Source organism: Bradyrhizobium sp. KZN70725 (genome assembly GCF_055264925.1).
The window spans coordinates 1-55,673 of sequence record NZ_JBUYWT010000016.1 but is presented as its reverse complement, the minus strand read 5'-3'; the positions used below and the strand labels follow the sequence as shown (position 1 = coordinate 55,673).

The following is a 55,673-nucleotide window of genomic DNA, read 5'->3' as shown; positions in this document are numbered from 1 at the left end:
CGCCGAGCAGCGTGGTCAGCGAACCCTCGTTGAGCGAAAAGGAGAGGCCGTGCAGGGCCTGGACCTGGCCGTAATAGGCGCGCAGGTCCTTGACGTTGAGCATCGTGGTCATTGGTCCTTGCTCCCCAGATAGGCCTTGATGACATCAGGGTCGGCCTGGACCTGGGCCGGCGTGCCTTCGGCAAGCTTGCGGCCGAAATTGAGCGCGACGACGTGGTCGGCGATCGACATCACGAGACCCATGTGATGCTCGACCAGCAGCACGGTGATCTTGCGGTCGTCGCGGATTTTGCGGATCAGGTCGCCGAGCACATAGACTTCTTCGTGATTGAGGCCGCCGGCCGGCTCGTCGAGCAGCAGGATCTTCGGATCCGCGGCCAGGGCGCGCGCCAGTTCGACGCGCTTCTGGGTGCCGAACGGAAGTCCCGAGACCACGGTGTGGGCGACGTCCTCGAGATCGAGATAGCCGAGGATGTCGTGCACCTTCTTGTTCATGTCGGTCTCGCCGCGGCGGACCCAGGCGAGGCGCAGCGAGTCGCTGACGATGTCGCTCGAGGTGCGCGCATGCGCGCCGACGCGCACATTGTCGATCACGGACAGGTTGGGGAACAGCGCGACGTTCTGGAAGGTGCGGCCGATGCCGATCTCGGCGATCCGGTGCGGCGGGCGCGACAGGATGCTCTTGCCTTCCATCAGGATGTCGCCCGACGACGGCTGATAGAGCCGCGACAGGCAATTGAACAGCGTCGTCTTGCCGGCGCCGTTCGGCCCGATCAGCCCGAGGATCTGTCCATGGCGCATGTCGAACGACACGCCGTTCAGTGCGATGATGCCGCCGAACACGACGCTGACGTCGCGAACCGCGAGCAGGGGATCATTCCCCTGCGCGAGCTGTGCCTGCGTCATCTCGTCTCGCCCGCCGTCTTCGAGCGGTGCGAGCGGCCCTGCGATGCGTTTCGCTGGACGTGATGGAGGCTATCTGATCCCCTCGGCCAAACGTGCAACTTTCCCTCCTACTCTGGTCTTTTTGCGTTCTTCTTTTTTGGATTGCGGCGCCATTCCACCGAGCGCCTGCTCGATGTTCCTTACCATCGCGACAAGACGAGGTCCAATGTCGTTGAGCAATCTGTCTTCCGTGAAGCGGAATGCCGGCGCGCCGCAATTGAAGGCGTAAGGACCGGTTCCGTCGTTCAATCTCAATGCAACGCCGACTGCGGCGACGTCGTTCTGCCAGTCGCCTGCGGACATCGTGAAGCCGTGCTTCGCGACCGTCTCGCCGGAGCGCTCGATGCCGTCGCGCATCTTGGCCCAGCGGCTGCCGTAGTGATCCCGCAGCTCACGCAGTAAAGCCGCGCGCTCGTCGGGCGGCAATGCCCAAATATAAGCACGCCCCATCGCGGTGGTTGCGATCGGCACCCGCGAGCCGACGTCGAGTTGTACGCCGAGCGCCAGGCCGTTCCGGCTCTGGCCGAAATAAATCATGCTGTGGCGGTCGCGGCCGCCGACGGCGACCGCTCCGCCGGTCGCGCGCATCACTTCTTCTCGATAGGGCTCGGACAAATGCCGAACGCCGAGATTGGCGAGCGCGGCGTAGCCGAGTGCCATCGCCGACGGCGCGAGTTGGTACTTCTCGAACTTCGGTACAGGTGTAAGGTATCCCAGCTTGGTCAGCGTGTAGGTCAGCCGGGAAATGGTTGGCTTCGGTAACTTGGTGCGGGCCGCAATCTCCTGATTGCCGAGCAGCCCGTCATTGGGTTGGAATGCGCGCAGGACGTCCAGTCCGCGGGAAAGGGCGACGACGAAATTGCGATCGGTCGCGGCTTTCTTGCTAGCGCGCTTCATCCCTATCCTTGCCCTGCCCTTGTCATGCTCGTTGACAAGGCACGTGCTTCAAAATAACCCTCCATGTCAAGATGTGGAATTAAATTTCGCAGTGCGAAATTGGTCTAATCGTAGCGGCTCAACGCAAGTCGTGCAGCTACTCAACACAAGTCCAAGAACAAGCATCCAGGGAGAGTCCCGGTGAGTGAAGTCGTCAAGCTCGAACGTCATGACAATATTGCCGTCGTCACGGTTAACAGTCCGCCTGTGAATGCGCTGAGCGCCGCGGTGCGCGGCGGCATCTTCGAGTGCATCAAGAGCGCGATCGATGATGCGCAGGTCCAGGGCATCGTGCTGACCTGCGCCGGCCGTACCTTCATCGCCGGCGCCGACATCACCGAATTCGGCAAGCCGCCGAAGCCGCCCGGGCTCGCCGAAGTGCTGAGCCTGATGGAGAGCTCGCCGAAGCCGATCGTTGCCGCGATCCACGGCACCGCGCTCGGCGGCGGCCTCGAGGTCGCGCTGGCCTGCCACTACCGTGTCGCCACCAAGGACGCCAAGCTCGGTCTGCCCGAGGTGAAGCTCGGCCTGCTGCCCGGCGCCGGCGGCACCCAGCGCCTGCCGCGCGCGGTCGGTCCCGAGCTCGCGGTCAAGATGATCGTCGGCGGCGATCCGATCGGCGCGGACGCGGCGCTGAAGGCCGGCCTGATCGAGGAGATCGTCGAGGGACCGGCTTCGGGCGGTGAGGCATTCGCGCGCAAGGTGGTCGCCGAGAAGCGTCCGCTGCGCAAGCTGCGCGACGACGACAGCAAGCTCGCCGCGGCCAAGGCCGATCGTTCGATCTTCACCAATGCGGTCGCTGCGCTGACCAAGAAGTCGCGCGGCCTCGAGGCGCCGTTCGCCGCTGCCGACGCCGTCGGCGCCGCGATCGACCTGCCGTTCGACGAGGGCCTGAAGAAGGAGCGCGAGGGCTTCCTCAAGCTGATGAACGGCGACCAGTCCAAGGCACAGCGCTACGCCTTCTTCGCCGAGCGCGAAGCCGCCAAGATCTCCGGTGTCCCCGACGGCACCAAGGGCCGCAACGTGGCGCGCGTCGCCATCCTCGGCGCCGGCACCATGGGCGGCGGCATCGCGATGTCGTTCGCCAATGCCGGCATCCCGGTCACCCTGATCGAGACCGGCGAGGAGCAGCTCAAGCGCGGCATGGGCATCATGCAGAAGAACTACGAGGCGACCGCCGCGCGCGGCGGCATCCCGGCGGACGCGCCCGCCAAGCGGATGGCGCTGATCAACGGTGTCGTCGGCATCGAGAACGTCGGCGACGCCGATCTCGTGATCGAGGCGGTGTTCGAGACCATGGCGGTCAAGAAGGAAGTGTTCGGCAAGCTCGACCAGTATGCCAAGCCGGGCGCGGTGCTGGCCTCCAACACCTCCTATCTCAACATCGACGAGATCGCGAAGTCGACCAAGCGTCCGCAGGACGTGCTCGGCATGCACTTCTTCTCGCCGGCCAACGTCATGAAGCTGTGCGAGATCGTGCGCGCCGACAAGACCGCGCCCGACGCGCTGGTCACGGCCGTCTCGATCGCCCGCAAGATCGCCAAGGTGCCGGCAGTGGTCGGCGTCTGCGACGGCTTCGTCGGCAACCGCATGCTGGCGCAGCGCGGCAAGCAGTCCGAGAAGCTGCTGTTCGAAGGCGCCCTGCCGCAACAGGTCGACGCCGTGGTGACCAAGTTCGGCATGCCGATGGGCCCGTTCGCGATGGGCGATCTCGCCGGTCTCGACATCGGCTGGCGCTCGCGCAAGGACCGCGGCATCAAGTCGGAGATCGCCGACGCGCTGTGCGAAGCCGGCCGCTTCGGCCAGAAGACAGGCAAGGGCTACTACAAGTACGAGCCGGGCTCGCGCGCGGCGCTGCCCGATCCGGAGGTCGAGAAGCTGATCGACGAGACGCTGGCGCGCCTCGGCCGCAAGAAGCGCGTCGTCAGTGACGACGAGATCCTCGAGCGCATGATGTACCCGATGATCAACGAAGGCGCGAAGATCCTCGCCGAGGGCATCGCGGCGCGTCCGTCGGATATCGACGTGGTCTGGCTCTATGGCTATGGCTGGCCGATCTATCGCGGCGGTCCGATGTTCTGGGCCGACACCGTCGGCCTCAAGCACATCGCCGATCGCCTGGCCTTCTACGCCAAGGAGACCAACGATCCCTCGCTCGAGCCGGCGCCGCTGCTCAAGAAGCTCGCCGACGAGGGCAAGACCTTCGCCTCGCTCGCCGCGCCGTCGAAGGCGGCGTGATTGGCCGACTGTAACCACGTGTCATTCCGGGATGCGCCGTAAGGCGCAGACCCGGAATCTCGAGATTCCCCGATGCGCAAATTGCGCATCTTAGGTTCACGCTGCGCGTGCCACGGAATGACAGTTTCCAGAGTCTGGTTTTCATGACCTATCCCGGCGAACAATATTATCCCAAGGGCGTGCAGTGGAGCGACGAGATCACGCGCGGCACGCTGCCGGACCTGCTGTCGAGCGCCGCCGCCGAGTTCGGCGCGCGCCCGGTGCTCGAATTCCGCGACCGGCCGATCAGCTACGCCGAGCTGGAGGCCCTGGTCGAGACCGCCGCCGCTTCCTTCATGCGGGCCGGCTACGGCAAGGGAACGTCGGTCGCGCTGTTCCTCGGCAATTCGCCTGACCATCCGATCAATTTCTTCGGTGCGCTGAAGGCCGGCGCCCGCGTCGTGCATCTGTCGCCGCTCGACGGCGAGATCGCGCTGTCGCACAAGCTGTCCGATTCAGGCGCGCGGGTGCTGGTCACCAGCAATTTGTCGGCGCTGTTGCCGACCGCGCTGAAATTCCTCGCCAAGGGTCTGCTCGATCGTCTGATCGTCTGCGAGGACGACAATTGGGGCAAGGTCGGCACGCCGCAAACGGCGCTGCCCGACAATCCCGCGATCATCACCCACCGCCAGTTCATCGACGGCGCGACCAGGCCGTCGCAATGGCCGGCGGTCGACGTCGAGGACGTCGCGCTGCTGCAATACACCGGCGGCACCACGGGCCTGCCCAAGGGCGCAATGCTCAGCCACGGCAATCTCACCGCGGCGGTGTCGATCTACGACGTCTGGGGCAAGCCCGGGCGGCTCGAGCGCAATGCGATCGAGCGCGTGATCTGCGTGCTGCCGCTGTTTCACATCTACGCACTGACCGTCGTGCTGCTGTCGGCGATCCGGCGCGGCCATCTGATCTCGCTGCACCAGCGCTTCGATGTCGAGGCGGTGATGCGCGACATCGAGGTCAAGCGCGCAACGGTATTTCCCGGCGTGCCGACGATGTGGATCGCGATCGCCTCGCTGCCCGATCTCGACAAGCGCGATCTCTCTTCGCTGGTGGTCGCCGGCTCCGGCGGCGCGCCGCTGCCGGTGGAGGTCGCGAAGATCTTCGAGCGCCGCGTCGGCATGAAGCTGAAGAGCGGCTGGGGCATGACCGAGACCTGCTCGCCCGGCACCGGCCATCCCAAGGAGGGACCGGAGAAACCAGGCTCGATCGGGCTGATGCTGCCCGGCATCGAGATGGACGTCGTGTCGCTGGAGGATTCCACCAGGGTGATGCCGGTCGGCGAGGTCGGCGAGATCCGCATCCGCGGCCCGAACGTCACCAAGGGCTACTGGAACAGGCCGGCGGAGACCGCGGAGGCTTTCGTCGGCGACCGCTTCCTCACCGGCGACATCGGCTACATGGACGCCGACGGCTATTTCTATCTGGTCGACCGCAAGAAGGACATGATCATCTCCGGCGGCTTCAACGTCTATCCGCAGATGATCGAGCAGGCGATCTACACCCATCCTGCCGTGCAGGAGGTGATCGTGATCGGCATTCCCGACGATTACCGCGGTGAGGCGGCAAAGGCCTTCATCAAGCTGCGCGACGGCGAGAAGACCTTCTCGATCGACGAGCTGCGTGCATTCCTCACCGGCAAGGTCGGTAAGCACGAACTGCCGGCGGCCGTCGAGTTCGTCGACGAATTGCCGCGCACCCCGGTCGGCAAGCTGTCGCGTCACGAATTGCGCCAGCAGCAGCCCAAGACTGCTCAAACCGAGACATCTCAATCCACGCAACAACAGACTGCATCAGGATCTCGCTCATGACCGACGCCGTTATCGTCTCCACCGCCCGCACGCCGATCGGCAAGGCCTATCGCGGCGCGCTCAACGTCACCGAGGGCGCGACCTTGCTCGGGCACGCGATCGGCGAAGCGGTGGCGCGCGCCAAGGTCGATCCGAAGGAGATCGAGGACGTGGTGATGGGCGCGGCGATGCAGCAGGGCGCGACCGGCGGCAACATCGCGCGCAAGGCGCTGCTCCGCGCCGGCTTGCCGGTGACGGTTGCCGGCACCACGATCGACCGCCAGTGCGCCTCCGGCCTGCAGGCGATTGCGCTTGCCGCGCGCTCGGTGATCTTCGACGGCGTCGAGATCGCGGTCGGCGGCGGCGGTGAATCGATCTCGCTGGTGCAGAACGACAAGATGAACTCGTTCCACGCCCAGGATCCGGCGCTGCTCAAGATCAAGGGCGAGGTCTACATGCCCATGATCGACACTGCCGAGATCGTCGCCAAGCGCTACAACATCTCGCGCGAGAGGCAGGACGAGTATGGGCTGGAAAGCCAGCGCCGCACCGCGGCCGCGCAGCAGGGCGGCAAGTTCAAGGAAGAGCTCGCGCCGATCACCACCATGATGGCGGTCACCGACGAGGCGACCGGTGCCGTCACGATGAAAGAGGTGACGCTGTCGCAGGACGAAGGTCCGCGGCCGGAGACCACGGCCGAAGGGCTTGCCAGCCTCAAGCCGGTGCGCGGCGACGGTTTCACCATCACCGCCGGCAATGCCAGCCAGCTCTCGGACGGCGCCAGCGCCTCCGTGATCATGAGCGACAAGGAAGCCGCCAAGCGCGGGCTGAAGCCGCTCGGCATCTTCCGCGGCTTCGTCTCCGCCGGCTGCGAGCCGGACGAGATGGGCATCGGTCCGGTGTTCGCGGTGCCGCGGCTGCTGAAGCGCCATGGCCTCAAGGTCGACGACATCGATCTCTGGGAGCTCAACGAGGCCTTCGCGGTGCAGGTGCTCTATTGCCGCGACAAGCTCGGCATCGATCCGGAGAAGATCAACGTCAATGGCGGCGCGATTTCGGTCGGCCACCCCTACGGCATGTCGGGTGCGCGGCTCACCGGCCACGCGCTGATCGAGGGCCGCCGCCGCAAGGCCAAATACGCAGTCGTCACCATGTGCGTCGGTGGCGGCATGGGCGCGGCCGGCCTGTTCGAGGTGTTGCAGTAGGATTGTCGTCCCGGCGAAGGCCGGGACCCATACGCCGCGGCTTCTCTTTGGGCACATGCGGCAGCCGGCGTTGTCAAACACGAAAGCCGGTGGTTATGGGTCCCGGCCTTCGCCGGGACGACCAGGAAAGAAGCAGTTGAATTTCAAAAGGAGGATCCGATGGATCTCGCTTTCACCAAGGAAGAGATAGCGTTTCGCGAGGAGGTGCGGGAGTTCTTCAAGAACAACGTGCCGCCGGAGACCCGGCGCAAGCTGCAGGAAGGCCGCCATCTGTCGAAGGACGAGATGGTCACCTGGTGGCGCATCCTCAACAAGAAGGGCTGGGGCGTCACCCACTGGCCGAAGGAATATGGCGGCACCGGCTGGAGCACCGTGCAGCACTACATCTTCAACGAGGAGCTGCAGTCCTATCCGGCGCCGCAGCCGCTCGCCTTCGGCGTCAGCATGGTCGGCCCGGTGATCTACACCTTCGGCAACGAGAAGCAGAAGAAGGAATATCTGCCGCGCATCGCCAATGTCGACGACTGGTGGTGCCAGGGCTTCTCGGAGCCGGGCTCGGGTTCGGACCTCGCGTCGCTGAAGACCAAGGCCGAGCGCCGTGGCGACAAGTGGATCATCAACGGCCAGAAGACCTGGACCACGCTCGCCCAGCACGCCGACATGATCTTCTGCCTCTGCCGCACCGATCCGGCCGCGAAGAAGCAGATGGGCATCTCCTTCATCGTGTTCTCGATGAAGTCGAAGGGCGTCACCGTGCGCCCGATCCAGACCATCGACGGCGGCCACGAGGTCAACGAGGTGTTCTTCGACGACGTCGAGGTGCCCTACGAGAACCTGATCGGCGAGGAAAACAAGGGCTGGGATTACGCCAAATTCCTGCTCGGCAATGAGCGCACCGGCATCGCCCGGGTCGGCGTGTCGAAGGAGCGGCTGCGCCGCATCCGCGCGCTGGCCTCCAAGGTCGAGGCCGGCGGCCGTCCGGTGATCGAGGATCCGGCGTTCCGCGAGAAGCTCACTGCCTGCGAGATCGAGCTGAAGGCGCTCGAGCTCACCCAGCTCCGCGTCGTCGCCGACGAGGGCAAGCACGGCAAGGGCAAGCCCAATCCGGCGTCCTCGGTGCTCAAGATCAAGGGCTCGGAGATCCAGCAGACCACGACCGAGCTGTTGATGGAGATCATCGGTCCGTTCGCCGCACCCTATGACGAGCACGGCGATGCCGGTTCCAACGAGAGCATGGATTGGACCGCGCAGATCGCGCCGAGCTACTTCAACAACCGCAAGGTTTCGATCTACGGCGGCTCCAACGAGATCCAGCGCAACATCATCAGCAAGGCGGTGCTGGGGCTTTGATCCTCTCCCTCTCCCCGCTCTTCGCGGGGAGAGGGTTGGGGTGAGGGGCATCTCTCCGAGCAACGACTGCCGAGAGACCTGTACCCCCTCACCCGGATCGCTTCGCGATCCGACCTCTCCCCGCAAGCGGGGCGAGGTGAAGAGGCCCCGGCTTGAACAACGATCAGTTAGTTAAGGGAACGAACATGGATTTTGATCTGTCCGAGGAGCAGCGGCTTCTCAAGGAAAGCGTCGACGGGTTGCTGGCGGATGCCTACGACTTCGATGCGCGCAAGAAATACATGAAGGAGAAGGGCGGCTGGAGCAAAGCGCTCTGGGGCAAGCTCGCCGAGCAGGGCCTGCTTGGTCTTCCCTTCGCGGAGACCGACGGCGGCTTTGGCGCCGGCGCGGTCGAGACCATGATCGTGATGGAAGCGCTCGGCAAGGCGCTGGTGGTCGAGCCTTATCTGGCCACCGTTGTGGTCGCCGGCGGTTTCCTGCGCCATGGTGGCTCGGCCGAGCAGAAGGCCAAGTACATTCCCGGCATCATCGACGGCAGCAGGACCTTTGGCTTCGCCCAGCTCGAGAAGAACTCGCGCTACGATCTGTTCGACGTCGTGACCACGGCCAAGAAGAAGGGCGCTGCTTACGTGATCGACGGCGAGAAGTTCGTGGTGCTCAACGGCGAGAACGCCGACACGCTGATCGTGACCGCGCGCACCAAGGGCGGCCAGCGCGACAAGACCGGCATCGGCGTGTTCCTGGTCCCAGCGGATGCCAAGGGCGTCACCAGGAAGGGCTATCCGACCCAGGACGGCCTGCACGCGGCCGACATCACCTTCACCAATGTCGAGGTCGGCGCTGACGCCGCGATCGGCGATCCCGAGAACGGCCTGCCGCTGATCGAGCGCGTCGCCGACGAAGCCCGCATTGCGCTGTGCGCGGAAGCCGTCGGCGCGATGGACGAGTCGCTGAAGGAGACGGTCGAGTACATCAAGACCCGCAAGCAGTTCGGCGTTGCGATCGGCTCGTTCCAGAGCCTGCAGCACCGTGCCGCCGACATGTTCGTGGCGCTGGAGCAGGCCCGCAGCATGTCGATGTTCGCCACCATGGCGTCGGACTTCGACGATGCCAAGGAGCGTGCGTCGGCGGTCGCCGCCGCCAAGGTGCAGGTCGGCAAGTCCCTGAAGTTCGTCGGCCAGCAGTCGATCCAGCTTCATGGCGGCATCGGCATGACCATGGAAGCCAAGATCGGTCACTATTTCAAGCGGCTGACCATGATCGAGAACACGCTCGGCGACACCGACTATCACCTCCGTCGCGTCAGCGAGGGCGGCGGGTTGTTGGCCTGAGCCATCTCCGTCATTCCGGGGCTCGCGAAGCGAGAACCCGGAATCTGGCGCCGTAACCTCTGGATTCCGGGTTCGCGACTGCGTCGCGCCCCGGAATGACGTGCAAATAACAGGGAAACAACAATGAAAAACACCCCGTTCGATCTCACCGGCCAGGTCGCGGTCATCACCGGCTCGAGCCGCGGCATCGGCCGCTCCTCGGCGGAGCTTCTGGCAAGACTCGGCGCCAAGGTCGTGATCTCCTCGCGCAAGGCGGATGCTTGCCAGGAAGTCGCCGACGGCATCAAGAAGGCGGGCGGCGATGCGCTCGTCATCCCCTGCAACATCGCGCGCCGCAACGAGGTCGAGGCGCTGGTCTCGGGGACGATCAAGCATTACGGCAAGATCGACATCCTGGTCTGCAACGCCGCGGTCAATCCCTATTACGGCCCGCTGCTCGACATCACCGACGAGGCCTTCGACAAGATCATGGGCTCCAACGTCAAGAGCAACATCTGGCTGTCCGCACTGGCGATCCCGCAGATGGCCGAGCGCGGCAAGGGCTCGGTCGTGATCATCTCCTCGATCGGCGGACTTCGGGGTTCTACGGTGATCGGCGCCTACGGCATCTCCAAGGCGGCCGACTTCGCACTGTGCCGCAGCCTCGCCGGCGAGTGGGGCCCGAAGGGCGTGCGCGTCAATTGCGTGGCGCCGGGCCTGGTGAAGACCGATTTCGCCCGCGCGCTGTGGGAGGACCCGGACAATCTGAAGCGCCGCACCGCATCGACGCCGCTCCGCCGCATCGGCGAGCCCGACGAGATCGCAGGCGCTGTGGCCTATCTCGCTTCCGACGCGTCGACCTTCATGACCGGCCAGACCATCGTGGTCGACGGCGGCGTCACGACGGCTGCGACTTAATCTTCAAGAGAAGCCGTCGTGGCCGGGCAAGCCCGGCCACGACGCGTTGCTTCAGACCCGCTCCAGCGCCCGCTCGAAATCCTCGATCAGGTCGTCGGGATGCTCGAGCCCGGCCGAGAAGCGAATGAAACCTTCGCTGATGCCGAGCTCGGCGCGGGCCTCGGGTGCCAGGCGCTGATGCGTCGTGGTCGCGGGATGCGTGACTAGGCTCTTGGCATCGCCGAGATTGTTGGAGATGCGCGAGATCTTCAGCGCGTTGAGGCAGCGGAAGGCGCCGGCCTTGCCGTCCTTCACCTCGAAGCCGACCAGCGTCGAGCCGGCGCCCATCTGCTTCTTCACCGTCTCGGCCTGCGGATGATCGGGGCGGCCCGGATAAACCAGCCGCGTGATCTTCGGATGCTTGGCCAGCGCCTCGGCGATCTTCGCCGCGTTCTCGGTCTGGGCGCGGACGCGGACGCCGAGCGTCTCCAGCCCCTTCAGCAGCACCCAGGCGTTGAACGGCGACAGCGACGGCCCGGTCTGGCGCATGAAATTGTGGATGTGCTCGGCGATGAAGGCCTCCGACGACAGGATGACGCCGCCGAGGCAGCGGCCCTGGCCGTCGATATGCTTGGTCGCGGAATAGACCACGACGTCGGCGCCGAGCGACAGCGGGCTCTGCCAGATCGGCGTCGCGAACACGTTGTCGACGATCAGCCGGGCGCCGCCGCTATGCGCGATCTCTGCGATCGCGCCGATGTCGAGCACGTCGAGCGTCGGATTGGTCGGGCTCTCCAGGAAGAAGGTCTTGGTGTTCGGCCGCAATGCGCGCTGCCACTGGTCGAGATCGAGGCCGTCGACCAGCGTCGTCTCGATGCCGTAGCGCGGCAACAGGTCCTGCACCACGTAGAGGCAGGAGCCGAACAGGGCCTTCGAGGCCACCACATGATCGCCGGCCTTCAGCGGGGCGAGGATCGCGGTGGTCACCGCGGCCATGCCGGTCGCGGTCGAGCGCGCGGCTTCCGCGCCCTCGAGCTCGATCATGCGGCGCTCGAACATCGCAATGGTCGGGTTGGAATAGCGCGAATAGATGAAGCCGGGGTCCTGGCCCTTGAAGCGCGCCTCGCATTGCTCGGCGGTGTCGTAGACGTAGCCCTGGGTGAGAAACAGCCCTTCCGACGTCTCCCCGAATTGCGAGCGCAGCGTACCGCCATGGACGAGACGGGTTTCGGGACGAAAGCGGGCCGTGGTTTCAGATTCAGACATGTGACCTCCGAGGTGGCCATTTCCCCTGGAAACTGGCCACAAAAAAACCGGCCTGGAGCAACCTCCACAAGCCGGGATCACACTGTCCCCGGCCTGTTTAGCGACTTATTTAACGTGGCTGCAAGCCGGCCGGCTCAAATCACCACGGGATAAGTGCAGCTGATATTCCCTCGCGCCCTTTCCGTCAAGACGGTCATCGGATAACCCGTAAAAGCCCATATTTTGGGGCTTGATGGCCGCCTGGAGTATGATTTTTGAGTCATCTCAAGGGATCGCCGAGGGACCGCATCGTGTCGTTCACGCTGGAAGATGAATCCAACGGAATCCTGCCCGACCGCATGATCGCGGAGATGGCGGAGGCCGGCCTCATTCTGCCCGCCTATGACTTCGTCGAGAGCCAGATCCAGCCGGCCAGCCTCGATCTCCGCCTCGGCGACATTGCCTACCGCGTCCGCGCCAGCTTCCTGCCGGGGCCCGACGCCACCGTCGCCGAGCGGATCGACGAGCTGAAGTTGCACGAGATCGATCTGTCCGACGGCGCGGTGCTGGAGACCAACTGCGTCTACATCGTGCCGCTGCTGGAGAGCCTGGCGCTGCCGCCGGAGATCGTGGCCGCGGCCAACCCGAAGAGCTCGACCGGACGGCTCGACGTCTTCACCCGCGTGATCGCCGACGGCACCCGCCGCTTCGACATGATCGGCGCCGGCTATCATGGCCCGCTCTACGCCGAGATCAGCCCGAAGACGTTTCCCGTGCTGCTGCGCGAGGGTTCGCGGCTCAGCCAGGTCCGCTTCCGGATCGGCGAGGCGACGCTGACCGCCGACGAGCTCGATGCGCTGCATGCCGCCGAGCGGCTGGTCGACGCCGCCAATGCCGATCTCACCCATGGCGTCGCGCTCTCGGTCGATCTCTCCGGCGAGAGCTCGGGCGGCTTCGTCGGCTATCGCGCCAAGCGCCATACCGGCGTGGTCGATGTCGATCGCCGCGGCGGCTATGCCGTCGACGACTTCTGGGAGCCGATCAAGGCCCGGCCCGACGGCAGTCTCATCCTCGATCCCGGCGAGTTCTACATCCTGGCGTCGAAAGAGGCGGTGCAGGTGCCGCCGGACTACGCCGCGGAGATGGTGCCGTTCGATCCGCTGGTCGGCGAATTCCGCGTCCATTATGCCGGCTTCTTCGATCCCGGCTTCGGCTATGCCGGCGCCGGCGGAAAGGGGGCGCGCGCCGTGCTGGAGGTGCGCTCGCGCGAGGTGCCGTTCATCCTCGAGCATGGCCAGATCGTCGGCCGCCTCGTCTATGAGCGGATGCTCGAGCGCCCCGACGCGCTGTACGGCCAGCGCATCGGCTCGAACTATCAGGCGCAGGGCCTGAAGCTCTCCAAGCATTTTCGCGTGTAATTCCGTTTCGCGCGCGTGTAATTCCGTAGCCCGGATGAAGCGCTAGCGAAATCCGGGGCGCTGCATACGCGCATTGAGCCGCCCCGGATTGCGCTTCGCTGCATCCGGGCTACGATTGCGCGCGCGAGGCTTTATCTCGCCAACAAGAACAGCGGGAGCAGACATGACCGGAGAGCAGGACGCGCGCGAAACGCAATGGCGGAAGTGGCGCAGCGTCGCCGATCTCTATCACGCCTTCTTCACCGGGCTGATCCTCACCGTCGTCACGCGGCGCGGCACGGCTGATGCCGCCGAGTTCGTCTTCCGCGTGTTTCGTCGCCAGCAGCAGGAGCGCTTCCTGCCCGGCTTGAAGAAGCTCGGCCTCGACAGCCTGCCGCCGGCGGTCGCGGCCGCGCAGTATCATTATCTTTCCAACTGGATCGGCGGCGTGCATGTCGAATACATGTACGAGACCGACCGCAAGGCCTGGATCCGCTATCCGCCGCCGCGCTGGATCTGGAAGGGCACAGCGATCTGCGGCGTGCCCGGTGAGGTCTCGCGCGCGATGCTGCGCGGCTGGCACGCCAACAACGGTGTCGCGCTCGGGGACTTGCGGCTCGGCTTCGTCTGCACCAAGCAGAGTGTCGACGGCCAGGACGGCCTCGAAGGCTATTACTGCGAGTACGATCATCCGCTCGAGCTCGACCAGCGCCTGGTGTTCGCGCGCCATCTCGAGGCGCCGCCATTCGATCCGAACACCGCGCCGGCGCTGCCGGTCGACAGCTGGCCGAAGCCGCGGCTGGAAAAGGCCTATCGCAACTACGCGATGGAATATGTGAAGACGGCCGCGCCGGTCATCGTGCAGGTGTTCGGCCCGGAGGATGCGAGCTATCTGCTGCATCTCACCGGCAGACTGATCGGCATGCAGTATTACGACGAGGTCGCGCAGGCGCTCGGCGGCCGCCGTGGCCGTGCCACGGAATTTGCCGCATTCCTGCGCACTCTCTTCGAGTCGCAGGACGATATTGCTGACATCACCGAATCCGAGGGCCAGTTCGAAATCCGCCAGCAGGGCTGGAAGCTGATGGCCGACGTGGCCGACTATCATCCGGCCTGCGCCAGCGTATTGACCGGCCTGTTCGAAGGGCTGGCCGCCGGCTGCGGGCGGCATATTCCGGTGCATCTGAAGCCGAACAGCGCCGCCGGCGCGCCGTTCGTCTGGTCGATCGGCTAGCCCCAAGGTTCATCCGGGTTCACCTGCAATCGCGCAGGCCCCCCTTGCGCCCCGCGCACGTGGATTCCGCCGCCGCCATGGTAGGGAAACACCATGGCGCGGCTCCCCAGATCGCGCGTGGGAGTAGAAATGTCCGATCTCGGCCTCGCCGAAATTCCTGTCGACGAACAAGAGCGGCCGCTGCCGCCGCCGGTGACCAAGCCGGCGCGCAATGCGCTGCTCGACGGGCCGATCCTGCGCACGCTGCTATGGCTGGCGTGGCCGAACGTGATCGCGCTCTCCGCCGGCACCTGCGTCGTCATCGCGGAGACTTCGTATATCGGCCGGCTCGGCGTCGAGTCGCTCGCGGCGATGGCGCTGGTGTTTCCCTGCGTGATCCTGACCATGACGATGTCCGGCGGCGCGATGGGCGGCGGCGTCGCATCCGCGATCGCGCGTGCGCTCGGTGCCGGCGAGATCGAGCGCGCCTCGACGCTGGCGATGCATGCGCTGCTGATCGGCCTGACCTTTGGTTTGACGTTCATGCTGGGCATGCTGATCTTCGGCCCGCGCCTGCTCGAATTGCTCGGCGGCCGCGGCAATGTGCTGGCGCAGGCGATTGCCTATTCGCAGGTGTTCTTCGGCGGCGCGATCCTGCCCTGGCTGATGAACACCATGGCCGGCATCCTGCGCGGCACCGGCAACATGAAGCTGCCGTCGACCATGATCCTGTCCTCGGCGGTGTGGCAGATCATTCTCGGCGGCACCCTCGGGCTCGGTCTCGGTCCGGTGCCGCAATTCGGCATGCGTGGCGTCGCGGCGGGTTCGCTGATCGCCTATTCGATCAGCATCAGCGTGATGGGCTGGTATCTGTTCTCGGGCCGCGCCCGCGTGAAGCCGAAACTCAAGGGGCTGCGCGTGCAATGGGCGATGTTCATCGACATCCTCAAGGTCGGCGCGGTGTCCTGCTTCTCGCCGCTGCAATCGGTTCTGACGATCTCGATTTTCACCCACATGCTGGCGCAGTTCGGAACCGCGGTGCTCGCCGGCTACGGCATCGGCGCGCGGCTCGAATTCATGCTGACCTCGGTCGCCTTCGCGGTCGGCATCGCCTCGGTGCCGATGATCGGCATGGCGGTCGGCGCCGAGCGCGTCGCGCGGGCCCGGCGCATCGCCTGGACCGCGGGCACGGTGTCGTTCCTTGCGGTCGGCGTGGTCGGCAGCTTCATCGCCGTCTTCCCCGACCTCTGGGTCAATCTGTTCACCAACGATCCACATGTGCGGGCGACCAGCCATCAATATCTCTCGACCGCCGCGCCGATGTACGCCTTCATCGGCCTTGCGATGTCGATGTATTTCTCCTCGCAGGGTGCCGCGAAAGTGCTGGGTCCGGTGCTGGCGCAGACCGCGCGGCTGATCTTCATCGGCGCCGGCGGCTGGTGGCTGTCGACGCATGAGGCGAGCGCGCAGAACTTCTTCGCACTCGCCGCCGCCTCGATGGGCGTGCTCGGCGTGCTGTCCTGCCTCAGCGTGATCCTGACGCGCTGGGGCAAGTCGGCACCGGTCGCAGAAGTGCAGCCGGCGCTGTCGTAGATACTAAACCCGTCATCCTGAGGAGCCGCGAAGCGGCGTCTCGAAGGATTGACGGCCCCGGTGCTTCGGCATTCGCTCCTGGAAACAGCAGGGCTGTCGCCCTTCGAGACGGCCGCTTCGCGGCCTCCTCAGGGTGACGGTCGTGGTTCGAAATGCGCGGCCAGTCGCATGACCTAGCGGATCACGCCGCGCTCTTCTCCCTCGCCGACTTGGCCATCGCCGCCTGCATCGCCGCCGCGCCGAGATCCATCTGCGCGTCCATGTATGGCGCGACCTCGTGCGGCAGCACGTCGGCGATCCACACCACGCGGCAGCGCGCGTCGCCCTCGGCGAACACCTGCAGCGAGGCGGAATGCTGCTTCAACCGCTCGCTGCTGATCGCATAGACCAGCCGCTTTCGCTGGTCGTCGCAATCGACCAGCGTCTCGCGCGCCACGGTGCCGTTGGCGAAGCTGACGGTGCGAACGTCGCCATCAAGCTTGGTGTCGGTCACGAAGCCCGGCACCAGCCGGGTATGCAGTGCGCCGAAATCGCGCAACGCGTCCCAGACATGATCTGCCGGCGCGTCGATCGGGATGTCCTTGTGAATGGAAGCCATCGTTCAATCCTCGTTGGTTTCAGATGTGTCGTCATTGCGAGGAGCGAAGCGACGAAGCAATCCACACCGCAGCAGGCGGAAAGATGGATTGCTTCGCTCCGCTCGCAATGACGGCGGAGCTGTGGTGTGCTAGGTCGACACCGCCTCGACATTGTTGCCGTCGGGGTCGAGCAGGAACGCCGCGTAATAGGTCGGGCTGTAATCCTTGCGATGGCCCGCCGCGCCGTTGTCCCTGCCGCCGGCTTTCAGGCCTTCGGTATGGAATGTCTTGATCGCGTCGTGGTTCGGGGCACGGAACGCAACGTGCGCGCCGCCTTGGGCCTTGCCCTTGTGCAGATGCAGCCAGAGCGCGGGCTCGCCCTTCGGGCCGAAGCCGGCGCCGCTGTCGTCGCGCGAGCAGAGCACGAAGCCGAGTGGCGCCAGCACCGCGGTGTAGAAGCGCACGCTGGCGTCGAGGTCGGCAACGCGCAATCCGATATGGTCGTACATGAGGAAATCTCCAGTCGCTAAGCGCATCGAAAGACGCGCGGACTGGAGTAGCCTAGCTATTGCAGCGCGAGACGTTCTTGGAAAATCTTGCGGTCGCCGCGCGAGGCCCGGCGGAACTTCAGCGGCGAGGCACCCGCAGCGCGGTGGAAGCTGCGCACGAAATTGGAGAGGTCGCCGAAGCCGACGTCATAGGCAATGTCGGTGACCGGGCTGTCGTCATCCGCGAGCCGCCGCGCCGCATGGCGCAGCCGCGAGCGCACGAGATATTGATGCGGGGTCACGCCGAGCACGGCGGAAAACAGCCGCAGGAAATGGAAGGTGCTCAAGCCGACCTGCTCCGCGGTATCGTCGAGGTCGATCTGATGGTGTGAATTGGCGTCGATCCACAGCGCGGCCTCGACGGCGCGGCGGCGATCGCGCAAGCCTGCGGTGAGAGGCTTTGCCTTGCGGTCGGACACCAGCTCGACAAGGCGGCTGGTGAGGAGGTGGCCGATCTCGTCGAGACCGACGTCGCTGTTGCCAGCTGCCGCCGTTTGCGCGAGCTCGCCGATCACCATCAGTTCCGGCAGCGGCGGCACCGACCCGACCTGCCAGACCGCCGCGCGGTCGCCGATGGTCTCGACCAGCACCGGGTCGAGGAAGAACGACAGGCATTCGTCGCCGACCACGTGGTCGTGCGTGCAGGTGTATTCGTCGCCGGGATGGCCGACCAGGATCGAGCCTGCCACCAGCTCATGGAAGCGGCCGCGGCAATGGCAGCCGAAGCTGCCGCTGCGCACATAGGACACCGAGTGGGAGGCGAACTGCTCGGCGAACGGCTTGTCGCCGGGTTCCGCCGTGCAGCGGAACTCGTTCACCGTGATGCGATCGCGCTGCAGCAGCGTGGTTCGGACCATACCCCGGATTTAAGCTTGCGGCCGGAGTCGTGCAACGGGCAGCAGCACATCAAAAAGGGTCTTGCTGGTGGTCGGCTGGGCGCCCTCGATCGAGAGCAGCCGCCGTTTCGAGATGCTGCCGCCGTTCGGCGAGATCCGGTCGGCATAATTGCCCGCCTCGAGCACGCGGTGGCAGGGCACCATGACCATGAAGGGATTGCGGCCGAGCGCCTGTGCCACCGAATAGACCGCGCCGGACGCGCGCAAGGCGCTCGCCACCTCGTCATAGGTCCGGGTTTCGCCGCGGGGAATGGTGCGGACAAACTGGTAGACGCGCGCGTTGAAGGCCGGGATGCCGCTCATGTCGAGCGCAACGCCGGCAAGGTCCCCAATGCCGCCGCGCAAGGTCGCGGCGATGCCCTCGATCGCGACAGCGACCTCCTCGGGAGGCCGCATCTCGCGCGCGTCAGGATAAAGCTTGAATAGCCGCTTGCGGGTCTCGATCTCGCGCAGCTCGGGAAGCTGCACGCCAGCCACGCCGAGCTCGCCCCACGCGATGCCGCATCGGCCGATCGCCGTGTCGAAAATGGTATACCCACGCCCCGTCATGACGCCACCAGCCCCCATGCGCGCGATCCTAACATTGTCGCCGGCGCGCGCATCCGGAATCTTGACGTTTAGCTAACCATGTCGCGGCCCGTTCTGTGTGACCCCGCCAATTACCAGTCACGCATCTTAAAGGCTTTGCCCGCTATCTGGTCGTCAGCATGCTGCTCCACGGTACGATCGGCGGAACGATGACCAGCACCGGCGCGGATATCGCGCGCGGCGGCAAAGCTGTGGCCGGGACATCGGCCGGGCATCTTCATCCGCTGTTCGCATTGTTGTTGCTGGCATTGGTCCTGCGCCTTGCGGCCGCGCTCTGGCCCAACGTGATGTATCCGGACGAGATCTTTCAGTATCTCGAGCCGGCGTGGCGGATGCTCGGCCATGACGGCATTTTGACGTGGGAGTGGCGCGAAGGCATTCGCGGCTGGTTCCTGCCGACATTGCTGGCCGGGCCGGTCGCGGTGGGCGGCTTGATTGCGCCGGGCGGCGAGGGCGCTTTCCTGGTGCCGCGCCTGGTCGCCGCATCTGCGTCACTGTCGATCGTGGTCAGCGCCTGGTTCTTTGGTGCACGGATTTCGCGAACCCATGCCATCGTCGCGGCGTTCGCTGCGGCAGTCTGGTTCGAGTTGATCCTGCTCTCGCCGCACACATTGGGCGAGCCGTTGGCGACGGCGCTGGTCGTGCCGGCGGCGCTGCTGGTGACCGGCCGTCCGTCGCAGCGGCATCTGGCGATCGGCGGCGCGTTGCTCGCTTTTGCCTTTATCTGCCGCTTTCAGTACGCGCCGGCCATCGCCGTGCTTGCGCTCGGCGCCTGCTGGATGCGTTGGCGAAACCTGATTCCCCTGATCGCGGGCGGTCTCGCCGCGCTGGTGCTCTCCGCCGCGATCGACCTTGCGCATGGCGCCGTGCCGTTCGCCTGGCTGATCGGCAACATCAATGAAAACCTGCTGCACGATCGCGCGACCGAGTTCGGCGTGACGCCCCCTTCGGCCTATCTGGTCAACTTCCTGATCGTGTGGTCGGCGGCGATCGTGTTGCCGCTCGCCGCGATCTGGCGCGGCGCGCGGCATGCGCCGCTGTTGCTGGCCGTGGCGCTGGTCAACCTCGTCTTCCACAGCCTGATCGCGCACAAGGAATACCGCTTCGTCTTCCTGTCGGTGGCGCTGTTCATCATCGTCGCGGCGCTGGGATCGGCCGATTGGGTGCAATGGCTGCGCGCAAAACCCGGGTGGCGCCGCTGGGCATTGCCGATCGTCACCGGCGGCTGGGCCTTGCTCTCGGTGACGCTCGCCGGCGCCAGCGAAGGGATGCGCGACTACTGGACGCGCGGTGTCGGCGCGGCGCGGCTCGCCGCCGAACTGCGCAGCGATCCGCAGCTGTGCGGCCTCGCACTTTACAATGTCCGTTTCCAGCTGTTGCCAGGGCGGGAACGATTGGTCGGCCCAGTACCGCTTTATGCGCTGGAGCCCGCCGATCCGCTCGCCGAGCTGATCCTGCCGCCGCTGTTGCAGGCGACCAGGCCGGCCTTCAATCGCATCCTCGCGCGGCCCGCGGCCGCCGGTGATCTGCCGGCGAATTATTCAAGGCAAAGCTGTGCCCGCGTCGGCATCGCCGATGCCTGCATCTATGCACGAAGCGGCACCTGCGACGCATCCGCCGCCGCGGCTTTTGTCATCAATGACGTGCTCGTGAGGATGGGCCATTAGCGGGGGCGGTGCGGCGATCGGCTCCAATGCGCGCTTGATCCGCTGCCTCCGCCCGGGCTATGGTCCGGCCGGGTCGCACCCGTGAGGTGCGACCTCAAGCATTGAGATCGCGGGCGTAGTTCAATGGTAGAACGGCAGCTTCCCAAGCTGCATACGAGGGTTCGATTCCCTTCGCCCGCTCCAGCCTTCAGGCAAATGTCGCGGGACAGTTTGTCGGCACGGCAATGTATTTGGCGACAGCAGGAGACGTGACGTGAGGTTGCTTGGAGCGCTGCTGCTTGCGCTGGGCGCGCTTTGGATGACGAGGCCGGCATCCGCGCAAATGTATGATCCGCGCTATCCCGTCTGCATGCATGTTTACGGCGAGTTGGTCGGCGAGCGCATGGACTGCATCTTCACGTCGATAGATCAGTGCCAGGCCAGCGCTGTGGGCATGCCGGCGACCTGTCTGGTGAACCCTTATTATGCGCCAAGGTCGGCGCGTCCTCATCGGCCTGAACGATGACTTTTCCGGCGGTATCGCGAGCGTTCATTTGAGATCAGTGCATGGCATGGTGGTACTACGCGTTCTTCGCGATCGTTCTGCTCGGATGTTGTGCATTGGTGGTTCGCGCCCGTCGCGGCAGCAATACGCGAGAAGACGAGGAGCTGAACCGGCGGATCGACGAGCGCGTCGATCGGCTCGATCTCACCCGGCGCAATCGCGACAGGGATTCCTGACCCAAGGAATCCGCAGACGGCCTTCGCTATTATCCCGGGATATTACGGCGATCTGTTCACGCAACGTGCGCGCCTAACGCACCGTACTCGACCTGTTCTTCTCACAACGCGCAGTTATGTTTCCGTAGTTCTCCGCGTTTGAGAACGAAGTTCCGCCGGAACGATGTCGCGGGTTCCGGCATTGGTCGAATAGAGCCGACCGACCTCCGGCGAGAACGGTCGGTTCAAGCCCGCGCCTGGCCGTTCCCTCTCAACAGCCCCCTAGAAGACGGCCGGCGCGGGTCCTTATCCCGGTCCTGCTCGATGTGACGAGGCTGCGCGCCGGGCGAGTATCGCTGACGTTGTGCGATAGATTCAGCGCCAGCCCAAAGCGGGCGCGATCTGGGTCAAGATCGTCTCGATCACATGCGCGTTGTAATCGACGCCGAGCTGATTGGGGACGGTCAGAAGCAAGGTATCGGCCTCTGCGATCGCCTCATCCGTCTTGAGCTGCTCGATCAGCCTGTCCGGCTCGGCGGCGTAGCCGCGGCCGAAGATTGCGCGCGTCCTCTCGTCGATGAAGCCGATCTGGTCTTCCTCCTGGCCGTTGCCGAAATAGGCGCGGTCGCGATCGTCGACCAGCGCGAAGATGCTGCGGCTCACCGAGACCCGCGGCTCGCGCGTGTGCCCGGCTTCCTTCCAGGCGGCACGATAGGCCCGGATCTGGGCGGCCTGCTGGACGTGGAAAGCCTCTCCGGTCTCGTCGTTCTTCAGCGTCGAGCTTTGCAGGTTCATCCCGAGCTTCGCCGCCCACACCGCGGTGGCGTTCGAGCCGGCGCCCCACCAGATGCGCTCGCGCAGGCCTTCCGAGAGTGGTTCGAGCCGCAGCAGGCCAGGAGGATTGGGAAACATCGGCCGTGGATTGGGCTGCGCAAATCCCTGGCCGCGCAGCATGTCGAGGAAGATCTCGGCATGACGCCGGCCCATGTCGGCATCGGTTTCGCCCTCGCCCGGCTGATAGCCGAAATAGCGCCAGCCATCGATCACCTGCTCGGGTGAGCCGCGGCTGATGCCGAGTTGCAGGCGTCCCCTCGCGATCAGGTCGGCCGCGCCGGCGTCCTCGATCATGTAGAGCGGATTTTCGTAGCGCATGTCGATCACGGCGGTGCCGATTTCGATCCGGCTGGTCCTGGCGCCAACGGCCGCCAGCAGCGGGAACGGCGAGGCCAGTTGGCGCGCGAAGTGATGGACGCGAAAATACGCGCCGTCCGCGCCGAGCTCTTCGGCCGCGACCGCAAGGTCGATGGATTGCAGCAGCACATCCGCGGCCGAGCGGGCCTGCGACTGCGGCGAGGGCGTCCAGTGCCCGAACGAAAGGAATCCGATTTTCTTCATGCCGACAATGTAGGGATGTCCGCGACGAATTGCGATCCGTGACGTGACCCGGGGATGACCGAAAGTGTCTACCAGCCGGGAAATTTTCTGCGGCAGATGTTGCCGGTTTTGCAGATCGCGCCGCTCCGCAAGTGCTGCATGCGTGCAGGTCTTGCCGCCTGCGCCGCGGCATGACTTGCGATCCCGGGGCGCGCCGCCTAGCTTTCCGCCACGATTTCTCCCGCCAACACCGTCCCGCAGGTCCCGATGTCGCAGCCGCTTCTGTTTCAGCCGATCACGCTTCGCGGCGTGACCTCCCGAAACCGCATCCTGATCTCGCCGATGTGCCAGTATTCGGCAACCGACGGCTTGGCCAATGACTGGCACCTTGTCCATCTTGGTAAATTTGCCCAGGGCGGCGCCGGGCTCGTGATGGTCGAGGCTGCGGCGGTGACCGCGGAGGGCCGCATCACCCATGGCGACGTCGGCATCTGGAACGACGAGCAGATCGCGCCGCTCGAACGGATCGCCGCCTTCCTCAAGGACAATGGCGCAGTGCCCTCGATCCAGCTCGCGCATGCCGGCCGCAAGGCCAGCATGCAGCGTCCCTGGTACGGCAATGCCGCCCTCGATGAGGCCGACCGCGGCCGCGGCGATCTGCCGTGGCGGACGGTGGCGCCGAGCGCGATCCCGATGGAAGACGGCTGGCTGATGCCGCACGCGCTCGACGCGGCCGAACTCGCCGCGCTGCGTGAGCAATGGCGGCGCGCCACCTTGCGCGCGGTGGAGGCCGGCTTCGAATTCGTCGAGGTGCATTGCGCGCATGGCTATCTGCTGCATGAATTCCTCTCGCCATTGTCGAACCGCCGCACCGATGCCTATGGCGGCGATCGCCGGGCGGATGCGCTATCCGCTCGAGATCATCGAGACCGTGCGCGCGGCCTGGCCGGCGGAGCGGCCGCTGTCGGTGCGGATTTCCTCGGTCGACGGTATCGACGGCGGCCTGACGCTCGAGGACCAGGTCGCGTTCGCCCGCGAAGCCAGGGCGCGCGGTGTCGATTTGATCGATTGCTCGTCGGGCGGCCTGCTCGGCTCGGCGACCGCGGCGCGGATTCCGCGCGGCTACGGCTTTCAGGTGCCCTATGCCGATGAGATCCGCCGCGCCGCCGACATTGCGACCATCGCGGTCGGCCTCATCCTGCATCCGCAGCAGGCAGAAGATGTCCTGGCCAACGGCCAGGCCGACCTGGTCGCGATCGGCCGCGAGGCGCTGTTCGATCCGAACTGGCCGCTGCACGCCGAGCTCGCGCTCGGCGGTGCAGGCGGCGAGGTGTTCGCGTCCTGGCCGAAGCAGTATGGTTGGTGGCTTGAGCGCCGCGAGCCGGGCCTGCGCCGGCTCGATGGCCCGCCGCTGCCGTTCCGCCAGAGCTGACAAGAAAATCCGACAACAACCTGGGAGGTCGTTATCATGACATCAGTCGCAAAGCGCCCCTATCGCGGCGTCTTCCCCGTGGCGCCGACCATCTTCGACGCCAACGGCAATCTCGACCTCGATGGCCAGCGGCGCTGCGTCGACTTCATGATCGACGCCGGCTCCCACGGCATCTGCATCCTCGCCAATTTCTCCGAGCAGTTCGTGCTGACCGACGCCGAGCGCGAGACCGTGATGCATACGGTGCTCGAGCATGTCGCCGGCCGCATTCCCGTCATCGTCACCACCACGCATTTCTCCTCGGCGGTCTGCGCCGCGCGCAGCTGCGAGGCGGAAGCCGCCGGGGCTGCGATGGTGATGATCATGCCGCCCTATCACGGCGCGACCTTCCGCGTCGGCGAGCCAGCCATCTATGAGTTTTATCGGATCGTGTCGGATGCCATCAACATCCCGATCATGATCCAGGACGCGCCGGTCGCGGGCACGCCGCTCTCGGTCGATTTCCTGGCGCGGATGGCGAAGGAGCTCGCCAATATCAGGTACTTCAAGATCGAGGTGCCGATGGCGGCGAACAAGCTGCGCGGCCTGATCGAGAAGGGCGGCGCCGAGATCGAGGGGCCGTGGGACGGCGAGGAGGCGATCACGCTGATGGCCGATCTCGATGCCGGCGCCACCGGCGCGATGACCGGCGGCGGCTATCCCGACGGCATCCGCCAGATCATGGATCCGTTCTTCGCCGGCCGGCGCGACGAGGCGGTCGGGGCCTATGCGCGCTGGCTGCCGCTGATCAATTACGAGAACCGGCAATGCGGGCTGCAGGCCTGCAAGGTGCTGATGCGCGAGGGCGGCGTCATCAAGTCCGATGCAGTGCGCCACCCGCTGCAACCGCTGCATCCGGCGACGCGCGCGGGGCTGATCGAGATCGCGCGGACACTCGATCCGGTCGTGCTGCGCTGGGGACGGTAACGGGGGCTATGCGTCCCACGTCACCGGCAAATCCAGCAGGCCGCGGAACGCCCAGCCGCCGATCCGCGCCGGCTGGTGCTCGATCAGGCACAGATTCTTCAGCCGCTTGAAGATCGCGGGCAGCGCGACGTCGGCGACCATGGCGCGCGAGGCCCAGGCGCCGGCGCAGAAATGTGGACCGGCACCGAACGCGATGCTCTTGCTGGCGTCGCGGCGCACATCGAACGCGTCGGGCTTGTCGAAGTGCTTCTCGTCGCGGTTCGCCGAGCCGAACATCAGGAACACGCGCTCATTGGTCTCGAATGCGACGTCCCTGATCGTCCAGGGCTTTGCGATCCGCCGCGGCGACATCCCGATCGGCGAGATCCAGCGCGCATATTCCTCGAACACCTGCAGCCACGGGATCGTGCCGCTCGTCGCCAGCGCAAGCTGGTCGGGATGAGTCAGCAGCGCCCATACCGTGCCGGCGATCGCATCGCGCGGCTCGTTCTGGCCGCCCGAGATCGCAAGCTTGATATTGGCGCGCACGCTCTCCATCGGCATGTCGGTCTGCAGCATCACGCCGAGCAGGCTGAGGTCGGGCGTCTTGCGCAGCCTGGGGGCCATGTCGTCGATCGCGGCATCGATCCCGGAGGTCGCCGCATGGCACCGCGCCTCGATCGCGGGATCGCCGACATAATTGGCGATGCCGTCGATCATACCCTGCGACCACGCGTTCATGTCCTGGAAGCGCATGTTGGTGAGGCCGGTGATCGACTTCAGGCATTCGGCCGAGAACGGCAGCGCGAACGCCTGCACGAAATCGACCAAGCCGTCCGGCTTCAGTTCGTCGAGGATGCGCGTCGCGTGGGCTTCGAACTGCGCCGTCCAGTGCGATCTGACGGTTTTGGGCGAGATCGCCGGAAAGATCGCCTTGCGCTCGTTCATGTGCGCATCGCCGTCCTTGCGCATCATGTTGTGGCCCATCAGCTTGTTCATCAGCCCCTCGGGCTGGTGCGACGAGAACACGTCGATCTGCTTCTCGGAGATGAAGATGTCGTCGCGGCTGCACAGCAGCGTGCTGCCGAGTTGCGGCACGAAGGCGATCGGCGCCTCCTTGCGCATACGCGCCAGCGCCGGGTAGGGATCCTGCCAGAAGGCGGGGACGTCGATATTGAAATGGGGCGCGGTGCTCACGACGTGATCTCGGTTTGGCCTCGGGTTTTCGGACCGAGCATAGGCCGGGCGGCGCGGCCCGTCTGTCCCCACCGCTGGGGACAGCGGGAGACCATCGCCTGGAGCGCGCTCAGTTCAACTGACGCGCCGACGCCATCAGGCGCAGCGCGATCGCGAACAGCTCGTTCTGCGAGGAGATGCCGAGCTTGTCATAAGCGCGCTTGCGATAGGTGAGGGCGGAGTGCAGCCCGATGCCGAGCTCGGCGGCGATCGCTTCCGAGCTGAGGCCGGAGAGGATGCGCAGGCAGACCTCCTGCTCACGCCCGGTCAGCCTTGCCAGCGGCTCGGCGGTCGCAAACAGGATCTTCAACCGCTCGATCGGATCAACATCCGGTGCCGGGTCGCGCTGGAAATGCCGCGCCACGGCCGCCGTCAACGCCGGAGCGACCGCGGCCAGGCGCGCGATCTGCTCGCGGCTGAAGCGGCCTTGCGCGGTGATCTGGTAGAAGTTGACATAGAAGCAGGTGTCGCCGGTCCAGATCGCGGACGCGAACTTGTCGACGATGTCGGAGTCGTCGAAGAAGATCTTGCGGTAGCCGTCGCTGTACATGCGGCGGGCGAAGGTCGGCAGCACGATCGGTGCGGGCTGCGCCCGTCCCTCGAACACCGCATCGCGATTCGGGTCGGCCTGATGGAAATGTTCGGAATAGGCGATCCCGAGGTCGCGCCCGGTCGGGATGTTGCCGACATCGAGCAGGCACGCGGCGGTCCGCGGGCCGGTGAACGAGAATACCATGCAATGACCGACACCGGCGACGCGGCGCAGCGCGCCGATCAGGGCTTGCGGAAAGCTGTCGCGGCCGATCGCCAGCAGCGCCGGCGTGATGTCGCTGACGACAGAAGTCTCGAAGGCGTAATCTGCCTTCATGGCGTCCTCCCTGTGTTTCGGGAAGACTAGAGCCTTTTCCGTTCCGAAGGAATCGGAACGGGGCTCTGGATTCTTTGTTTTGACGCGTTTTCCTGGCGCGAACCGGGATCCACTTCGCTCGAAAACGCTCTGGCAGCGACATCGCCGGCGTGGAAGCGGCGCCTCAGGCGCCCGGCACCTGGTCGAGGAAGCCGGTGATGCTCCTGATCCGGCCGTCCTTCAGCATGGCGAAGTCGGTGCCCTTGATCGGGCTGTCGACGCCGTCAGGGCCAAGGCCCCAGGAGAACCGGACATGGTCGCCGAAGCCGTTCGGCTCCCCGATCAGCTTGAAGCGGAAGTCCGGAAACTTCTGCTGCACGCCCGCGATCAGTGCGTCGACGCCCTCATGGCCGTCGCCGCTCATCAGCGGATCGATATAGCGCGCATCGGCGGTCCAGTTCTCGCTCAGCATCTCGCGGCGCCGGCTCGGCGTCCGCTCGTTCCAGAGATCGATATAGCGGCGGGCGATGGTGGCATGGTCGGTCATGGTGCTCTCCTTCGATAGTGCCGGACTGTACGGCGGTCCGGACTATCGAAGGTTCGCGTGCGCCGATCGATTACCTCTGAGGTCATCGCGCGGGCTATGGTGCGATCGTCAGCACCGCCTTCATGTTGGGATGGTAGCGGCAGTAATAGTCGACCGTGCCGGCCTTGGTCAGGACCGACTTGACCGTCTTCTTGGGCGCGATCGTCACGTCGAAGTCGCCGTTCTTCGCGGTGGCGGTGTGCGCCAGCACGTCCTTGTTGACCCATTCGATGGTGTCGCCGACCTTGGCCGACACCTCGGCCGGGGAGATCACCAGATTCTCCATCACGATCTGGATGGTCGCCGCATGCGCCGGGACAGCCATCGCGCCGAGCGCGAGCAAAGCCAGCGTTGCGAGACAGCGTCCTGGCAACATCGCGCGCCTCCTTACTTCAGGCCGGCCGCAACATGTTCGGCATGCTGCTGGTGGCCCTGGAAGATCTTCAGGCCGGTTTGCAGCAGGCCCTTCAGCTCGGGATTGCTGGCCGAGGGGATCAGCTGCGTCTCCAGCGCGGTGTTGACGGCCTTGTGGTAGGCGACCTCGTTGTCGATATAGGCCTTGTCATAGGCGGCGCCCTTCAGCTTGCCGAGTTCGGCGAGCTTGTCGGCCGCCTGTTTCGACAGCGCCTTGCTGGTGTCGTTGTCCTCCGGCGTCACCTTCAATTTCTTGACGAGGTCGAGCGCCTGCTTGTTCACCGCCTCGTGGTCGCGCGCCATGTCCTTGGCGAACGCCTTGACCTCCTTGTTGGAGGCCTTCTCTTCCGCCTGCTTGGCGGCATTGATGTCGATCACACAGGCCGTATAGGCGATGTGCGCGATCTGCGGATCGGTCGGCTTTGCGCCCTGCGCCAGCGCAGCGCAGTTGAGGAGGCTGAGCGCGGCGACCGCGATACCCAATCGAACGAACATGGTTTGAAACTCCTGTTGAGCCGGGCGTAGCGCGCGGCGCGTCGTTGCTTGCACAGGAGTTGGATGGTGCGGGCGAGCAGAGGTTCCCGAAAAATTCAGGCCGTGGCGCGCAGCCGTTTCAGAACCGCCTCGGTCAATCGCTCGCAGCGCTTGCCCGCGAAGGGAAAGGCCTCCATGACGACGGGGCCGATCTTCCGCTCGACATTGTCGCGCAGCATGGTGCGGGCGCGGTGCAGGCGGGTCTTCACGGTTTCCGGCTTGAGGCCGAGGATCTCAGCGGTCTCCTCGACATTCATGCCCTCGATCACGCGGGTGATGAAGACGAGGCGGAACGCCTCGGGCAGCTCGTCGATCGCGTGCTCGACGACGCGCTGGATCTCACGCTGGGCCATGGATTTTTCCGGATCGTCCGTTGACGACAGGGGGAACTGGATGATCTGGGCTTCAGGAGCGCCTTTCGGCAGATCGGACCATTCGACGCTGCTGTGCCTGCGGCGCAGGCGGCCGAGCGCCTCGTTCATCGCGATCCGCGACAGCCAGGTCGACAGGCTGGAGTCGCCGCGGAACTGGTCGAGATGGGTAAAGGCGCGCACATAGGCGTCCTGAACCACGTCCTCGGCCTCGTGGTCGTTGCGCAGGATGCCGCGCGCCAGCCGGAACAGCCGGCGATTATTCGCCTGCATGATGGCGCGGATCGCGGCCTCGTCGCGGGCGAGCGCGCGTTGCACCAGCTCGGCATCGCCCGAGCTGGTCGGCGGCAGGGACGTTACATGGGCCTGGCGCATGGCGGGTCGCCCTCACTGTTGGCGGAATAATATCATTGGATGCCGACCGGCCGTGCAGGTTCCCGGGAAAATGGTCATCGGCCAAAAAGACCGCTACGGCCTGATATAGGCCTCCGGATCCCCGCGCGCATGCGCCTCCATCGCATCGAGGAAGCAGCGCACCTTCGCCGGGACAAATTGCCGCGCCGGCAACAGCGCATGCACGTTGAGCGGCTCGCAGGCATGGTCGGGCAGCAGCCGCCGCAACTCGCCGGCCGCGACGACGGCGCGGGTATAGCTGGCGGTGACCCGCAGCACGCCATGGCCGGCGAGCGCGGCCTGCAGCCGGACATGGGCATTCGAGCTGGTCAGGCGCGCGCGATCGACCGCGAGATGCTCGACCGCGCCGCCGGGAACGGTGATCGCCCATGGCGGATCGCTGGGGCCGGTGAGCAGCGGCAGCTTTCTCAGATCATCCAGCGTGCGCGGCTCGCCGAATTTCTCCAGCAGCGCGGGTGCCGCGAACAGGCCGCGCTCGAGCGTGAAGACGCGGCGGATCACGATGCCGGCCGACGGCAGCGGTGCCTCCAGCATCGCAAATACGATGTCGTAGTTCTCGGCGATCGGACTAACGATGTCATGCTCGACATCGATCCTGATCGCGAGTTCCGGATAGCGGCCCATCACCGCGCAGGCGACCGGCCCCGCATGATGCGCGCCGAATTCATAAGGCGCCTTGATGCGCAGCGTGCCCGCAACCGCGCTGGACATCGCCAGCGCCTCGCTGTGGGTGTCGTGCAGCGCCGCGAACAGCGGGCGCACCTTGCGATAGATGGTCTCGCCGGAATCGGTCAGCCGCAGGTGCCGGGTGGTGCGCTCGATCAGCCGCAGCCCGAGATTGGCTTCGAGACGCTGCACCGCAGCACTGAGACTCGATTTGGGATGGCCGAGCACGCGCGCAGCCGCTGTGAAGCCGCCATGCTCGACAACCTCGCAAAACAGCTCCCAGTCGCGCCACTCCATGGCCGATTGTCCATCCACCGGTACAGTGTGTCCAGCCAAATCGGATTATCCCGGTGACCGCAATCACCTAACCTCGTCGCAACCAAATCTTGCATCGGGAGGGTGAGATGGCTGACGACGGAATTTTCCTGCGCAACACCTGGTACGTGGCGGCGTGGAATCACGAACTGATCGACGGCAAGATGGTCGCGCGCACCATCCTGGAACGGCCGATCGTGCTCTATCGCGGGTCGAGCGGCAAAGTCGTCGCGCTGGACGACCGCTGCTGTCATCGCGCCGCGCCGCTTTCGATGGGACGCATCGAGGGCGACGACATCAGGTGCATGTACCACGGCATGAAGTTCGCTGCCGACGGCAAATGCATCCAGATTCCCGGCCAGGACACGATCCCCGCGAAGCTCGGCGTGCGCAGCTATCCCGTGGTCGAGCGCTACAATTTGATCTTCATCTGGACCGGCGATCCGGAGAAGGCCGATCCGAAACTGATCCTCGACTATCCGCCGCTCGAGGATCCCAGATGGCGCGGCCTGCCGGGTTACATGCACTACAAGGCCAATTGGCTCCTGATTGTCGACAACCTCAGCGACTTCGCGCATCTCGCCTTCGTGCACACCAACACGCTCGGCGGCTCCGAGGAATACGCCTACCAGACCAAGCCGGTCGCGATCGAGAAGCTGGACGACGGTTTCCGTGTCGAGCGCTGGCACATGGGCGCCGAGCCGCCGCCCTACCACAAGAAGGTGATCTCGAACAAAACCGATAAGATCGACCGCCGCAATATCGGCCGCATGATCGTGCCCGGCATCTTCACGCTCGACACCACGTTTGCGCCGGCGGGGCAGGGCGTCGAGAAGGGCGTCCAGGTTCCGGGCACGCGGTCGTATCGCAACGCGCAGTTCATGACGCCGGAGACGCGCTCGACCACACACTTCTTCTGGAATTATCTGCACGATTTCGACATCGACAATCCGAACATCGCGCTGTCGCTGCGGCACAGCCTCGAGGAAGGGTTCAACGAGGACAAGGATATCATCGAGGCGCAGCAGCGCGTGTTCGACGCCGATCCGGACTATCAGCTGCTCGCGATCGGCGCCGATGCGCCGCTGACCTATTTCCGCTGGCTGTTCGCGCGCAAGCTCGAGGCGGAGAAGGGCACGGCGCGCGCCGCCTAGAGCATGATCCGGAAAAGTGTGGAGCGGTTTTCCGAAAAGATCATGCTCAAACAAGGAGCTAAAGCGCGATGATGATTCAACCCAATCTCATCGCGCTTTGGTCCGCTGAAACGACGGACGTTTGCTGCTTGGCAGCAAGCGGCGCCGGGGTCGCGAGATCGTGACATCCCGGCGTGGCTGCCGCTCCAGCCGGTTTGGCGTAAACTGATCCGACCTGAATTTGTCGGCGTGAAGGTGACCCGCGTTGGCCAGACCATCCCGGTAGCGATCAATCGGTGAATGAGCTTGCCCGAAAAGACGGATCGATCGGATCGAAGTGCGAGCACCGGCTGGGCGCAGGACGCCTGGCTATGGCCGTTTGAAGCCGCGCGATTGGCGCTGGACATATACTCGCAGTGGTACCCTAACCGTCCGCCCGAGCCCACGGATTCGCCGGGCGAAGCGGCGGCGCTGCCCTGGACGACAGCCCATTCGGTCGCGCTTCAACTGCCGTCGATGTGCCTGCTGGATTTCTCGAGAGCGGCCGAAGGCCGGCCGCTGCTGGTCTGCGCGCCCTATGCGCTGCATCGCGCGCAGATTGCGGATCTTGCCCCCGGCCACAGCCTGATGGAGGCGTTCCAGAAGGCTGGCGTTGCGCGTCTCTATCTCACGGATTGGCGCTCGGCGGCACCGGAGATGCGATATTTCTCGATCGACACCTTTCTGTCCGATCTCAACGTGGCCGTCGACACGATCGGGCCGCCGGTCGACCTTGCAGGTCTCTGTCAGGGCGGCTGGCTGTCGTTGCTCTATGCGGCGCGCTTTCCCGGCAAGGTACGGCGGCTTGTGCTTGCCGGCAGCCCGGTCGACGTCTCGGTACCGTCGGAGCTTTCCCGGATGGTCGCCTCGCTTCCACCGCAAGGCTTCGAGGCGCTGGTCCGTCAGGGGGATGGGATCATCAGCGGCAAGCACATGCTGCAGGCCTGGAGCATCCCGTTCACCATGCGTGACGCGGAAGCGGCGCTGCAGAGGCGGCTCGACCGCAATTCGGAGGATGCGCGGGCGTTGCTCGATCGCTTCACGCGCTGGAATGACGAGACGCTCGATCTGCCGGGCACCTACTACCTCGAAGTGACCGACTGGATCTTTCGCCAGAACCGGATCGCGGCTGGAGACTTCGTTGCGCTTGGCTGCAAGGTCGATCTCGCTGCCGTGAAGCAGCCCGTCTTCCTGCTCGCCGCAGAGAACGACATCGTTGTTCCGCCCGACCAGGCATTTGCGACAGCGCGGCTCTTGGCCACGCCGCCCGCGTGGCTGCAATGCCATACCGAGCCGTGTGGTCACCTCGGACTGTTCATGGGCTGCAAGGCTCTCGCCGGTTCATGGCGCCGGATTGCCCGCTGGCTTCAGTCCGATCTCGGTGAGGCTGCGGGCGAGCGAGCGCGGATCAGCGCGTGAGTGCTAGATGAAAATGCCCCGAATTGCGCTTTGCAATCCGGGGCATCCGGTATCCTTTGGATGACGTGCGTCGCGTCTATTTCGCCGCGACAACCATGATCTCGACATTGTACTGCGGCGCCGCCAGCTTGGCCTCGACGGTGGCGCGGGCCGGGGTGTTGCCCTGCGAGACCCAGCCGTCCCACACCGCGTTCATTTCCGGGAACGTCTTCATGTCGGTGATGTAGATCGTCGCGCTGAGCAGCTTCGACTTGTCGGTGCCGGCCTTGGCGAGGTGGCCGTCGATGATCGACAGGATGTCCTTGGTCTGGTCGGTGACGCTGCCGCCCGCGGCTTTGCCGGCGACGACGCCGGCGAGATAGACGGTGTTGCCGTGCACGACGGCCTGGCTCATGCGCGGGCCGGTTTCGAAACGCTGAATGCTCATTTGGGTCTCCACTGAATGGCGGGCACTGTCTAACCTGCCAGAGCGAGCGCCGCCACTGCACAATTTGCAGCGCCGTTCACCGAAATCGCTCGAAATTGCTCCGAGATCGGCTCGGCGCAATCAGGTCGGCGGATTCTGCCCATTCGCCCAGCGCGCGAACAGTGCCACTCGCTCGGCCGGCCATGCGCCGTCGCACGGCATGGTGCCGGCCTCAAGGCGGGCCAGTATCTGCCGGCAATGCCTGGCGACATCCGCCTCGTTCCAGAGATCGAAGCCGAACAGCATCGAACTGCGGTCCATCGGCCGGAACAGCGGTCGGATGTGTTGTTCGAATTGCACGGCCTCGCCGGGGCCGGGGAGTGCCACGCTGATGTCGTTTGCGGCCTGCGTATCGCTCGCGGTTGTGGACGGCCGTGCGGCCGGCGTCGCGTTGCAGACCCACCACCAGCGCGGCACCGGCATGTTCGGCGGCGGTGCCGCGCCGGCGCCGGAATTCTCCACCGCGATCCGCGAGCCCCATTCGATATAGGCGACGAAGGCGGCGCGGAATTCCGGATCGCTCGGTAAGCCCGCATCGTCGGCGCTCTGCACCATGTAGGTCGCCCACAATGTGCGCTGCTCCGGCCGGATCTCCTTGCCGATGTGCTGCGACACCATCCGCCGATAGCCGCCATAGCGCTCGGTGTAGAAGCGCGGGCCGCCGAACACCTCGCTGAGCCACGCCGCCACCCGCTCCGGATGGTCCGGCGACATCTCGGCGAACAGCGGACCGAGCAGCGGATCTTCCGGCACGTAACGACTGTAGAAGATGCGCGTCATGTCGAGCAGCGCCGGATAGCCGCCGGCCCATTCGAACAGCGTCGGCTCGCGCATCGGATCGGGATCGGGATCGCGAAACGCGACGTTCCAATGCATGCCGCTGCAAAACGGCTTGTTCAGCGACGCGCCGCAGCGGCACAGGCTGACATGCTCTTGCGACGCGCCCGCGTTCTGTGTGATCGGCGCGCCATCCTCATCGACCAGTTCGACATCGCCGGTGACGCGATAGGGCCCGTCTTTCGACACTTCGATCTGCGGCGGCCTGCTGACGTCGGACAGGCTGGCGTCACGCTTGGGGCCGATACCGATGCCAAGCGCGCCCGAGGGGCATCTGCGCACCGCGTTGAGGAGGTCGTCAAACCGCGCCCCGCTGGGTGCGATGAAAGGCTGCTCGCCGAGACGAAACACGGAGGTGAGACGGTCGGTGCAGAAGCCGGAATGCGCGCAGGTGCCGCGATTGTCGAACACGAACGCCTGCTGCCCGGCATAGACCTCGAGCCTGTCCGGCGCGCGCCGCGGATCCCTCGCGTCGGTGAAGCCGCGCGCGACGTGGCTGTCGTCGCAGAACGGCCTGGTCTGCGATTGTCCGCAGCGGCACAGCCGCATTGGCGCCTCGGCTGCGATCGGCACGCCGAGATGATCGACGATCGGAATGCCGGGCTCCGGTTCGTAGGGCCCGTTGCGTCTGACGACGATGCGTTTGCGCGGCTGTTGCTTGTCGCTTGGACCTTGGGCGGAATTGTCGTCCGTCATGCCTTGCAATGATCCCTGAACTCGCCCAACCCGTGCAATGCGTGCTTAGATGGATCAATGGCGGCTCTCAACGAACCAGATGGAAAGTGCCGCGGGAGAGTTGCAATGATCCGCAAGACCAAGCGCAAATATGGTTGCCTGGTCGAGTTCTCGATCGATCAGCTCAGCGGCAAATGGAAGACCGTGATCCTGAGCCGGCTGAAGGTCCGGCCGATGCGCTACGGCGAATTGCGCCACGACATCCCGCAGCTCAGCGACAAGGTGTTGACCGAGCGCCTGCGCGATCTCTGCAATTCAGGCTTCGTCAGGCAGGAGCGCGGCGGCGGCTCCTCGCGCTATTGCCTGACCAAGCGCGGCGAGATGCTGAAGCCGATGCTGCAGGCACTCTACGATTGGGGCGAAGCCAACGCCGATACGTTCGGCGTCCGCTTCCTCAGCGCGGAGGCGGACTAGAGCAAGAATGCGTAATTTCGGAATATTAGAATAATACCCCTGAGTTGCCGGACGTGTCAAGTTGTCTGGTCGAACGCTGGCTACCGCCGGCTACTTTGCATGGGGTTGTTTTCGATATTTTGGCAGCGCCCCTGCGACGAACGGATTTCCGGCCGGAACCTTAAGCGAGAAGAGTGCGTTCTCGCCGGATGTTGGGGGCAATCAACACAAGGAATGCTCATGCACATCCGTATCTCTACGGCATCCGTCATCGTTGCGGCGCTCTCGCTTGGAACACCTGCCTGGGCGCAGGTGCAGGGAACGCAACCGAAGGCGATGCCGCAGGCTCAATCTGATCAGCCCACCGCCATCCGGAGCATCCAGGTCGTGGACATCAAGGAACTCAAGCCCGACGCCCGGTCGAAGGTCGAGGCTGTCGTCGCAAAGGCAAGCGAAGACGACCTGCGGAACCTTCGCGGTTCCATCGACGCGTCTGAAGAAGCGGTATCCGCGCTGAAGGCGAAGGGCCTCAGCTCGGCACAAGTTGTCGCGGTCAATCTCACCAACGGCATCCTGACGCTTTTCACCAAGACGGCCTGATCGCAACACGGCTCGGGGAACTTCCGCTGAAAAGCCCGCCGGTTCACGCCGGCGGGCCAACGACTGAATCTCGGAGTAGCACGCCTCAGTTCACCGCCTTCGCCGCCGCACGTCCCGCGTTGCGGCCCGAGAACAGGCAACCGCCGAGGAACGTGCCTTCCAGCGAGCGATAGCCGTGCACGCCGCCGCCGCCGAAGCCGGCGGCTTCGCCAGCCGCGTAGAGGCCGCGGATGATCTGGTGATCGTTGCTGAACACGCGCGACTCGAGATCAGTCTCGAACCCGCCGAGCGTCTTGCGGGTGAGGATGTTGAGCTTCACCGCGATCAGCGGGCCGTGCTCGGGATCGAGGATCCGGTGCGGCTTCGCGGTGCGGATCAATTTGTCGCCGATATAGCGCCGCGCATTGTGCAGGTTCATCACCTGCGCATCCTTGACGTAGGGGTTGGTGATCTCGCGATCGCGCGCCTCGATCTGGTTTTTGATGGCGTCGAGCTGCAACAGGTCGTTGCCGGCGAGCTTGTTCATGGCGCCGACCAGATCGGCGAGATTGTCGCGCACGATGAAGTCGGCGCCGTGCTGCTTGAACGCCTCCACCGGCCCCGGCGCGCCCTTGTTGGTGGCGCGCTTGATCGTCATGCGCCAGCTCTTGCCGGTAAGGTCCGGGTTCTGCTCCGAGCCCGACAGCGCGAACTCCTTCTTGATGATGCTCTGGGTCAGGATGAACCACGAATAATCGTAGCCGGTGCCCATGATGTAGTGCAGTTGCCCGAGCGTGTCGGAGCCCGGGAACAGCGGTGCCGGCAGCCGCGTGCCCGTCGCGTCGAACCACAGCGACGACGGACCCGGCAGGATCCGGATGCCGTGACGCGGCCAGATCGGGTTCCAGTTCCGGATGCCCTCGACATAGTGCCACATGCGGTCGCGGTTGATCAGCCGGCCGCCCGCCGCCTCGGTGATGCCGATCATGCGGCCGTCGACATGTTCGGGCACGCCGGAGATCATGAATTTGGGCGGCTCGCCAAGCCGCTTCGGCCAGTTCTGCCGCACCAGATCATGATTGCCGCCGATGCCGCCGGACGCGACGATTACCGCAGGCGCACGGAAGGAAAAATCGCCGACGGCGTTGCGCGAGGAACTCTTGCCGCGCTCGACCGAGCTCGGTTCCAGGATCGCGCCGCTGACGCCGTCGACCACACCGTTGGTGACACTGAGCGCATCGACGCGGTGGCGGAACTTGAATACCAGCCGTCCGCTTTTCGCGGCTTCGCGCGCGCGGCGTTCGAACGGCTCGACGATGCCGGGTCCGGTGCCCCAGGTGACGTGGAAGCGCGGCACCGAATTGCCATGGCCCATCGCGTCGTAACCGCCGCGCTCGGCCCAGCCGACCACCGGGAAGATGCGATGGCCCATGGCACGCAGCCAGTCGCGCTTCTCGCCCGCAGCGAATGCGACATAGGCCTCGGCCCATTTGCGCGGCCAGTAATCCTCTTCGCGATCGAAACCGGCGGTGCCCATCCAGTCCTGTAATGCGAGCTCGACCGAATCCTTGATGCCGAGCCGGCGCTGCTCCGGCGAATCGACCAGGAACAGGCCGCCAAACGACCAGAAGGCCTGGCCGCCGATGCTTTGTTCCCCTTCCTGGTCGAGCACGATCACGCGCTTGCCTGCGTCGGCGATCTCGGTTGCGGCCACGAGACCGGCAAGCCCCGCGCCAATCACGATCACATCTGCATCGTCAGCCATGTTCAGGTCCCCCGTCCCGCCGAGATTCAAGACCGCCTCATTGCGTGCGGTCAACGCCAAATGGACCTTGCCTGTGGCGGCGGAGCACCAAGCACGTGCGCCGCGCTGTTCCAGTTTGGGACCTTTCCCCACTTTCACTGCAGCGTGCGCGCAACACCCAATTTGAATTTGTTTTGACCGGCTTCACTCGTCTGGACAAAAATCCGCGCGCGCAACACGCTCACGATTGTCTTGCATCACAGACCAAACAGATTCGGTTTCGACTGGGGCTGGCCAAAATGAAGTTGATGACGGGGTTGCTCGCTGCGGTTCTCCTGCTGGCGGGAATGGGGGTGTCTCAAGCTGTAGTCAGGATCGCCGACGATCGCGGCGGCAAGATCGGCGTCTATGTCGACAGGTATCAGGACCTGCGGACTTCGGGCGAGACGGTCATCATCGACGGGCTGTGTGCCTCGGCCTGCACCATCGTGCTCGGCAAGGTTCCTCACGACCGGATTTGTGTGACCTCGCACGCCAGCCTCGGCTTCCACGCAGCCTGGGATTACGGCGATAACGGCCGTCCGGTCCCTAATCCCGAAGCCACCCATATGCTGTACCTGATGTATCCGCCGGCGGTACGCAGATGGATTTCGGGGCGTGGTGGCCTGACCCGGCGCATGATCTTCCTGCGCGGCAAGCAACTGCAGGCGCTGTACAAGCCGTGCTACCTCAACGCCCAGGCCTCGGCGCCGAAGCCCGCGCACTAAGCTCCGGCTGCTTCTCTGCTTGACCCTCGTCGGCCATTGGCCTCGGCAGACGCCGGGGCATGAACGCGCCGGCACCGGATTAGCTCGCCATCATTTGACGGCCTGCGACCGCCATTGCGCTTGCTGCCTGCCGGAACCCGGCTTATCTCAGCCTCATGGTTCAGCCGATCTCCACCCGATCCGAGCTCGTAACGGCTCCACAGACCCGGGTGGCGTCTGCGATCCTGTGGGGTGCGGCCGGCATCGGCGGATTGGCCCTGCTTGCCGCTGCCGCGCTCTGGTTCCACTACGGGACCGCGGTGTTTTTCGAAATGATCACGGCCGGCATCTCCGCCTGCTTCTGACAAGGACGCCCTCGCATCATGCCCCGGACCACGCGCCCATTGGTGATCTTCGCTGCCTTCGCGGGCAGTCTGGCGGTCGGCCTGTTCCTCATGCTGTGGGCGATCGGCGGCTTGCGCACCGTTGCCGCGCCGGCCGCGATCGGCGGGGCGTTCCAGCTCACCGACCAGTCCGGCCAGACCGTTACCGACAAGAACCTCCAGGGCAAGCCGACCCTGATTTTCTTCGGATTCACCCATTGCCCGGACATCTGCCCGACCTCGCTGTTCGAGATCTCGGAGGTCCTGAAGGCGATGGGCAAGGACGCCGATCGCGTGAATGCCTATTTCGTCTCGGTCGATCCGGAACGCGACACCGCCACCGCGATGAAGGATTACCTGTCGAGCTTCGATCCGCACCTCAAGGGCCTGACCGGCGATCCCGCCGCGATCACCAAGGTCCTGTCGAGCTATCGTGTCTACGCCAAGAAAGTGCCGCTGAAGGATGGCGACTACACGATGGACCACACCGCGCTGATCTATCTGATGGACCGCGACGGTCATTTCGTCGCGCCGTTCAATCTGAAACGGACGCCGGAAGAAGCGGCGGCCGATCTCAAACGGTACCTCTGATCGCCATTTCCGGTTCAGAATTAACCCAATCGGCGCTCGCTTCAGGCGCCGATTCGGCTATAAGCCGTTCAATTTCCTGAAATTGCCGGTTATGCCAAATCCGCCTGTCCAGCCCTTTGCCGTCCGTTCGCGCCAGCTTCGCCTGGCCGCGGGCATGATCGCGGCTGCCTTGCTGGCCTTGGCGTACCCTGCAATTGCACAGACACCCCCCGCACAGGCGCCGGCAGCCAAGACGGCTCCTGCTCCGGCTCCGCCCACCAAGGCGGCCCCTGCGCAAACGGCGCCCGCAACACCACCGGCCGCTGCCGCCCCGCCGGCCCCGACCATGCCCTCCAAAGCTACCGAGGCCGCGCCGCAGGCGGTGCCGGGTTTCTGGGACCCGCGGCGCCGGCCGGACCGCCCGGACCTGTCGCGCCTCACCGTGATCCGCTTTCTGACCGAGACCGACTATCCGCCGTTCAATTTCACCGGTCCCGACGGCAATCCGGCCGGTTTCAACGTCGACCTGGCGCGCGCGCTCTGCGACGAGATCAAGGTCACCTGCACCATCCAGATGCGCCGCTTCGAGACCCTGATCGATGCCCTGGCGACCAACCGGGGCGACGCCATCATCGCGTCGATGGCCGTGACGCCGCAGCTGCGCGCCAAGGTCGATTTCACCGATCCCTATTACCGCGCGCCGGCCCGCTTCGTGTCGCGCCGTGACAACGCGATGCCGGAAATCCGCCCGGAATATCTCGAGGGCAAGAAGGTCGGCGTCATCGCCGGGACCTCGCACGAGGCCTACCTCAAGGCGATGTTCACCGACGCCGAGATCCATTCCTATCCGGATAACGACGCGCTGCGCGCGGCGCTGCGCCGCGGCGAGGTTGACTTCATCTTCGGCGATGCGATCTCGCTCGCGTTCTGGATCAACGGCACCGATTCCGCCGAATGCTGCGCCTTTGCCGGCGGCCCCTTTGTCGAGAGCCGCTATTTCGGCGAGGGCGTCGGCATCGCCGTCCGCAAGGGCAACGACCTGCTCCGGCAGTCGCTGAACTGGGCGCTGTTCCGGATCTGGGAAAAAGGCCGCTTCACCGATCTGTGGCTGCGCTATTTCTCGGTCAGCCCGTTCTGAGTTCGTCATTCCGGGATGGTCCGTAGGACCAGACCTCAGGGGTGCAATTGCACCCCGGGGAATCTCGAGATTCCGGGTCCGATGCTGCGCATCGCCCCGGAATGACGACAAACGTCCCGTCGTTTTGCATTTTGCCGCGAAAGCGTTAGTTTTCGCGGCCTTTTTGGAGAGAACCTGAGGAATGTCCGTGATTGATCCTTCTGCCAGCCCGAGCGACCTGCGGGCGCTCGCCGAACAATCCAACGCCTGGCCGTTCGAGCAGGCGAAAGCGATTGTGGCGCGGCTGAAGAAAAATCCCAAGGACGAGGTGCTGTTCGAGACCGGCTACGGCCCGTCGGGCCTGCCGCATATCGGCACGTTCGGCGAAGTCGCGCGCACCACGATGGTGCGCCACGCCTTCCGCGTGCTCACCGAGGACAAGATCAAGACGCGCCTGCTCGCCTTCTCCGACGACATGGACGGCCTGCGCAAGGTGCCGGACAACGTGCCGAACAAGGAGCTGCTGGAGCGGCATCTCGGCAAGCCGCTGACCAAGGTGCCCGATCCGTTCGGCACCCATCCGAGCTTTGGCCAGCACAACAATGCGCGGCTGCGCGCCTTTCTCGACCAGTTCGGCTTCGACTACGAGTTCGCGAGTTCGACCGAGTACTACACCTCCGGCCGCTTCGATGCCGCGCTGCTGCGCATGCTGGAGCGGATCGAGAAGGTGATGGCGATCATGCTGCCGTCGCTGCGTGAGGAGCGCGCGGCGAGCTACTCGCCGTTCCTGCCGATCTGTCCGCGCACCGGCCTTGTGCTCTACGTGCCGGTGACGGCGCATGACGCCAAGGCCGGCACGATCTCGTATGAAGACCCCGATAGCAAGGAGACCGTCACGGTTCCTGTCACCGGCGGCCGCTGCAAGCTGCAATGGAAGCCGGACTGGGCGATGCGCTGGTACGCGCTCGGTGTCGACTATGAAATGGCCGGCAAGGACCTGATCGACTCGGTGAAGCTGTCGGGCAAGATCTGCTCGGCGCTCGGCGGCACGCCGCCGGAAGGTTTCAACTACGAACTGTTCCTCGACGAGAAGGGCCAGAAGATCTCGAAGTCGAAGGGCAACGGCCTGACGATCGACGAGTGGCTGCGCTATGCCTCGCCGGAATCGCTGTCGCTGTTCATGTATCGCGAACCCAAGGCGGCGAAGCGGCTCTATTTCGACGTCATTCCGCGCAATGTCGACGACTACCAGCAATTCCTCGACGGCTTCACGCGGCAGGAAGCGCGGCAGCAGCTGCAGAATCCGGTCTGGCACATCCATTCCGGCAAGCCGCCGCAGGCCGACATGCCCGTCACCTTCCAGCTGCTGCTGACGCTGGTGTCGTCGTCGAACGCGGAGAATGCCGAGACACTGTGGGGCTTCATCGGCCGCTACCGGCCGGGCGTGACGCCGCAGACCCATCCGAAGCTCGATGCGATGGTCGGCTACGCCATCAACTACTATCGCGACTTCGTGGCGCCGACCAAGCAGTTCCGCGAGCCGACCGAGGGAGAGCGCGCCGCGCTGCAGGATCTGCGCGATGCGCTCGCCAACATGCCGGCGAACGCGAGCGCGGAAGACATCCAGAACGTGGTCTATGAGATCGGCCGCCGCGAGCCGTTCCTCGACATGGTCAAGAAGGGCAAGGACGGCCGTCCGGGCGTCTCGCTCGACTGGTTCAACATGCTCTACCAGGTGCTGCTCGGCCAGGAGAAGGGCCCGCGCTTCGGCTCCTTCGTCGCGGTCTACGGCGTGCAGAACGCGGTCAACATGATCGACGGCGCGCTGGCGCGGTCGTCGTAGGGATCGCGCCGCTCATCGCCGCTCGGCCTGCGCCGCGTCGCGCAGGCCGTCGCTGGTGGCGCGCAACAGCGTCAGCAGCAGGCCGTTGAGCGGCGTCGGCACGCCGTGCCGTTCGCCGGCCGCGACGATCGCGCCGGTGAGAGCGTCGGCTTCGAACGGGCGTCCCGCGACACGATCGAAATACATCGAGGTGCCGGCGTCTGGCGGATAGGTCAACAACGTCGCCAGCATCAGCTCGGCCTCGTCGGGCGCGAGCTGGGCGCCGTCGGCGCGGCCGACATTCGCGGCCTCCTCGAGGATGGCGCGGCACAACGCCTTGACGTCCGCGCGGCGGAACACCGCCTGCCGCTGCAAGGTGAGCGCGGTGATCGGATTGGCGACCGCATTGAGCAGAAGCTTGCGCCACGCCAGCGTGGTGAAATCGGCGGAGCGCCGCACGCGCATCGCCGTGCCATCCAGCAGCACTTCGAACGCGCGTCCGTCTGTGTCATCGGCAACCGCGAATTCATGCTCGCCGGCGCGGCGGAAACGGACGCGATCCGGCGCCAGCCGCTCGCCGTTGTAATAGACGATGGTCGGCACGACCGTGGCGGCGCCGACCAATGGCGCCAGCCGCTCCGCGTGGCCGATGCCGTTCTGCAGCACCGCGACGCGCGTCCGCGGCCCGCACAGCCTTTGCAGCCAGGGCGCGCTCGATTCCGTGTCCTGCGCCTTGGTCGACAACAACACCCAGTCGACCGGCGTAGCCGCTGCCGGATCGGTGAGGGCGCGCAGCGGCACTTCCACCGTGCCCTCCGCCCGCTCGACCGTGAGCCGATCGAGCGGCCGCCGGACACAGGCGATCACGTCATGCTTGTCGACCGCGCGCAGCAGGCCGGCGATGATGCCGCCGATGCTGCCGAGGCCGACGATGGCGATGGTCTTGCGGTCGGATGGTCCTGTCATTGCGTAACTCTGGGCTTTGCGGAGTGTGTTACGTTGGGTTGGAAAGTGCAGGCCGCTCATGTGGCTTTCCGCCGCAGCCAACGAAGCCGCCGATCCGCGGTCTTCGCAGCGCATCATCACATAATGACGCCGAGCCCGCAAAATTCGGATAGCAGGCCATCGGCAATTTCACCGGAGCCTGGCGCCGGATTGCGCTACACTTGTATCCATAAAATCAGCACGGCCTCCGCCGAGAGGCCGGCACAGATGGGAGCATGCGCATGCAGTTCAGGGTTTCGCCGACATCGCTGCAGGACAGTTCGAGCGCCGAGGAATGGCAGGCGCGGGTCGATCTCGCGGCGGCGCATCGGCTCGCCTACATCCACGGCTTTTCGGAAGGTATCTTCAACCACCTCACCTTGGTGGTGCCCGGCCGCACCGACCGCTACTACCAGATCCCGTTCGGCATGCACTGGTCGGAGGTGACAGCATCCTCCTTCATGGAGGTCGGCATCGACGATGCCGAGGTGAAGCGCGGCGAGGGTGAGGTCGAGCGCTCCTGCTATTGCATCCATGCGCCGGTCCACAAGGCGCTGCCGCAGGCCAAGGCGGTGTTCCACACCCACATGCCCTATGCGAGCGCGCTGACGCGGCTCGAGGATCCGCGGATCAAGGAGATCGGCCAGACCGAGGTCGGGCTGTCGGAGGCGATTGCCTATGACGATCTCTACACCGGCCCCGCGCTTGATCCAGAGGAAGGCGCGCGGCTCGCCAGGGTGATCGGCAACAAGACCATCCTGTTCATGGCCAATCACGGCATCTCGACCGTCGGCGAGACGGTCGCCGATGCCTATGACCGGCTCTATTACATCGAGCGCGCGGCACAGGTGCAGATCTACGCGATGTGGACCCAGCAGCCGCTCAAGCAATTGCCGCAGCATGTGGTGGAGAAGACCAAGCGCGATTTCCGCGACGACCATCTCTACAACGGCCCGTCCCCGGCGCAGCGGCATTTCGATGCGCTGAAGCGGATGCTGGATCGCAAGGAACCGGACTACGCGACGTAAGGCTGGCAGGGAGCGCGCCGCAACCTCCGCCGTCGTCCCGGCGAAAGCCGGGACCCATAACCACAGGGTCATGTTGTCGAAGCCAGCTGTGGCCCCAGCTCGCTCAAGCACAATGAGTGGTGGTTATGGGTCCCGGGTCGCGCTTCGCTTGCCCGGGACGACGTCGGCGTTTACCTGCCCAATCACTGGCTCGCCCACACCACGCGTGCGATCCACGCGACTTCCTCGGCATCGAGCATGCGGTCGGGGTGCTCCGGATTGAGTGATGCGAGTTCGAGCATCTTGGCGGTGCGGCGTCTCAATTCTTTCACCATCACCTCGCCGCCGGTCGTGCGCACCACCACGCGGTCGCCGCGGCGGATCGCGGTCGCGGGTGACACCACGATGATGTCACCTTCGCGATAGGCCGGCTTCATCGAGTCGCCCTCGATCTCCAGCGCATAGGCGTGTTCGTCTGACGTCGCCGGTAGCGCCACTTCATCCCAGCCCTTGCCGGCGGGAAAGCCGCTGTCGTCGAAATAGCCGCCGGCTCCGGCCTGCGCGAAGCCGATCAGCGGCACCGACTGTCCGCCGCGCGCGCCATCGCCGAGCAACTGCACGAAGGTCTCCATGCTGGCATTGCTCGCGGCCAGCGCCTTGGAGAGCGATTCGGTCGAGGGCCAGCGCTCGCGCCCGTCGCCGGTCACGCGCTTGGATTTGTTGAAGGTGGTGGGGTCGAGGCCGGACTGCTTGGCAAGGCCCGACGGCGACAGCCCGGCGCGTTCGGCGAGCCGGTCGAGCGCGGCCCAGACCTGCGCGTGGGTCAGCGGTCGGGTGGCTTTGGGCTGTTTGGCCATCGAGGGTATCCCGGATGGTAGGAATTATTGCCTGAAACTTGGCGTTTTCGCAAATCTGTCGGCCGATGTGCCCCGGCACCGCTTGAGTTGCGCCGCCGCCGCCGATACGGTCCCTCGCTCGCCAGATGGCGTCTGGGGCATTTCCCCTCAAATCCGGATAAAACCCAAGGGACTCAAGGACAAAAGGGAAGGCCGGCCCGTGCCGATGATCTACAAAATCACCCTCGCTTCGGCCTGGCGCGAGGCCGAGCGGCAGGGCGTATACCGGGGCAGTGCCGACGACAAACGCGACGGCTTCATCCATTTTTCCACCGCCTCACAGGTGGCCGAGACCGCGCGCAAGCACTACCACGGGCAAACCGGCCTGTTCCTGGTCGCGGTCGATGCCGATGCGCTGGGCGATGCCCTGCGCTGGGAGCGGTCGCGCAATGACGAGCTGTTCCCGCATCTCTATGGCGAGCTCGACCTCGGCGCCGTCACCGAGATCCTCGACCTGCGCGCGCGCTCCGACGGTGGCCACGACGTTCCGGAGCTCAAGCCGTGATCCGTGCCTTCGACGCCTTTTCGCTGCCGCTGCTGCGTTGGTTCGATCCCGAGGATGCCCATCGCATGGCGATCCAGGGCCTGAAGCTGCTGCCGCCGATCCGGCAGCGGCCGGATGATCCCAAGCTCGCGGTGCGCGCCTTCGGACTCAACTTTCCAAATCCGATCGGCATGGCGGCGGGCTTCGACAAGAGCGCGGAGGTGCCCGACGCGCTGCTGCGGCTCGGCTTCGGCTTTGTCGAGATCGGCTCGGTGACGCCGAAGCCGCAAGGCGGCAACCCGCGGCCGCGGCTGTTTCGCCTGGAGCGCGACGAGGCCGTCATCAACCGCATGGGCTTCAACAATGACGGTGCGGAGGCCGTGCTGCGGCGGCTCGCCGCGCGCGCCAGCGCCGGCGGCATCGTCGGGGTCAATGTCGGGGCCAACAAGGATTCGCCCGACCGCGCAGCCGATTATGTGAAGCTGATCGAGACGTTTGCGCCGGTCGCGAGCTATTTCACCGTCAACGTCTCCTCGCCGAACACGCCCGGCCTGCGCAATCTGCAGCAATCGGCGGCGCTCGACGATCTGCTGGCGCGGGTCATCGATACCCGCGAGCGCGTGCGCAAGAACGCCGGCGATTCGCCGGTCCTGCTCAAGATCGCGCCCGACCTCAGCCTCGCCGAGCTCGACGACGTCGTGCACATCGCCCGCTCGCGCCGCGTCGACGGCATGATCGTCGCCAACACCACGCTGGCGCGGCCCTCGACCTTGCGCGAGGAGAATCGCGCCAAGGAGCAGGGCGGCCTGTCGGGCCGTCCGCTGTTCCGGCTGTCGACGCGGATGGTGGCCGAGACCTATGTCCGTGTCGAAGGCGCGTTTCCGCTGATCGGCGTCGGCGGCATCGATAGCGGCGGCGCCGCACTGACCAAGATTCGTGCCGGGGCCAGCCTGATCCAGCTCTATTCCTCGCTGGTCTACAAGGGCCTTGGCCTCGTCGACGACATCAAGCGCGATCTGTCCTCGACCCTGCTGCGCACCGGCCGCGACTCGCTGTCGGAAATCGTCGGCGCCGATGCGGCGACGATTACAGCCGAGGAGTGGCCGGTGAGGTAGGTGCGGGTAGCCCGGATGAAGCGAAATCCGGCTGCGCCCTAACCTCCCCTTGAAAAGGGGAAGTCGCTTTGCTCGCCAGAGCAAAGCGGGTGGGGATCAGCTCTCTCCATGAGCTGCGTCGCCTGCGGCTGACCCCCATCCCGACCTTCCCCCTTTCAGGGGGAAGGGGAAGAGAACTTCGTAGCCCGGATGAAGCGAAGCGCAATCCGGGACGGACTTCCCGCGGATGCAGACCCCGGATTTCGCTTCGCTGCATCCGGGTTACGGACTTACGCCGTCTTGAACGTCTTCCTGAGCAGCGCCGGATAGCGCAGGCCCTGCAGGCCGCCGCGCGCGACGTAGAAGCCGAGCAGCGCGATCCACAGGCCGGTGTTGCCGAACGAGCTGAGCGCCCACCAGGTGGCGAGGAAGATCGCAAGCGAGGCCAGCATCAGATTGCGCATCTCGCGCGCCCAGGTGGCGCCGACATAGATGCCGTCGAAGCCGAACGCGAACACGCCGGGCAGGGGTGCCAGGATCACGAACGGCAGGAACTCGCGCGCATAGCGGCGCACGTCGTCGCTGGTCGTCATCAGATTGATCAGCGCCGGTCCGAACAGCGCGAACAGCACCGACACCGCCAGCGCAAAGCCGATGCCCCACAGCAACACCAGCCGGGTCGAATCGGAAAAGCCGCGTGGATCGCGCGCGCCGAAGGCGCGGCCGCACAGCTGTTGGGCGGCATTGGCGAGACCGTCGAGGAAGAAGGCGCTGACCAGCAGGAAATTGTTCAGCACCGAATTCGCCGCCAGCGTCACGTCGCCTTCGCGCGCGCCCTTGGCGGTGAAAAACAGGAACACGACGATCAGCGCCGCGGTGCGGACCATGATGTCGCGATTGACTGCCAGCATGCGCATCAGCTTGGCGCGGTCGAACAGCGTCGCCGCGGGAACGGCGAAGCCGCCTTGCGAGATCCGCCACGCCACCACGATGCCGGCGGCGAAACCGGCGGTCTCGGCGAGCACGGCGGCGATCGCGGCACCGGCAATGCCGGCGCCGTAGACCTGCACCAGCAGCACGGTCGCGGCCATGTTGATCAAATTGATCACGATCTGCAGCGCCAGCGCCAGATTGGCGCGGGCCTGGCCGACCAGCCAGCCGAGGATGACGTAATTGGCGAGCGCCAGCGGCGCCGACCAGATCCGGATCATGAAATAGGCTTTGGCCGCGCGCGTGACGCCTTCGCTGCCGCCCATCAGCTGGAACGTGACCGCGGCGAGCGGCACCTGCAGCGCGATCAGCGCCGCGCCGATCAGGCCGGCGACGATGAAGCCGCGCACCAGGATGGCGGCATATTCCTTGATCTCGCCGGCGCCCTGCGCCTGTGCGGTGAAGGCCAGCGTGCTCATGCGCAGGAAGGCGAACAGCCAGAACAGGCAGTCGAAGATCACCGAGGCCATCGCCACGCCGCCGAGCAGCGCGGCGTCGTCGAGGCGGCCGATCGCGGTGGTCGAGACGATGCCGATCAGCGGCGTGGTCAGGTTGGCGACCATCGCGGGGCCGGCGATGGCGAACACCTGACGCGTCGTGATCTTCGGGTGGATGGGTGCGTGCATGGCTACAATTGCAAGGAATATCCGTTTCTATCGCGACATCCGTCGCGCGACCATGCCGGAATTGTTCTCAGAGCAATGCGATGGCGGAAGATCGGCGGGGCAAGGCATTGCTTGGTCAGAGCGCCACGACCATGCCGTCGCTCGCCGCCGTGTAGGGCAAATCGTCGATGCGGCCGAGCATGTCGTCGCTCATATGGGTCAGCACCACGCGCCTGGCGTTGATGGCGGGCAAATGCGCTTCCAGCGTCTTCAGGCTGAGATGGTTCTTGACCATCTTGTCGTAAGTATAGGCTTCGGCGATGAAGAGGTCGGCGTCCTGCGCCGCCGGGATCAGCGCGTCGGTCCATTCGGTGTCGGCGCTGTAGCTGATGATGCGGCCTTCCGCCTCGACGCGGTACGCGAGGAACGGCCCGCCGGACTCGCCATGCACGACAGGGTAGGGCGTCACGGTCACCTCGCCGAAGCTGCGCGTTTCGCGCGGCGCCAGCGTAACGACGGATAGATCGAAGCGTTGTTTGGTTTTGGAGGAATGCTCGAACATCACCTCCATCACCGCAGGCAGTTTCGTTTCGATGCCTTCGGGCCCTGCGATCACCAGCGGCCGGGTGCGGCGGGAGAACTGCGCGTCGAGCAGGAAGAACGGCAGGCCGGCAAAATGGTCGCCATGGAAATGCGTGATCAGGATCAGGTCGATCGCGTCGCGGTTGATCTCGAGCCGCTTCATCGCCGGCAGCGATGAGGCACCGCAATCGATCAGGAAATTGCTGCGCGCACCGCTGACGTGGAAACAGGTGTTGAAGCGGCCGCCGGAGCCGAATGCATCGCCGCAGCCGACAAATCGCAATTGCATCGGCTGCGAACTCCCTGAGATCAGCGGCCGCGCGGCGCGCCGAACAGCCGCGACAACAGCCAGATCGGAATCACGATGACGGCGCCGAGCAGGAAGTAGCGCCAGGCCCAGTTGATCGCATCGAAGCCGAAATCCCAGATGCTCTGGAACAGCCTGCGGATGCTGTTGAGGATGTTCCATGGATCGAGGCCGATCGCGGCGAGCACGACACCGACCAGAATCGACAGCAAAATCAACCGGAACGCCACAGAGAGCGGCGATCCGCCGAGAAAGCGGTACAGGCCGTCACTCCGGCCGGCCGGCAAGTCCCGGATGTCGTTTGGCATTGCTGTCTCCAATAGCGTTTTCGCGCGAAGTGGGCACCGGTTCGCGTGAAGAAAACGCGTCAAAACAAAACCTAGACCTCGATTCTGATCCCATCAGAACCGAGGTCTAACGGAATCGCCCGCATTATAGGTCACGGCGGTGCACATGGGAAACCCGCGCACCGCGATCAAGGGCTGTCATGCGCGCTTGGGATTTAACTTCCTGTCATGGAGATTAACATCCGTTCAAGCGTCTCCAGCCGGTCGGCTTCGCGCGGCGGCTTGTCCCAGCGGAGGCGGCTGATCCGGGGGAAGCGCATTGCGACGCCGGACTTGTGACGCGGCGAGCGCTGCAAGCCCTCGAAGGCGACCTCCAGCACCAGCCCCTGATCCGGCTCGTGCACGACATGCCGCACCGGGCCGAACTTCTCGGTGGTGTTGCGGCGGACGAAACGGTCGATCTGCAACAGCTCCTCGTCGGTGAAGCCGAAATAGGCCTTGCCGACCGGCACCAGCTCGTCGCCGGCATCACCACGGGTCCAGACCCCGAACGTATAGTCGGAGTAATAGGACGAGCGCTTGCCGTGGCCGCGCTGGGCATACATCAGCACGGCGTCGATGATGTGCGGATCGCGCTTCCACTTCCACCACGGGCCCTTCGGCCGTCCGGGCAGATAGGGCGCGTCGCGCCGCTTCAGCATCACGCCTTCGACCGCGTCGGCATCGTCGCCGGCGCCGGCGCTCTTGGGATCGGCGCGCGCCGCGGCCAGCTCTTCCCAGCTCGCGAACGGGACGGTTGGCGACAGATCGATGCGCGGATCATTCAGCTTGGCGACGAAGCCTTCGAGATGCGCGCGACGTTCGGTGAAGGGCAGCTCGCGCAAATCGCTCTCGTCGTCGCCGAGCAGGTCGTAGGCGCGCAGATGGATCGGAAATTCCTTGATCAGCTTCGGCGAAACGACTTTGCGGTTCAGTCGCTGCTGCAACACGTTGAAGGTCTGCACGCGGCCGTCGCGCAGCACCAGCAATTCGCCGTCGATCGCGCCGGGCAGATGCAGCGACGGCACCAGATCCGGAAAGCTGCCGGTGATATCCTCGCCGGTTCGCGAATAGAGCCGCGCCTGGACGTGCCCGCGCGCATCGCGGCCGGACACCGCCTGCACTCGGATGCCGTCCCATTTCCATTCCGCGCTGAAATCGGCGGCGTCGAGATTGGCGAAATCGCTATTCTCGATCGCGTGCGCCAGCATCACCGGGCGGAACGGCGCAGGGTCGCGGTTGACCGGTTTGTCTCCGCGGCCCTCGAGCCAGGCGAATAGGTCGAGATAGGGCGGCGACAGGCCCGGCCACAGCAGCTCGATCTCGTGCGGGTCTTTGTCGCCGAGCGCCGCCGCCGCGGTCTTCGCCAGCCGCGCCGAGATCCCGATCCGCATCGCGCCGGTGACGAGCTTCAAGAGCGCCCAGCGCCCGGTCTCGTCGAGCTCGTCCAGCCAGCGCGCCAGCTGCGCCGGCAGCTCGGCCTTGCCGAGCGTGCGCAGCGTGATGACGACATCAGTCAGCGTCGGGGGAGGCGGGTTGTTGTGGCCCGGCAGCTCCGCCTTCGGCCACATTAGCGCGACCGTCTCCGAGAGGTCGCCGACGTAATCATAGGAGTAGCCGAACAGCACCGGATCGGCGCGTTCGGTGATCAGGTCGCGGATCAGGCCCGGCTTGGCGTGCTTGAACGACAGCGCGCCGGTCAGCGCCGCCAGCGCGTAGCCGCGGTCGGGGTCCTCGGTCTCGCGGAAATAGGCGACCAGCAGCTTGATCTTGTTGTTGCGGCCGGGCTCGTAGGCGAGGCGGTCGAGCAGCTCGGCAAAACGGTTCATGTTTCCGCCTCGCCGGCGGGCTGGGCCTCGCCGGTCAGTGCGGCCGTCTCGCCTTCATCCTCGTCGCCATAGCCGACCAGATCGAGCGGCCGCGCGGCAAGGCCCCTGGTCTTGCACCAATGCACCAGCGCATCTTCCTGGCCGTGGGTGACCCAGATCTCGCCGGCACCAGTGGCGGCGATCGTCGCCGTCAGCCCCTCCCAATCGGCATGATCCGAGATCACCAGCGGCAGCTCGACGCCGCCTTGCCTGGCCCGGGCGCGCACGCGCATCCAGCCCGAGGCGAATGCGGTGACTGGATCGGGAAAGCGGCGCGTCCAGACATCGGATGTCGCGCTTGGCGGTGCCAGCGTGATGGTGCCGGCAAGCTCGGCCTTCTTCATGCCGCGCGCGGGCCGGAGCTCGCCGAGCGCAATGCCGCGCTCCTGATAGTAGTAGGTGATCTTCTCCATCGCGCCATGCAGGTAGATCGGCGCGTCGTAGCCGGCCTCGCGCAGCAGCGCGATCACGCGCTGCGCTTTGCCGAGCGAATAGGCGCCGACCAGATGCGCGCGCTCCGGGAACAGTTTGACCGAGGCCAGCAGCTTGTTTACTTCGCCGGCGGCATCGCCATGGCGGAACACCGGCAATCCAAACGTCGCCTCTGATATGAAGACGTCGCAGGGCACCAGCTCGAACGGCGCGCAGGTCGGGTCGCGCGCATCCTTGTAGTCGCCGGAGGCGACGATGCGGGTGTCCTTGCAGGTGACCGATATCTGGGCGGAGCCCAGCACATGACCGGCGGGATGAAACGTCACCGTGACGTCGCCGAGCCTGATCTCCTCGCCATAGGCGATCGCCTGCACAGAGCCGGCGAAGTTCTCGCCGTAGCGCAGCCGCATCATGTCGAGCGTTTCCTGGGTCGCGAGCACAGCGCCGTGGCCCGCCCGCGCATGGTCGGAATGGCCATGGGTGATCAGTGCCCGCTCGACCGGCCTGACAGGATCGATGTGGAAGCCGCCGGGCTTGCAGCAAAGCCCGGCCGGGACGGGCATCAGGATGTCTTGCGGGCGCATCGCCCCTATATAGGCGCTCGATCCGCGATGTTTAGCCGGATCCGCGGGCTTGACCCGTGCATCCATCTCCGGAAAAAGTCCGTGCTTTGATGGATGGCCGGACCCGGCCGAGATTGGTTCCTTAAAGCGAATGGCCCCCCGCCTGTTTCTGTCCTCCGGCGATCTCGTCGCCGACCGCCGCTACGAGTTCGCGCGCGACCTGCAATTGAAGGGCGATCTGCCGGCTGCCGCCGAGCTGCTCGAACAGGCAATCGAGCTTGTGCCGAAATTCCCGTCGGCCTGGTACACGCTGGGCAAGATCCGCCTGGAGCTCGGTCAGCGCGAGGCCGCGATCGCAGCGTTCCGCGGCGCGCGCGACGCCGATCCCGAAGACCGGCATGGCGCCGGCCTTCGTCTGATGCAGCTCGGCGTCGAGGCCGTCAGTTCGATGCCGCCGGGCTATGTCCAGACGCTGTTCGATCAATATGCGCCGCGCTTCGAGGCCGCGCTGGTCGGCGATCTCGGCTATCGCGGCCCGGCACTGCTGTTCAAGGCGGTGCTGTCGGTGCGTGCGGGCGCAAAGAAACCGGCCTTCTTCAAGCGTGCGATCGATCTCGGCTGCGGCACCGGGCTGGCGGCCGGCGCATTCGCCCGGCATGTCGATCGCTTCATCGGCATCGACCTGTCGCCGCGCATGATCGACAAGGCGCGCGCCACCGGCCTCTATGCCGAGCTCGAGGTCGACGACATGTTGAAGGCCGTTTCGGCCAGGCGCGAGGCCAGCGCCGAATTGATCCTGGCCGCGGATGCAATGGTCTATGTCGCCGATCTCGCGCCGGTGCTCGCCGAGGCCAGCCGTGTGCTGGTGGCGGGCGGCGTGCTCGCCTTCACGGCCGAGACCCATGACGGCGAAGGCGTCATCATCGGCGAGGGACTGCGCTACGCCCACAGCGCAGCTTACGTGCGCGACTCCATCGCTGCCGCGGGGCTGACGCTGGCCCAGCTCGACGATCTCTCGGCGCGCAATGAAGACAATATCCCGGCACCCGGACTCGTCGCCGTCGCGGTCAAGCCGTGACCGCTTCGCCTTCTCCCACAAGGGGAGAAGGGAAGAGTCATTCACGTTACGCACCCAAACTTGAGTCTACACGCTACGCATTTGCCGTGACGCGGCATTGCGCCGCAAAGCTGTGACTTCGCGCTTGCCCGGCGCAAAGCGGAATGCGAGAGAGCTTTTCGTCTCAGGGAGAGAAATAATGAAAAAACATACACGGCGCGAGTTCGGCGCCACTGCATTGTCCGTGATCGCCGCGTCCGTGCTGCCCGCGCCTTTCGTCCGGGCCGCCGACAAGAAGTACGATCCGGGTGCGAGCGATACCGAGATCAAGCTCGGCCAGACCGTTCCGCATTCCGGCCCCGGCTCGCTCTATGGTGTGCTGGGCCGCGTCGGCGAAGCCTATTTCCAGATGCTGAACGACAAGGGCGGCATCAACGACCGCAAGGTGAAATTCCTCACCATGGACGATGCCTACAGCGCGCCGAAATGCGTCGAGGCGACGCGCCGTCTGGTCGAGCAGGAGGAGGTGCTGGCGCTGTATGGCTCGCTCGGCACCGCGCCGCAGACCTCCGTGCATAAATACCTCAATTCCAAGGGCGTTCCCCAATTGCTGTTGAACACCGGCGCCTCGAAGTGGAACGACCCGAAGAATTTCAAATGGACCATGGCGGGCCTGCCGCTCTATCCGACCGAGGCACGCGTTCTCGCCAAGCACGTCGTCAGCGTGAAGCCGAACGCCAAGGTCGGCATCCTCTACCAGAACGATGATTTCGGCCGCGACTTCCTCGGGCCGTTCAAGAAGGTGCTGGCCGATGCCGGCGGCAAGGCACAGGTGATCATGGAGCAGACCTATGATCTCACCGATCCGACGGTCGATTCGCAGCTCATCAATCTCTCGAAGTCGGGCGCCGACGTCTTCTACAACATCACCACCGGCAAGGCGACGTCGCAGTCGATCCGCAAGGTGACCGAACTCGGCTGGAAGCCGCTGCAATTGCTGTCGGCGGGCTCGACCGGTCGCTCGATCCTGAGCGCCGCGGGCCTCGAGAACGCCAAGGACATCGTCGCGATTCGCTACAACAAGGAAGTCGGCGTACCCCGCTACGAGAAGGATCCGGACGTGATCGCGTTCGAGGAGCTGCGCAAGAAGTACCTGCCGAACATCGACCCTGACAACACCATCGCCTTCGCCGGCTACGGCCAGGCGGCAACGATGGGCGAAATCCTGCGCCGCTGCGGCGACGACCTGACCCGCGCCAACGTGCTGAAGCACGCCACCACGCTCGCCGGTTTCCACTCGCCCTATTTCCTTGATGGCATCAATTACAGCTACACGCCCGACGACTACACGCCGATGAAGACGCTCTATGTCTCGATCTTCAACGGCAAGGATTGGGACCTCTCCGGCCAGCCAATGACGGAGTAGTTGGGTAAGCTCCGCTCTCTCGTCTCCCTCGCCCCGCTCTTGCCGGGAGAGGGCGGGGTGAGGGGCTTCCCTCCGCGAGGCGGTGTGTGTCGAAAGACCTTTACCCCCTCACCCGGATCGCATCTGGCGATGCGACATAGCCGAAGCTTCGCTTCGGCGTTTCTTTGAACGGCCGCCAAGGGCGGCCTATGCCTCTCCCCGCAGGCGGGGCGAGGTGACATCCAGGCGCTTCGCAGCGCACGGAGCGCGCTGGTAGTCCTGCCACCTGCCGCCATTTCCGCTCCGCCCTCGACGAGGCCGCCTGAACCACCTACCTCTTGGGCGTGTCGACGCTCGATCTCTTTTCCGTTCCGCCGTCGGAAACGGCCGATCTCCTGCCGCGCCGGTTTCGCGACTGGTTTGCCTCACGCGGCTGGTCGCCGCGCGAGCATCAGCTCGCGCTGCTGGCGAAAGCGCGCGAGCAGCGCTCCGCGCTGCTGATCGCGCCCACGGGAGCGGGCAAGACGCTGGCGGGGTTCTTGCCGACACTGGTGGAGTTGAGTGGAGAGGGGCAGGGCAAGAACTCTTACCTCCCCCTGAAAGGGGTAGGTCGGCACGCTCGGGGGCGCACTAGCGCAACCGAGCGCGACGGGTGGGGGTCAGCCGCGGGCACGGAGCGAGCGGCTGACCCCCACCCCAACCCTCCCCCTTTCAGGCAGGGGTGTCCGGGGAATGATTCACTGTGTCGCGGTGCATGCTCGGCAGGACCGAGGCAAATCGGTCTTTTCTGGTTGTCGAGACACAGAGGGCCGAGCATGCGATATC

At 65.3% G+C, this 55,673-nt stretch carries 53 protein-coding genes, 1 tRNA gene, 2 pseudogenes and 1 riboswitch (1 of these 57 running past the window's edge); of the genes and pseudogenes, 30 read left to right on the top strand and 26 right to left on the bottom strand.

Annotated elements, in window-relative coordinates; genetic code table 11:
* The 3 genes from ACZBJS_RS17560 to ACZBJS_RS17550 form a co-directional block, all read right to left on the bottom strand.
* Positions 1-112, bottom strand: the start of a protein-coding gene (locus tag ACZBJS_RS17560; RefSeq protein WP_038384532.1) for an ABC transporter ATP-binding protein. The gene continues 602 nt to the left of window position 1, outside the view; the window shows 112 of its 714 coding nt (coding positions 1-112); it begins with the start codon at positions 110-112; the stop codon falls past the left edge of the window.
* Positions 109-906 carry an ABC transporter ATP-binding protein gene (locus ACZBJS_RS17555; protein ID WP_016847575.1) on the bottom strand — a complete coding sequence of 266 codons (798 nt, stop codon included), beginning with the start codon at positions 904-906 and terminating at the stop codon, positions 109-111. The genes ACZBJS_RS17560 and ACZBJS_RS17555 overlap by 4 nt, the downstream gene beginning before the upstream one ends.
* A 69-nt stretch (positions 907-975) precedes the next feature.
* On the bottom strand, positions 976-1,842 hold the full coding sequence (locus ACZBJS_RS17550) for an IclR family transcriptional regulator (RefSeq protein WP_018269093.1): 867 nt from the start codon (positions 1,840-1,842) through the stop codon (positions 976-978).
* Positions 1,843-2,022: 180 nt separating this feature from the next.
* On the opposite strand from ACZBJS_RS17550, the gene ACZBJS_RS17545 reads away from it, so the two are divergent.
* The 6 genes from ACZBJS_RS17545 (at position 2,023) to ACZBJS_RS17520 (ending at position 10,728) form a co-directional block, all read left to right on the top strand.
* Entirely contained in the window at positions 2,023-4,119 is a 2,097-nt protein-coding gene (locus ACZBJS_RS17545; RefSeq protein ID WP_057016014.1) for a 3-hydroxyacyl-CoA dehydrogenase NAD-binding domain-containing protein, read from the top strand.
* A 143-nt stretch (positions 4,120-4,262) separates the two neighbouring features.
* Positions 4,263-5,966 (top strand): dicarboxylate--CoA ligase PimA, encoded by a 1,704-nt coding sequence (gene pimA / locus ACZBJS_RS17540; protein WP_316398691.1) that lies wholly within the window; start codon positions 4,263-4,265, stop codon positions 5,964-5,966.
* Complete coding sequence (locus tag ACZBJS_RS17535) at positions 5,963-7,150, top strand: acetyl-CoA C-acyltransferase (protein WP_463438933.1); 1,188 nt, start codon at positions 5,963-5,965, stop codon at positions 7,148-7,150. Before pimA ends, ACZBJS_RS17535 begins: the two co-directional genes overlap by 4 nt.
* A gap of 159 nt (positions 7,151-7,309) precedes the next feature.
* Positions 7,310-8,500: a pimeloyl-CoA dehydrogenase large subunit gene (gene pimC, locus ACZBJS_RS17530; RefSeq protein WP_057016017.1), complete on the top strand. Its 1,191-nt coding sequence runs from the start codon at positions 7,310-7,312 to the stop codon at positions 8,498-8,500.
* Between the two features lie 185 nt (positions 8,501-8,685).
* Positions 8,686-9,831 (top strand): pimeloyl-CoA dehydrogenase small subunit, encoded by a 1,146-nt coding sequence (gene pimD / locus ACZBJS_RS17525; protein WP_057016018.1) that lies wholly within the window; start codon positions 8,686-8,688, stop codon positions 9,829-9,831.
* Positions 9,832-9,954: 123 nt separating this feature from the next.
* Entirely contained in the window at positions 9,955-10,728 is a 774-nt protein-coding gene (locus ACZBJS_RS17520) for an SDR family NAD(P)-dependent oxidoreductase (protein ID WP_316398690.1), read from the top strand.
* A 51-nt stretch (positions 10,729-10,779) separates the two neighbouring features.
* Here the strand turns inward: ACZBJS_RS17520 and ACZBJS_RS17515 are convergent, their stop codons facing one another.
* On the bottom strand, positions 10,780-11,973 hold the full coding sequence (locus ACZBJS_RS17515) for an O-succinylhomoserine sulfhydrylase (RefSeq protein WP_316398689.1): 1,194 nt from the start codon (positions 11,971-11,973) through the stop codon (positions 10,780-10,782).
* 76 nt (positions 11,974-12,049) lie between these two features.
* Positions 12,050-12,129, bottom strand: a riboswitch (SAM riboswitch).
* 134 nt (positions 12,130-12,263) lie between these two features.
* On the opposite strand from ACZBJS_RS17515, the gene ACZBJS_RS17510 reads away from it, so the two are divergent.
* From ACZBJS_RS17510 to ACZBJS_RS17500, 3 genes are all read left to right on the top strand, one after another.
* Complete coding sequence (locus ACZBJS_RS17510) at positions 12,264-13,370, top strand: 2'-deoxycytidine 5'-triphosphate deaminase (protein WP_057016021.1); 1,107 nt, start codon at positions 12,264-12,266, stop codon at positions 13,368-13,370.
* A 163-nt stretch (positions 13,371-13,533) separates the two neighbouring features.
* Positions 13,534-14,583, top strand: a complete 1,050-nt coding sequence (locus ACZBJS_RS17505; RefSeq protein WP_316398688.1) for a hypothetical protein — start codon at positions 13,534-13,536, stop codon at positions 14,581-14,583.
* 129 nt (positions 14,584-14,712) lie between these two features.
* Complete coding sequence (locus ACZBJS_RS17500; protein WP_092085396.1) at positions 14,713-16,155, top strand: MATE family efflux transporter; 1,443 nt, start codon at positions 14,713-14,715, stop codon at positions 16,153-16,155.
* 181 nt (positions 16,156-16,336) lie between these two features.
* Here ACZBJS_RS17500 and ACZBJS_RS17495 read toward each other — a convergent pair whose 3' ends face one another.
* The 4 genes from ACZBJS_RS17495 to ACZBJS_RS17480 all read right to left on the bottom strand — a co-directional run bounded on the left by ACZBJS_RS17495 (position 16,337) and on the right by ACZBJS_RS17480 (position 18,726).
* Positions 16,337-16,753 (bottom strand): SRPBCC family protein, encoded by a 417-nt coding sequence (locus tag ACZBJS_RS17495; protein ID WP_316398687.1) that lies wholly within the window; start codon positions 16,751-16,753, stop codon positions 16,337-16,339.
* Positions 16,754-16,882: 129 nt separating this feature from the next.
* Complete coding sequence (locus ACZBJS_RS17490) at positions 16,883-17,242, bottom strand: VOC family protein (protein WP_463438932.1); 360 nt, start codon at positions 17,240-17,242, stop codon at positions 16,883-16,885.
* A 56-nt stretch (positions 17,243-17,298) separates the two neighbouring features.
* A complete protein-coding gene (locus ACZBJS_RS17485) occupies positions 17,299-18,138 on the bottom strand; it encodes a helix-turn-helix transcriptional regulator (RefSeq protein WP_168857619.1) in 840 nt (279 codons plus the stop codon).
* 9 nt (positions 18,139-18,147) lie between these two features.
* Entirely contained in the window at positions 18,148-18,726 is a 579-nt protein-coding gene (locus tag ACZBJS_RS17480; protein ID WP_456853748.1) for a methylated-DNA--[protein]-cysteine S-methyltransferase, read from the bottom strand.
* A gap of 158 nt (positions 18,727-18,884) precedes the next feature.
* On the opposite strand from ACZBJS_RS17480, the gene ACZBJS_RS17475 reads away from it, so the two are divergent.
* The 4 genes from ACZBJS_RS17475 (at position 18,885) to ACZBJS_RS17460 (ending at position 21,152) form a co-directional block, all read left to right on the top strand.
* Positions 18,885-20,432 carry a glycosyltransferase family protein gene (locus ACZBJS_RS17475; protein WP_316398684.1) on the top strand — a complete coding sequence of 516 codons (1,548 nt, stop codon included), beginning with the start codon at positions 18,885-18,887 and terminating at the stop codon, positions 20,430-20,432.
* Between the two features lie 109 nt (positions 20,433-20,541).
* Positions 20,542-20,615: transfer RNA gene (locus ACZBJS_RS17470), tRNA-Gly, on the top strand.
* A gap of 70 nt (positions 20,616-20,685) precedes the next feature.
* Entirely contained in the window at positions 20,686-20,937 is a 252-nt protein-coding gene (locus tag ACZBJS_RS17465) for a DUF3551 domain-containing protein (RefSeq protein ID WP_076832446.1), read from the top strand.
* Between the two features lie 41 nt (positions 20,938-20,978).
* The gene (locus ACZBJS_RS17460; RefSeq protein ID WP_194295406.1) at positions 20,979-21,152 is read left to right on the top strand and encodes a hypothetical protein; all 174 of its coding nucleotides are present in this window, start codon (positions 20,979-20,981) and stop codon (positions 21,150-21,152) included.
* A 354-nt stretch (positions 21,153-21,506) separates the two neighbouring features.
* Here the strand turns inward: ACZBJS_RS17460 and ACZBJS_RS17455 are convergent, their stop codons facing one another.
* Positions 21,507-22,526: an LLM class flavin-dependent oxidoreductase gene (locus ACZBJS_RS17455; RefSeq protein ID WP_057016030.1), complete on the bottom strand. Its 1,020-nt coding sequence runs from the start codon at positions 22,524-22,526 to the stop codon at positions 21,507-21,509.
* 246 nt (positions 22,527-22,772) lie between these two features.
* Here ACZBJS_RS17455 and ACZBJS_RS17450 point away from each other — a divergent pair.
* Positions 22,773-23,937 (top strand): annotated as a pseudogene (locus ACZBJS_RS17450) (NADH:flavin oxidoreductase/NADH oxidase).
* 36 nt (positions 23,938-23,973) lie between these two features.
* Positions 23,974-24,903 (top strand): dihydrodipicolinate synthase family protein, encoded by a 930-nt coding sequence (locus ACZBJS_RS17445; RefSeq protein ID WP_463438931.1) that lies wholly within the window; start codon positions 23,974-23,976, stop codon positions 24,901-24,903.
* A gap of 6 nt (positions 24,904-24,909) precedes the next feature.
* Here ACZBJS_RS17445 and ACZBJS_RS17440 read toward each other — a convergent pair whose 3' ends face one another.
* From ACZBJS_RS17440 to ACZBJS_RS17410, 7 genes are all read right to left on the bottom strand, one after another.
* Positions 24,910-26,079, bottom strand: coding sequence for a cytochrome P450 (locus tag ACZBJS_RS17440; RefSeq protein ID WP_316398682.1), 1,170 nt, complete (start codon positions 26,077-26,079; stop codon positions 24,910-24,912).
* Between the two features lie 109 nt (positions 26,080-26,188).
* A complete protein-coding gene (locus ACZBJS_RS17435; RefSeq protein ID WP_316398681.1) occupies positions 26,189-26,986 on the bottom strand; it encodes a helix-turn-helix transcriptional regulator in 798 nt (265 codons plus the stop codon).
* Between the two features lie 163 nt (positions 26,987-27,149).
* Positions 27,150-27,512, bottom strand: a complete 363-nt coding sequence (locus ACZBJS_RS17430; protein WP_028339048.1) for a nuclear transport factor 2 family protein — start codon at positions 27,510-27,512, stop codon at positions 27,150-27,152.
* A gap of 94 nt (positions 27,513-27,606) precedes the next feature.
* Positions 27,607-27,927, bottom strand: coding sequence for a cupredoxin domain-containing protein (locus ACZBJS_RS17425; protein ID WP_199805199.1), 321 nt, complete (start codon positions 27,925-27,927; stop codon positions 27,607-27,609).
* 11 nt (positions 27,928-27,938) lie between these two features.
* Complete coding sequence (locus tag ACZBJS_RS17420) at positions 27,939-28,460, bottom strand: DUF4142 domain-containing protein (RefSeq protein ID WP_316398680.1); 522 nt, start codon at positions 28,458-28,460, stop codon at positions 27,939-27,941.
* A 95-nt stretch (positions 28,461-28,555) separates the two neighbouring features.
* Positions 28,556-29,245, bottom strand: coding sequence for an RNA polymerase sigma factor (locus ACZBJS_RS17415; protein ID WP_076832431.1), 690 nt, complete (start codon positions 29,243-29,245; stop codon positions 28,556-28,558).
* Positions 29,246-29,338: 93 nt separating this feature from the next.
* The gene (locus ACZBJS_RS17410; RefSeq protein ID WP_463438930.1) at positions 29,339-30,286 is read right to left on the bottom strand and encodes a LysR family transcriptional regulator; all 948 of its coding nucleotides are present in this window, start codon (positions 30,284-30,286) and stop codon (positions 29,339-29,341) included.
* 68 nt (positions 30,287-30,354) lie between these two features.
* Here ACZBJS_RS17410 and ACZBJS_RS17405 point away from each other — a divergent pair, with 68 nt between their 5' ends.
* Together ACZBJS_RS17405 and ACZBJS_RS17400 are read left to right on the top strand one after the other, a co-directional pair.
* A complete protein-coding gene (locus ACZBJS_RS17405; protein ID WP_316398678.1) occupies positions 30,355-31,419 on the top strand; it encodes an aromatic ring-hydroxylating dioxygenase subunit alpha in 1,065 nt (354 codons plus the stop codon).
* Between the two features lie 279 nt (positions 31,420-31,698).
* Positions 31,699-32,856 carry an alpha/beta fold hydrolase gene (locus ACZBJS_RS17400; protein WP_463438929.1) on the top strand — a complete coding sequence of 386 codons (1,158 nt, stop codon included), beginning with the start codon at positions 31,699-31,701 and terminating at the stop codon, positions 32,854-32,856.
* A gap of 76 nt (positions 32,857-32,932) precedes the next feature.
* Here ACZBJS_RS17400 and ACZBJS_RS17395 read toward each other — a convergent pair whose 3' ends face one another.
* Both ACZBJS_RS17395 and ACZBJS_RS17390 read right to left on the bottom strand, forming a co-directional pair.
* Complete coding sequence (locus tag ACZBJS_RS17395; RefSeq protein WP_028334578.1) at positions 32,933-33,283, bottom strand: RidA family protein; 351 nt, start codon at positions 33,281-33,283, stop codon at positions 32,933-32,935.
* Positions 33,284-33,403: 120 nt separating this feature from the next.
* Positions 33,404-34,855, bottom strand: coding sequence for a CDGSH iron-sulfur domain-containing protein (locus ACZBJS_RS17390; RefSeq protein WP_316398677.1), 1,452 nt, complete (start codon positions 34,853-34,855; stop codon positions 33,404-33,406).
* Between the two features lie 105 nt (positions 34,856-34,960).
* Here ACZBJS_RS17390 and ACZBJS_RS17385 point away from each other — a divergent pair, with 105 nt between their 5' ends.
* Together ACZBJS_RS17385 and ACZBJS_RS17380 are read left to right on the top strand one after the other, a co-directional pair.
* Positions 34,961-35,308: a winged helix-turn-helix transcriptional regulator gene (locus tag ACZBJS_RS17385; RefSeq protein ID WP_316398676.1), complete on the top strand. Its 348-nt coding sequence runs from the start codon at positions 34,961-34,963 to the stop codon at positions 35,306-35,308.
* Between the two features lie 219 nt (positions 35,309-35,527).
* Positions 35,528-35,887, top strand: a complete 360-nt coding sequence (locus tag ACZBJS_RS17380) for a hypothetical protein (RefSeq protein WP_168858453.1) — start codon at positions 35,528-35,530, stop codon at positions 35,885-35,887.
* Between the two features lie 85 nt (positions 35,888-35,972).
* Here the strand turns inward: ACZBJS_RS17380 and ACZBJS_RS17375 are convergent, their stop codons facing one another.
* Positions 35,973-37,631, bottom strand: coding sequence for an FAD-binding dehydrogenase (locus ACZBJS_RS17375; RefSeq protein WP_316398675.1), 1,659 nt, complete (start codon positions 37,629-37,631; stop codon positions 35,973-35,975).
* A 278-nt stretch (positions 37,632-37,909) separates the two neighbouring features.
* Between ACZBJS_RS17375 and ACZBJS_RS17370 the strand changes: the two genes are divergently transcribed.
* The 5 genes from ACZBJS_RS17370 (at position 37,910) to ACZBJS_RS17350 (ending at position 42,269) form a co-directional block, all read left to right on the top strand.
* Positions 37,910-38,377, top strand: coding sequence for a hypothetical protein (locus ACZBJS_RS17370; protein WP_057016040.1), 468 nt, complete (start codon positions 37,910-37,912; stop codon positions 38,375-38,377).
* Between the two features lie 209 nt (positions 38,378-38,586).
* Complete coding sequence (locus ACZBJS_RS17365; RefSeq protein ID WP_276486903.1) at positions 38,587-38,721, top strand: hypothetical protein; 135 nt, start codon at positions 38,587-38,589, stop codon at positions 38,719-38,721.
* An 18-nt stretch (positions 38,722-38,739) separates the two neighbouring features.
* Positions 38,740-39,330, top strand: a complete 591-nt coding sequence (locus ACZBJS_RS17360) for an SCO family protein (RefSeq protein WP_316398674.1) — start codon at positions 38,740-38,742, stop codon at positions 39,328-39,330.
* Between the two features lie 91 nt (positions 39,331-39,421).
* Positions 39,422-40,447: a transporter substrate-binding domain-containing protein gene (locus ACZBJS_RS17355; RefSeq protein ID WP_316398673.1), complete on the top strand. Its 1,026-nt coding sequence runs from the start codon at positions 39,422-39,424 to the stop codon at positions 40,445-40,447.
* 181 nt (positions 40,448-40,628) lie between these two features.
* Positions 40,629-42,269, top strand: a complete 1,641-nt coding sequence (locus ACZBJS_RS17350) for a lysine--tRNA ligase (protein WP_316398672.1) — start codon at positions 40,629-40,631, stop codon at positions 42,267-42,269.
* Positions 42,270-42,281: 12 nt separating this feature from the next.
* On the opposite strand, the gene ACZBJS_RS17345 is transcribed toward ACZBJS_RS17350, so the two are convergent.
* The gene (locus tag ACZBJS_RS17345; protein WP_316398671.1) at positions 42,282-43,214 is read right to left on the bottom strand and encodes a 2-dehydropantoate 2-reductase; all 933 of its coding nucleotides are present in this window, start codon (positions 43,212-43,214) and stop codon (positions 42,282-42,284) included.
* Positions 43,215-43,474: 260 nt separating this feature from the next.
* On the opposite strand from ACZBJS_RS17345, the gene ACZBJS_RS17340 reads away from it, so the two are divergent.
* Positions 43,475-44,260 carry a class II aldolase/adducin family protein gene (locus tag ACZBJS_RS17340; protein ID WP_316398670.1) on the top strand — a complete coding sequence of 262 codons (786 nt, stop codon included), beginning with the start codon at positions 43,475-43,477 and terminating at the stop codon, positions 44,258-44,260.
* A gap of 182 nt (positions 44,261-44,442) precedes the next feature.
* Here ACZBJS_RS17340 and ACZBJS_RS17335 read toward each other — a convergent pair whose 3' ends face one another.
* The gene (locus tag ACZBJS_RS17335; protein WP_016844853.1) at positions 44,443-45,096 is read right to left on the bottom strand and encodes a S24 family peptidase; all 654 of its coding nucleotides are present in this window, start codon (positions 45,094-45,096) and stop codon (positions 44,443-44,445) included.
* Between the two features lie 199 nt (positions 45,097-45,295).
* On the opposite strand from ACZBJS_RS17335, the gene ACZBJS_RS17330 reads away from it, so the two are divergent.
* On the top strand, positions 45,296-45,640 hold the full coding sequence (locus tag ACZBJS_RS17330) for a DUF952 domain-containing protein (protein WP_316398669.1): 345 nt from the start codon (positions 45,296-45,298) through the stop codon (positions 45,638-45,640).
* The gene (locus tag ACZBJS_RS17325) at positions 45,637-46,734 is read left to right on the top strand and encodes a quinone-dependent dihydroorotate dehydrogenase (protein ID WP_225642147.1); all 1,098 of its coding nucleotides are present in this window, start codon (positions 45,637-45,639) and stop codon (positions 46,732-46,734) included. Before ACZBJS_RS17330 ends, ACZBJS_RS17325 begins: the two co-directional genes overlap by 4 nt.
* A 269-nt stretch (positions 46,735-47,003) precedes the next feature.
* On the opposite strand, the gene ACZBJS_RS17320 is transcribed toward ACZBJS_RS17325, so the two are convergent.
* The 5 genes from ACZBJS_RS17320 to ACZBJS_RS17300 form a co-directional block, all read right to left on the bottom strand.
* The gene (locus tag ACZBJS_RS17320) at positions 47,004-48,329 is read right to left on the bottom strand and encodes an MATE family efflux transporter (RefSeq protein ID WP_316398163.1); all 1,326 of its coding nucleotides are present in this window, start codon (positions 48,327-48,329) and stop codon (positions 47,004-47,006) included.
* Positions 48,330-48,444: 115 nt separating this feature from the next.
* Positions 48,445-49,179 carry an MBL fold metallo-hydrolase gene (locus tag ACZBJS_RS17315; protein WP_316398162.1) on the bottom strand — a complete coding sequence of 245 codons (735 nt, stop codon included), beginning with the start codon at positions 49,177-49,179 and terminating at the stop codon, positions 48,445-48,447.
* A 20-nt stretch (positions 49,180-49,199) separates the two neighbouring features.
* Complete coding sequence (locus ACZBJS_RS17310) at positions 49,200-49,505, bottom strand: DUF6460 domain-containing protein (RefSeq protein WP_028334595.1); 306 nt, start codon at positions 49,503-49,505, stop codon at positions 49,200-49,202.
* Between the two features lie 194 nt (positions 49,506-49,699).
* Positions 49,700-51,352 carry a cisplatin damage response ATP-dependent DNA ligase gene (locus ACZBJS_RS17305; protein WP_316398161.1) on the bottom strand — a complete coding sequence of 551 codons (1,653 nt, stop codon included), beginning with the start codon at positions 51,350-51,352 and terminating at the stop codon, positions 49,700-49,702.
* Positions 51,349-52,407, bottom strand: coding sequence for a ligase-associated DNA damage response exonuclease (locus ACZBJS_RS17300; protein ID WP_316398160.1), 1,059 nt, complete (start codon positions 52,405-52,407; stop codon positions 51,349-51,351). Before ACZBJS_RS17300 ends, ACZBJS_RS17305 begins: the two co-directional genes overlap by 4 nt.
* 130 nt (positions 52,408-52,537) lie before the next feature.
* Here ACZBJS_RS17300 and ACZBJS_RS17295 point away from each other — a divergent pair, with 130 nt between their 5' ends.
* The 3 genes and pseudogenes from ACZBJS_RS17295 to ACZBJS_RS17285 all read left to right on the top strand — a co-directional run.
* Entirely contained in the window at positions 52,538-53,464 is a 927-nt protein-coding gene (locus ACZBJS_RS17295; protein WP_316398159.1) for a class I SAM-dependent DNA methyltransferase, read from the top strand.
* Between the two features lie 178 nt (positions 53,465-53,642).
* On the top strand, positions 53,643-54,869 hold the full coding sequence (locus ACZBJS_RS17290) for an ABC transporter substrate-binding protein (protein ID WP_463438928.1): 1,227 nt from the start codon (positions 53,643-53,645) through the stop codon (positions 54,867-54,869).
* Positions 54,870-55,192: 323 nt separating this feature from the next.
* A pseudogene (locus ACZBJS_RS17285) lies at positions 55,193-55,435 on the top strand (DEAD/DEAH box helicase); the annotation flags it as partial.
* Positions 55,436-55,673 lie beyond the last annotated feature (238 nt).

Bases quoted from the DNA above. Each gene is read 5' to 3' on its own strand.
- ACZBJS_RS17455 (WP_057016030.1), bottom strand. From the start codon at position 22,526: ATGAAGAAAATCGGATTCCTTTCGTTCGGGCACTGGACGCCCTCGCCG.
- ACZBJS_RS17480 (WP_456853748.1), bottom strand. From the start codon at position 18,726: ATGACGGGGCGTGGGTATACCATTTTCGACACGGCGATCGGCCGATGC.
- ACZBJS_RS17415 (WP_076832431.1), bottom strand. From the start codon at position 29,245: ATGCGCCAGGCCCATGTAACGTCCCTGCCGCCGACCAGCTCGGGCGAT.
- ACZBJS_RS17550 (WP_018269093.1), bottom strand. From the start codon at position 1,842: ATGAAGCGCGCTAGCAAGAAAGCCGCGACCGATCGCAATTTCGTCGTC.
- ACZBJS_RS17390 (WP_316398677.1), bottom strand. From the start codon at position 34,855: ATGACGGACGACAATTCCGCCCAAGGTCCAAGCGACAAGCAACAGCCG.
- ACZBJS_RS17300 (WP_316398160.1), bottom strand. From the start codon at position 52,407: ATGCGCCCGCAAGACATCCTGATGCCCGTCCCGGCCGGGCTTTGCTGC.
- pimC (WP_057016017.1), top strand. From the start codon at position 7,310: ATGGATCTCGCTTTCACCAAGGAAGAGATAGCGTTTCGCGAGGAGGTG.
- ACZBJS_RS17305 (WP_316398161.1), bottom strand. From the start codon at position 51,352: ATGAACCGTTTTGCCGAGCTGCTCGACCGCCTCGCCTACGAGCCCGGC.
- ACZBJS_RS17360 (WP_316398674.1), top strand. From the start codon at position 38,740: ATGCCCCGGACCACGCGCCCATTGGTGATCTTCGCTGCCTTCGCGGGC.
- ACZBJS_RS17320 (WP_316398163.1), bottom strand. From the start codon at position 48,329: ATGCACGCACCCATCCACCCGAAGATCACGACGCGTCAGGTGTTCGCC.
- ACZBJS_RS17315 (WP_316398162.1), bottom strand. From the start codon at position 49,179: ATGCAATTGCGATTTGTCGGCTGCGGCGATGCATTCGGCTCCGGCGGC.
- ACZBJS_RS17500 (WP_092085396.1), top strand. From the start codon at position 14,713: ATGTCCGATCTCGGCCTCGCCGAAATTCCTGTCGACGAACAAGAGCGG.
- ACZBJS_RS17310 (WP_028334595.1), bottom strand. From the start codon at position 49,505: ATGCCAAACGACATCCGGGACTTGCCGGCCGGCCGGAGTGACGGCCTG.
- ACZBJS_RS17345 (WP_316398671.1), bottom strand. From the start codon at position 43,214: ATGACAGGACCATCCGACCGCAAGACCATCGCCATCGTCGGCCTCGGC.
- ACZBJS_RS17295 (WP_316398159.1), top strand. From the start codon at position 52,538: ATGGCCCCCCGCCTGTTTCTGTCCTCCGGCGATCTCGTCGCCGACCGC.
- ACZBJS_RS17375 (WP_316398675.1), bottom strand. From the start codon at position 37,631: ATGGCTGACGATGCAGATGTGATCGTGATTGGCGCGGGGCTTGCCGGT.
- ACZBJS_RS17385 (WP_316398676.1), top strand. From the start codon at position 34,961: ATGATCCGCAAGACCAAGCGCAAATATGGTTGCCTGGTCGAGTTCTCG.
- ACZBJS_RS17495 (WP_316398687.1), bottom strand. From the start codon at position 16,753: ATGGCTTCCATTCACAAGGACATCCCGATCGACGCGCCGGCAGATCAT.
- ACZBJS_RS17400 (WP_463438929.1), top strand. From the start codon at position 31,699: ATGAGCTTGCCCGAAAAGACGGATCGATCGGATCGAAGTGCGAGCACC.
- ACZBJS_RS17340 (WP_316398670.1), top strand. From the start codon at position 43,475: ATGCAGTTCAGGGTTTCGCCGACATCGCTGCAGGACAGTTCGAGCGCC.
- ACZBJS_RS17405 (WP_316398678.1), top strand. From the start codon at position 30,355: ATGGCTGACGACGGAATTTTCCTGCGCAACACCTGGTACGTGGCGGCG.
- ACZBJS_RS17430 (WP_028339048.1), bottom strand. From the start codon at position 27,512: ATGACCGACCATGCCACCATCGCCCGCCGCTATATCGATCTCTGGAAC.
- ACZBJS_RS17555 (WP_016847575.1), bottom strand. From the start codon at position 906: ATGACGCAGGCACAGCTCGCGCAGGGGAATGATCCCCTGCTCGCGGTT.
- ACZBJS_RS17475 (WP_316398684.1), top strand. From the start codon at position 18,885: ATGCTGCTCCACGGTACGATCGGCGGAACGATGACCAGCACCGGCGCG.
- pimD (WP_057016018.1), top strand. From the start codon at position 8,686: ATGGATTTTGATCTGTCCGAGGAGCAGCGGCTTCTCAAGGAAAGCGTC.
- ACZBJS_RS17335 (WP_016844853.1), bottom strand. From the start codon at position 45,096: ATGGCCAAACAGCCCAAAGCCACCCGACCGCTGACCCACGCGCAGGTC.
- ACZBJS_RS17420 (WP_316398680.1), bottom strand. From the start codon at position 28,460: ATGTTCGTTCGATTGGGTATCGCGGTCGCCGCGCTCAGCCTCCTCAAC.
- ACZBJS_RS17395 (WP_028334578.1), bottom strand. From the start codon at position 33,283: ATGAGCATTCAGCGTTTCGAAACCGGCCCGCGCATGAGCCAGGCCGTC.
- ACZBJS_RS17380 (WP_168858453.1), top strand. From the start codon at position 35,528: ATGCACATCCGTATCTCTACGGCATCCGTCATCGTTGCGGCGCTCTCG.
- ACZBJS_RS17490 (WP_463438932.1), bottom strand. From the start codon at position 17,242: ATGTACGACCATATCGGATTGCGCGTTGCCGACCTCGACGCCAGCGTG.
- pimA (WP_316398691.1), top strand. From the start codon at position 4,263: ATGACCTATCCCGGCGAACAATATTATCCCAAGGGCGTGCAGTGGAGC.
- ACZBJS_RS17505 (WP_316398688.1), top strand. From the start codon at position 13,534: ATGACCGGAGAGCAGGACGCGCGCGAAACGCAATGGCGGAAGTGGCGC.
- ACZBJS_RS17515 (WP_316398689.1), bottom strand. From the start codon at position 11,973: ATGTCTGAATCTGAAACCACGGCCCGCTTTCGTCCCGAAACCCGTCTC.
- ACZBJS_RS17445 (WP_463438931.1), top strand. From the start codon at position 23,974: ATGACATCAGTCGCAAAGCGCCCCTATCGCGGCGTCTTCCCCGTGGCG.
- ACZBJS_RS17435 (WP_316398681.1), bottom strand. From the start codon at position 26,986: ATGAAGGCAGATTACGCCTTCGAGACTTCTGTCGTCAGCGACATCACG.
- ACZBJS_RS17460 (WP_194295406.1), top strand. From the start codon at position 20,979: ATGGCATGGTGGTACTACGCGTTCTTCGCGATCGTTCTGCTCGGATGT.
- ACZBJS_RS17425 (WP_199805199.1), bottom strand. From the start codon at position 27,927: ATGTTGCCAGGACGCTGTCTCGCAACGCTGGCTTTGCTCGCGCTCGGC.
- ACZBJS_RS17350 (WP_316398672.1), top strand. From the start codon at position 40,629: ATGTCCGTGATTGATCCTTCTGCCAGCCCGAGCGACCTGCGGGCGCTC.
- ACZBJS_RS17355 (WP_316398673.1), top strand. From the start codon at position 39,422: ATGCCAAATCCGCCTGTCCAGCCCTTTGCCGTCCGTTCGCGCCAGCTT.
- ACZBJS_RS17370 (WP_057016040.1), top strand. From the start codon at position 37,910: ATGAAGTTGATGACGGGGTTGCTCGCTGCGGTTCTCCTGCTGGCGGGA.
- ACZBJS_RS17290 (WP_463438928.1), top strand. From the start codon at position 53,643: ATGAAAAAACATACACGGCGCGAGTTCGGCGCCACTGCATTGTCCGTG.
- ACZBJS_RS17535 (WP_463438933.1), top strand. From the start codon at position 5,963: ATGACCGACGCCGTTATCGTCTCCACCGCCCGCACGCCGATCGGCAAG.
- ACZBJS_RS17520 (WP_316398690.1), top strand. From the start codon at position 9,955: ATGAAAAACACCCCGTTCGATCTCACCGGCCAGGTCGCGGTCATCACC.
- ACZBJS_RS17485 (WP_168857619.1), bottom strand. From the start codon at position 18,138: ATGGTCCGAACCACGCTGCTGCAGCGCGATCGCATCACGGTGAACGAG.